The organism is Parafrankia irregularis (assembly GCF_001536285.1).
GTDB lineage: Bacteria > Actinomycetota > Actinomycetes > Frankiales > Frankiaceae > Parafrankia > Parafrankia irregularis.
This window is the reverse complement of sequence record NZ_FAOZ01000002.1, coordinates 229,121-286,791: the sequence shown is the minus strand read 5'-3', so window position 1 is coordinate 286,791 and position 57,671 is coordinate 229,121. Positions and strand designations below refer to the sequence as shown.

51 protein-coding genes and 1 pseudogene (2 of these 52 running past the window's edge) are annotated in these 57,671 nt (G+C 71.9%); 8 read left to right on the top strand and 44 right to left on the bottom strand.

The annotated features are described in order from the left end of the window. Positions 1-1,742: the 5' portion of a serine/threonine-protein kinase gene (locus AWX74_RS03760; RefSeq protein WP_091271571.1), read on the bottom strand. It extends 28 nt beyond the left edge of the window; the window shows 1,742 of its 1,770 coding nt (coding positions 1-1,742); it begins with the start codon at positions 1,740-1,742; its stop codon lies off the left edge, out of view. A gap of 692 nt (positions 1,743-2,434) precedes the next feature. Between AWX74_RS03760 and AWX74_RS03755 the strand changes: the two genes are divergently transcribed. Then, a complete protein-coding gene (locus tag AWX74_RS03755; RefSeq protein WP_091272080.1) occupies positions 2,435-2,956 on the top strand; it encodes a sirohydrochlorin chelatase in 522 nt (173 codons plus the stop codon). Here the strand turns inward: AWX74_RS03755 and cobA are convergent. The 7 genes from cobA to AWX74_RS03720 all read right to left on the bottom strand — a co-directional run bounded on the left by cobA (position 2,953) and on the right by AWX74_RS03720 (position 9,642). Further along, positions 2,953-4,581, bottom strand: coding sequence for a uroporphyrinogen-III C-methyltransferase (cobA, locus tag AWX74_RS03750; RefSeq protein WP_226932291.1), 1,629 nt, complete (start codon positions 4,579-4,581; stop codon positions 2,953-2,955). The genes AWX74_RS03755 and cobA overlap by 4 nt on opposite strands. 402 nt (positions 4,582-4,983) lie before the next feature. Then, positions 4,984-5,876, bottom strand: a protein-coding gene (locus tag AWX74_RS03745) for an IS5 family transposase (protein WP_226931058.1) whose coding sequence is annotated in 2 segments (ribosomal slippage) — positions 4,984-5,507 and positions 5,507-5,876 — 894 coding nt in all. Because the reading frame shifts where the segments join, the coding sequence is not laid out codon by codon here. Positions 5,877-5,973: 97 nt separating this feature from the next. Beyond that, on the bottom strand, positions 5,974-6,645 hold the full coding sequence (locus tag AWX74_RS03740; RefSeq protein WP_091271569.1) for a phosphoadenylyl-sulfate reductase: 672 nt from the start codon (positions 6,643-6,645) through the stop codon (positions 5,974-5,976). Further along, a complete protein-coding gene (locus AWX74_RS03735) occupies positions 6,645-6,956 on the bottom strand; it encodes a hypothetical protein (RefSeq protein WP_091271566.1) in 312 nt (103 codons plus the stop codon). The genes AWX74_RS03740 and AWX74_RS03735 overlap by 1 nt, the downstream gene beginning before the upstream one ends. Further along, on the bottom strand, positions 6,953-8,680 hold the full coding sequence (locus AWX74_RS03730; protein WP_091271564.1) for a nitrite/sulfite reductase: 1,728 nt from the start codon (positions 8,678-8,680) through the stop codon (positions 6,953-6,955). The genes AWX74_RS03735 and AWX74_RS03730 overlap by 4 nt, the downstream gene beginning before the upstream one ends. Before the next feature lie 55 nt (positions 8,681-8,735). Beyond that, positions 8,736-8,840: a putative leader peptide gene (locus AWX74_RS42255; RefSeq protein WP_341271968.1), complete on the bottom strand. Its 105-nt coding sequence runs from the start codon at positions 8,838-8,840 to the stop codon at positions 8,736-8,738. Between the two features lie 256 nt (positions 8,841-9,096). Then, positions 9,097-9,642, bottom strand: coding sequence for a response regulator transcription factor (locus tag AWX74_RS03720; RefSeq protein WP_165615454.1), 546 nt, complete (start codon positions 9,640-9,642; stop codon positions 9,097-9,099). 799 nt (positions 9,643-10,441) lie between these two features. Here AWX74_RS03720 and AWX74_RS03715 point away from each other — a divergent pair. After that, positions 10,442-11,617 (top strand): helix-turn-helix domain-containing protein, encoded by a 1,176-nt coding sequence (locus AWX74_RS03715; RefSeq protein WP_091271562.1) that lies wholly within the window; start codon positions 10,442-10,444, stop codon positions 11,615-11,617. 71 nt (positions 11,618-11,688) lie between these two features. Here AWX74_RS03715 and AWX74_RS03710 read toward each other — a convergent pair whose 3' ends face one another. The 8 genes from AWX74_RS03710 to AWX74_RS03675 all read right to left on the bottom strand — a co-directional run bounded on the left by AWX74_RS03710 (position 11,689) and on the right by AWX74_RS03675 (position 18,823). After that, the gene (locus AWX74_RS03710; protein WP_226931059.1) at positions 11,689-12,729 is read right to left on the bottom strand and encodes a menaquinone biosynthetic enzyme MqnA/MqnD family protein; all 1,041 of its coding nucleotides are present in this window, start codon (positions 12,727-12,729) and stop codon (positions 11,689-11,691) included. Continuing rightward, a complete protein-coding gene (locus AWX74_RS03705; RefSeq protein ID WP_006539069.1) occupies positions 12,726-12,935 on the bottom strand; it encodes a DUF4229 domain-containing protein in 210 nt (69 codons plus the stop codon). Before AWX74_RS03705 ends, AWX74_RS03710 begins: the two co-directional genes overlap by 4 nt. A gap of 95 nt (positions 12,936-13,030) precedes the next feature. Further along, a complete protein-coding gene (locus tag AWX74_RS03700) occupies positions 13,031-13,426 on the bottom strand; it encodes a hypothetical protein (RefSeq protein ID WP_226931060.1) in 396 nt (131 codons plus the stop codon). 6 nt (positions 13,427-13,432) lie between these two features. Continuing rightward, the gene (gene mqnE, locus AWX74_RS03695; RefSeq protein ID WP_091271560.1) at positions 13,433-14,581 is read right to left on the bottom strand and encodes an aminofutalosine synthase MqnE; all 1,149 of its coding nucleotides are present in this window, start codon (positions 14,579-14,581) and stop codon (positions 13,433-13,435) included. Between the two features lie 546 nt (positions 14,582-15,127). Beyond that, a complete protein-coding gene (locus AWX74_RS03690) occupies positions 15,128-15,448 on the bottom strand; it encodes a hypothetical protein (RefSeq protein ID WP_226931061.1) in 321 nt (106 codons plus the stop codon). A gap of 164 nt (positions 15,449-15,612) precedes the next feature. Then, positions 15,613-16,392: a UbiX family flavin prenyltransferase gene (locus tag AWX74_RS03685; RefSeq protein WP_091272064.1), complete on the bottom strand. Its 780-nt coding sequence runs from the start codon at positions 16,390-16,392 to the stop codon at positions 15,613-15,615. A 17-nt stretch (positions 16,393-16,409) separates the two neighbouring features. Beyond that, on the bottom strand, positions 16,410-17,375 hold the full coding sequence (mqnP, locus tag AWX74_RS03680; RefSeq protein ID WP_193209750.1) for a menaquinone biosynthesis prenyltransferase MqnP: 966 nt from the start codon (positions 17,373-17,375) through the stop codon (positions 16,410-16,412). After that, the gene (locus AWX74_RS03675; protein ID WP_091272058.1) at positions 17,372-18,823 is read right to left on the bottom strand and encodes a menaquinone biosynthesis decarboxylase; all 1,452 of its coding nucleotides are present in this window, start codon (positions 18,821-18,823) and stop codon (positions 17,372-17,374) included. The genes mqnP and AWX74_RS03675 overlap by 4 nt, the downstream gene beginning before the upstream one ends. A 393-nt stretch (positions 18,824-19,216) precedes the next feature. Here AWX74_RS03675 and AWX74_RS03670 point away from each other — a divergent pair, with 393 nt between their 5' ends. Then, positions 19,217-19,636: a PLD nuclease N-terminal domain-containing protein gene (locus AWX74_RS03670; protein WP_054570383.1), complete on the top strand. Its 420-nt coding sequence runs from the start codon at positions 19,217-19,219 to the stop codon at positions 19,634-19,636. Between the two features lie 404 nt (positions 19,637-20,040). Here the strand turns inward: AWX74_RS03670 and ccsB are convergent, their stop codons facing one another. The 14 genes from ccsB to AWX74_RS41115 all read right to left on the bottom strand — a co-directional run bounded on the left by ccsB (position 20,041) and on the right by AWX74_RS41115 (position 36,702). After that, positions 20,041-21,219, bottom strand: a complete 1,179-nt coding sequence (ccsB, locus tag AWX74_RS03665) for a c-type cytochrome biogenesis protein CcsB (RefSeq protein ID WP_091271558.1) — start codon at positions 21,217-21,219, stop codon at positions 20,041-20,043. Then, the gene (resB, locus tag AWX74_RS03660) at positions 21,219-23,468 is read right to left on the bottom strand and encodes a cytochrome c biogenesis protein ResB (RefSeq protein ID WP_091271557.1); all 2,250 of its coding nucleotides are present in this window, start codon (positions 23,466-23,468) and stop codon (positions 21,219-21,221) included. The genes ccsB and resB overlap by 1 nt, the downstream gene beginning before the upstream one ends. Then, positions 23,465-24,520, bottom strand: a complete 1,056-nt coding sequence (locus AWX74_RS03655; protein ID WP_091271556.1) for a cytochrome c biogenesis CcdA family protein — start codon at positions 24,518-24,520, stop codon at positions 23,465-23,467. Before AWX74_RS03655 ends, resB begins: the two co-directional genes overlap by 4 nt. Positions 24,521-24,527: 7 nt before the next feature. Continuing rightward, complete coding sequence (locus AWX74_RS03650; protein WP_091271555.1) at positions 24,528-25,088, bottom strand: TlpA family protein disulfide reductase; 561 nt, start codon at positions 25,086-25,088, stop codon at positions 24,528-24,530. 293 nt (positions 25,089-25,381) lie between these two features. Continuing rightward, complete coding sequence (locus tag AWX74_RS03645; RefSeq protein WP_091271553.1) at positions 25,382-26,404, bottom strand: class I SAM-dependent methyltransferase; 1,023 nt, start codon at positions 26,402-26,404, stop codon at positions 25,382-25,384. 18 nt (positions 26,405-26,422) lie between these two features. Further along, on the bottom strand, positions 26,423-27,067 hold the full coding sequence (locus AWX74_RS03640; protein WP_091271550.1) for a histidine phosphatase family protein: 645 nt from the start codon (positions 27,065-27,067) through the stop codon (positions 26,423-26,425). Next, complete coding sequence (gene hemL, locus AWX74_RS03635; RefSeq protein WP_091272055.1) at positions 27,064-28,416, bottom strand: glutamate-1-semialdehyde 2,1-aminomutase; 1,353 nt, start codon at positions 28,414-28,416, stop codon at positions 27,064-27,066. The genes AWX74_RS03640 and hemL overlap by 4 nt, the downstream gene beginning before the upstream one ends. 628 nt (positions 28,417-29,044) lie before the next feature. Then, positions 29,045-29,269, bottom strand: coding sequence for a heavy-metal-associated domain-containing protein (locus AWX74_RS03630; RefSeq protein WP_091271547.1), 225 nt, complete (start codon positions 29,267-29,269; stop codon positions 29,045-29,047). 415 nt (positions 29,270-29,684) lie between these two features. Continuing rightward, positions 29,685-30,740, bottom strand: a complete 1,056-nt coding sequence (hemB, locus tag AWX74_RS03625; RefSeq protein ID WP_091272053.1) for a porphobilinogen synthase — start codon at positions 30,738-30,740, stop codon at positions 29,685-29,687. 14 nt (positions 30,741-30,754) lie between these two features. Next, complete coding sequence (locus AWX74_RS03620; RefSeq protein ID WP_091271544.1) at positions 30,755-32,575, bottom strand: bifunctional uroporphyrinogen-III C-methyltransferase/uroporphyrinogen-III synthase; 1,821 nt, start codon at positions 32,573-32,575, stop codon at positions 30,755-30,757. Positions 32,576-32,577: 2 nt separating this feature from the next. Then, complete coding sequence (gene hemC / locus AWX74_RS03615; RefSeq protein ID WP_091271542.1) at positions 32,578-33,780, bottom strand: hydroxymethylbilane synthase; 1,203 nt, start codon at positions 33,778-33,780, stop codon at positions 32,578-32,580. Beyond that, positions 33,777-35,207: a glutamyl-tRNA reductase gene (locus AWX74_RS03610; RefSeq protein WP_091271539.1), complete on the bottom strand. Its 1,431-nt coding sequence runs from the start codon at positions 35,205-35,207 to the stop codon at positions 33,777-33,779. The genes hemC and AWX74_RS03610 overlap by 4 nt, the downstream gene beginning before the upstream one ends. Beyond that, a complete protein-coding gene (locus AWX74_RS03605; protein WP_091271537.1) occupies positions 35,204-36,163 on the bottom strand; it encodes a redox-sensing transcriptional repressor Rex in 960 nt (319 codons plus the stop codon). Before AWX74_RS03605 ends, AWX74_RS03610 begins: the two co-directional genes overlap by 4 nt. A 218-nt stretch (positions 36,164-36,381) precedes the next feature. Continuing rightward, on the bottom strand, positions 36,382-36,702 hold the full coding sequence (locus AWX74_RS41115) for a glutaredoxin family protein (RefSeq protein ID WP_277872738.1): 321 nt from the start codon (positions 36,700-36,702) through the stop codon (positions 36,382-36,384). A gap of 377 nt (positions 36,703-37,079) precedes the next feature. Between AWX74_RS41115 and AWX74_RS03595 the strand changes: the two genes are divergently transcribed. Both AWX74_RS03595 and AWX74_RS03590 read left to right on the top strand, forming a co-directional pair. Further along, a complete protein-coding gene (locus AWX74_RS03595) occupies positions 37,080-37,907 on the top strand; it encodes a sigma-70 family RNA polymerase sigma factor (protein ID WP_091271534.1) in 828 nt (275 codons plus the stop codon). A 210-nt stretch (positions 37,908-38,117) separates the two neighbouring features. Continuing rightward, on the top strand, positions 38,118-39,002 hold the full coding sequence (locus AWX74_RS03590; protein ID WP_006542042.1) for an HAD family hydrolase: 885 nt from the start codon (positions 38,118-38,120) through the stop codon (positions 39,000-39,002). Between the two features lie 60 nt (positions 39,003-39,062). Here AWX74_RS03590 and AWX74_RS03585 read toward each other — a convergent pair whose 3' ends face one another. The 12 genes and pseudogenes from AWX74_RS03585 to AWX74_RS03535 all read right to left on the bottom strand — a co-directional run bounded on the left by AWX74_RS03585 (position 39,063) and on the right by AWX74_RS03535 (position 52,389). Next, positions 39,063-40,136 carry a lysophospholipid acyltransferase family protein gene (locus AWX74_RS03585; RefSeq protein WP_091271532.1) on the bottom strand — a complete coding sequence of 358 codons (1,074 nt, stop codon included), beginning with the start codon at positions 40,134-40,136 and terminating at the stop codon, positions 39,063-39,065. A gap of 33 nt (positions 40,137-40,169) precedes the next feature. Beyond that, positions 40,170-41,213, bottom strand: coding sequence for an NAD-dependent epimerase/dehydratase family protein (locus tag AWX74_RS03580; RefSeq protein ID WP_091271530.1), 1,044 nt, complete (start codon positions 41,211-41,213; stop codon positions 40,170-40,172). A gap of 274 nt (positions 41,214-41,487) precedes the next feature. Beyond that, positions 41,488-42,324 carry an SAM hydrolase/SAM-dependent halogenase family protein gene (locus AWX74_RS03575; RefSeq protein WP_242666061.1) on the bottom strand — a complete coding sequence of 279 codons (837 nt, stop codon included), beginning with the start codon at positions 42,322-42,324 and terminating at the stop codon, positions 41,488-41,490. A gap of 327 nt (positions 42,325-42,651) precedes the next feature. Next, positions 42,652-42,750, bottom strand: coding sequence for a 30S ribosomal protein bS22 (locus tag AWX74_RS03570; RefSeq protein ID WP_003948845.1), 99 nt, complete (start codon positions 42,748-42,750; stop codon positions 42,652-42,654). A gap of 123 nt (positions 42,751-42,873) precedes the next feature. After that, positions 42,874-43,710 carry a pyrroline-5-carboxylate reductase gene (proC, locus tag AWX74_RS03565; RefSeq protein WP_091272049.1) on the bottom strand — a complete coding sequence of 279 codons (837 nt, stop codon included), beginning with the start codon at positions 43,708-43,710 and terminating at the stop codon, positions 42,874-42,876. Between the two features lie 88 nt (positions 43,711-43,798). Then, a complete protein-coding gene (locus AWX74_RS03560; RefSeq protein ID WP_242666060.1) occupies positions 43,799-45,424 on the bottom strand; it encodes an acyltransferase family protein in 1,626 nt (541 codons plus the stop codon). Positions 45,425-45,536: 112 nt separating this feature from the next. Continuing rightward, a pseudogene (locus AWX74_RS42250) lies at positions 45,537-45,842 on the bottom strand (acyltransferase); the annotation flags it as partial. A gap of 698 nt (positions 45,843-46,540) precedes the next feature. Further along, complete coding sequence (locus AWX74_RS03555) at positions 46,541-47,290, bottom strand: class I SAM-dependent methyltransferase (RefSeq protein ID WP_091271525.1); 750 nt, start codon at positions 47,288-47,290, stop codon at positions 46,541-46,543. A 145-nt stretch (positions 47,291-47,435) separates the two neighbouring features. Continuing rightward, positions 47,436-48,359 carry a sugar phosphate isomerase/epimerase family protein gene (locus AWX74_RS03550; RefSeq protein WP_397311810.1) on the bottom strand — a complete coding sequence of 308 codons (924 nt, stop codon included), beginning with the start codon at positions 48,357-48,359 and terminating at the stop codon, positions 47,436-47,438. Positions 48,360-48,644: 285 nt separating this feature from the next. After that, positions 48,645-49,916: a Ppx/GppA phosphatase family protein gene (locus tag AWX74_RS03545; protein ID WP_165615453.1), complete on the bottom strand. Its 1,272-nt coding sequence runs from the start codon at positions 49,914-49,916 to the stop codon at positions 48,645-48,647. 343 nt (positions 49,917-50,259) lie between these two features. Further along, positions 50,260-50,940, bottom strand: coding sequence for a response regulator transcription factor (locus tag AWX74_RS03540; protein ID WP_091272045.1), 681 nt, complete (start codon positions 50,938-50,940; stop codon positions 50,260-50,262). A gap of 219 nt (positions 50,941-51,159) precedes the next feature. Then, on the bottom strand, positions 51,160-52,389 hold the full coding sequence (locus AWX74_RS03535) for a sensor histidine kinase (RefSeq protein WP_091271522.1): 1,230 nt from the start codon (positions 52,387-52,389) through the stop codon (positions 51,160-51,162). A 433-nt stretch (positions 52,390-52,822) separates the two neighbouring features. On the opposite strand from AWX74_RS03535, the gene phoU reads away from it, so the two are divergent. Beyond that, on the top strand, positions 52,823-53,467 hold the full coding sequence (gene phoU, locus AWX74_RS03530) for a phosphate signaling complex protein PhoU (RefSeq protein ID WP_006542053.1): 645 nt from the start codon (positions 52,823-52,825) through the stop codon (positions 53,465-53,467). A gap of 144 nt (positions 53,468-53,611) precedes the next feature. Here phoU and AWX74_RS03525 read toward each other — a convergent pair whose 3' ends face one another. Further along, positions 53,612-54,349: a phosphoglyceromutase gene (locus AWX74_RS03525; RefSeq protein ID WP_091271520.1), complete on the bottom strand. Its 738-nt coding sequence runs from the start codon at positions 54,347-54,349 to the stop codon at positions 53,612-53,614. Positions 54,350-54,922: 573 nt separating this feature from the next. On the opposite strand from AWX74_RS03525, the gene AWX74_RS03520 reads away from it, so the two are divergent. Both AWX74_RS03520 and ygfZ read left to right on the top strand, forming a co-directional pair. Then, complete coding sequence (locus AWX74_RS03520) at positions 54,923-55,357, top strand: Fur family transcriptional regulator (RefSeq protein ID WP_054568005.1); 435 nt, start codon at positions 54,923-54,925, stop codon at positions 55,355-55,357. Positions 55,358-55,364: 7 nt separating this feature from the next. Continuing rightward, positions 55,365-56,603 carry a CAF17-like 4Fe-4S cluster assembly/insertion protein YgfZ gene (gene ygfZ / locus AWX74_RS03515; RefSeq protein ID WP_091271518.1) on the top strand — a complete coding sequence of 413 codons (1,239 nt, stop codon included), beginning with the start codon at positions 55,365-55,367 and terminating at the stop codon, positions 56,601-56,603. Between the two features lie 239 nt (positions 56,604-56,842). On the opposite strand, the gene AWX74_RS03510 is transcribed toward ygfZ, so the two are convergent. Next, positions 56,843-57,671, bottom strand: partial view of an NsdA family TPR-like regulatory protein gene (locus AWX74_RS03510; RefSeq protein WP_054568007.1) — the 3' portion only. 521 nt of this gene lie beyond the right edge of the window; only the last 829 of its 1,350 coding nucleotides appear in the window; its start codon lies off the right edge, out of view; its stop codon occupies positions 56,843-56,845.

The following is a 57,671-nucleotide window of genomic DNA, read 5'->3' as shown; positions in this document are numbered from 1 at the left end:
GAGACGCCGCCCCGCAGGTCCTGAAGCCGGTCGCGCAGGCTCTCGTCGCCCGCGGGCGGGATCTGGATCTGGTCGTTCGGTTCCGGGAGCTGGTCCCGCGCCTCATCGCCCTTGCCACGGAACCAGTCGATCTGGTCGTCCACCCAGTCGTGCACCGAGGTGACGGTCCTGTCCCAGATCTGCTGGCGCTTGTTGTCCACCATCGTCGCGATCTGGTCGGCCGCGGACAGCAGAAGCAGCACCATCAGCACGAAGATGATCGTCCGCTTGAACGGGATCCGCAGCCGCCACCGCCGCCGCGGGCGGCGCGGCTCACGGTAGGGAGCTGGTGCCGGTGCGGGCGGAGGCGCGGGCGGCGGCGGGCGGTGGGCGTCGCGGTACGCGGAGCGCGGCGCGTCCTCGTGGTAGGGGGCCGCGGGTGGTGCGGGTGGCGGCGCCGGGCGGGCGGCGCGCGGCGCGGCCTGCCCGGGGCCGGCCGAGCCCGCCGGGTAAGGGGCGCCTGACCGGGCCAGGTCGGGTTCGTCGCCGTACTGGACGAATCCGCCCTTGCGTCGACGCGCCGGCTGCGGACCACCCGCGCCCGGCACGACCTTGCCGGGCTGTCCGGACTGTCCGGACTGTCCGGACTGTCCGGGCTGGTATGCCTGGCCAGCCCCCGCCGAGCCGCCGCGGGCGGCTTCCGGTGGCGCCTCCCACCAACGGCCGCTGACGTCACCGGGGCCCGCGACCCGGGTCTGCGCCGGCCGCTGGGCCGCGCCGGCGCCGTACGCGGCACCGGCGCCCGCTCCTGCGGCGGCCGCGCCCAGCCCGAGGCCGGCGGCTGCCGCGGCGGCGGACCGGCTGCGGGGCCAGGTGTTGTCGATGACCTCGGTGGCCGCCACCCGGGGGTTCGCCTTGGCACCGCTGCGGTCACCGAGCAGGCGCAGCAGCAGCTGCTCCGCGGACGGGCGCCGCCGCGGATCACGATGCAGGGCGGAGCCGACGATCCCGGCCAGCGCGGGCGGAACCTGGCGCAGATCGGGTTCGGTGGTGAGTACCCGCTCCGACATCTCCAGGTAGGTACCGTCGCCGTAGGGATGATCACCGGCCGCGGCGTACGCGACGAGCAGGCCCCAGGCGAAGACGTCGGTGGCCGGGCCGACCGGCGCCGTGCCCTCCATCTGCTCCGGAGCCATCCAGCCGACCGAGCCCAGGACCAGCCCGGTCTGGGTCCTCCCGCTGACCGCGTCGAGCGCGCGGGCGATCCCGAAGTCGATCACTCTGGGGCCGGAGTAGGACAGCAGGACGTTGCTCGGCTTGAGATCGCGGTGGACGATGCCGGCGCCGTGGATCGCGGTCAGTGCCGAGGCGACACCCACGGCCACACCCTGCAGGGTCGACAGCGGGAGCGCCCCGGATTCGTCCACCACCCGGTCGAGGCGGGCGCCGTCGATGAACTCGGTGACCAGGTAGGGGCGGCGTGCGTGCGGGTCCGCGTCGAGAACCTGTGCGGTGCAGAAGGGAGCGACCCGGCGCGCGGCGGCGACCTCGTCGGCGAAACGGTCCCGGAACTCGGGATCCACCGCGAGATCCGACCGGATCACCTTGATGGCCACCTTGCGGCCCTGCTGGTCGAGGGCGAGGTAGACCCGGCCCATGCCACCGGCACCCAGCCGGCCGATCACCTCATACCGCCCGATCGACGTCGGATCGTCCGGGTGCAGAGGTTCTCCCTGCGACCGGAGGGCCGATCGGTCCGCCACGTCTCGCCCGCTCTCCGCTCGTCGGCGCGGCCGCGAACGACGCGCCCCGGTTCACGCGCGTCGCGCGAACACAGCCATCATCACGCTTCGGCGGCGCCCATGACAGACGTCCGAACACGGGTCATGTAACGCACCGCCGACCGCGACGCTAACGCGCCCACGGCCCCACGGCCGTGCGCTGTCCGCATTCCGACGCCGCGGCGGCGACCAGTAGCCTGATCGACACGGTCGCGCTGGTCGCGCTGGTCGCGTTCTCGCGGAGAAGCCGAGGAAGTGGGGGAAGCCGGACAAGAGGTCGGCTTCGGCGCGGCCCTGGCGCTTCGGGCGCCCGGCGAGGAGAGAGCCTACCTGCGGCCGCCGACGGGACAGGGCCGGCGGCAGCAGGTACGGGAAGAGCACACCATCACCGAACTGCCCATGTCGAACGCCTGTTCACACTATTGGGGAGTGAAAGCCCGTTCTCGCGGGCTTGCACCGACTTCGACCACCCGGGCGTGTTACCCAACCGGGTGGTCTGGGCGATTCGCCCAGTATTCTCCCGTTCCGCCCGATACCTGCCATGGCTCCGGCTCCCGTCTCCCCGGCCCCCGGTCCCCCGCCAGCGGCGGCGCAGTGCGGGCGGGGGCAGACTTGAGGTCATGCGCGGCCTGTTGGTGATCGGACACGGCTCACGCCGAGACGAGGCGAATGCCATGGTGATCGAGCTCGCACGCGCGCTCAGCCGTGGCGGCGACCCCGCGTACGAGGAGGCGTCCGACGCCGGCGCGGCGGACGGCGACACGGCAGGTCCGGGCACGGCCTCGCCGGACGCGGGCACGTTCGACCCGGGCACGTTCGACGCGGGCACCGCGGGCACGACGAGCGCGGGCACAGGCGCGACGGGCGCGGCCTCGCAAGCGGGCGCGGGCACGACGAGCACCGCACCGGCCTGGCAGGCGGTGGAACCCGCCTTCCTCGACGTCGTCCACCCGGACATCGCCCAGGGCTACGCCGCGCTGGTCCGTGCCGGCTGCTCGGAGATCATCGCGCACCCGTTCTTCCTGTTCGAGGGCAACCACACCACCCGCGACATACCCGCGGCACTTGCCGCCGCGCAGGCGGAGCACCCCACGACCCGCTGGACCATCACCCGCCCACTCGGGCTGCATCCGGGCGTCGTACAGGCGGTACGGGCCCGCATCGACGACGCCGTCGGCCGGCCAGGCCCCGACTAAGACCCGGGTGTCGGCCGACCTGTCACGAGTTCGCCGACGACCGCCGCGAGTGGGTAGATCCCGGGCTCCGCCGGCACGGCGTCGACCCGCAGCCCCGCCGCCTCGCAGGCCTCGACGGTCCGGCGGCCCATGGCGGCGACCCGGACGGTGTCGGGCAGCGGCCCGTACAGCTCGGACAGGCAGCGCGCCGCGGTCGAGGAGGCGAGCGCGACGGCGTCGAGGTCGCCGTGCCGCAGTTCTTCGGCGATCCTCAGGTCCGGCTCCGCCGCGACGTCCGTGAGCAGCCTGACCCGGCGCAGCGTCCGAATCCCCGCCGGCGGCGGCGCCGACCCGCAGATCACCACCCGCAGCCCCGGAACGGGCACCTCGGTCACCACCCGGTTGGCGACCTGGACCTCGGCCGAGGAGCGCACCGAGACGAGTCCCAGCGCGTCCAGGGCGGCGGCGGCCGAGTCGGAGGCGGCGACGAGGGTCAGACCCGCGAGGGCCCGTACGTCGGTGCCGGCCGCACGCAGCAGCGTCACGGTCGCCGCGACCTCGTCCGCGTCCGCCAGCACCAGGCCGTCCGCGCCGGGCAGCGCCTCCCGCAGGGCGGCGCCGTCGGTGGCCGGGACGAGACGGCTGACCACGGTCTCGACCGCCTCCGCGCCGAGCTCGCGCAGCCTTCGGGCGAGCAGGCTGTCTCGAGCCCGCGTCCGCGGCACGAGCACTCGGACGCCCGCCAGCGGCCCGGCGGCCGCGGTCCGGTCGCCGTCGGTATCGGCCGCCGAGCCCACCGCCGCCTGATCAGGCAGAACGGCGGCGTCGCGCCTGGCCGCGACCGGACCGACCACCAGCACGGCCGGTGAACGCAGCCGAAAGGCGACGGCGTCGACGGCGATGGACTCAAGCGTCGTCCGGAGCACCCGCTGGGCGGGCGTCGTCCCACGTTCGATGACAGCGGCCGGGGTCTCCGGCGGACGTCCGCCGCGCAGCAGGGCGTCAGCGATGTCGATCAGTCGGGCGACCCCCATGAGCACGACGACCGTGGCGCGCGAGGACGCCAGGGCCGCCCAGTCCACCGTCGAGTCGGGATGACCCGGCGGGACGTGGCCCGACACGATGGTGAGGTCCTGCGCCACCCCGCGATGGGTGACGGGAATGCCGGCGTAGGCCGGCGCGGCGATCGCGGAGGTCACACCGGGGACCACGGTGCAGCGGATACCTGCGGCGGCGCAGGCCTCGGCCTCCTCACCACCACGGCCGAGCAGGAACGGGTCGCCGCCCTTGAGCCGCACCACCGTCGCACCGGTTCGGGCCTCATCCACCAGGATCTGGTTGACCTCGTCCTGGCTGCGCGACCGCGTCGGACTCTTGCCGACATGGATGATGCGAGCGTCCGACCGGACCGCGTCGAGCAGCACGGCCGCGGCCAGCCGGTCGGTGACCACCACGTCCGCGGCGGCGAGGAGCTCGCGGCCGCGGACCGTCAGCAGCCCGGGATCACCCGGCCCGGCACCCACCAGCCAGACCTCACCGGCGCCGCCGCGGCCGGCGCTCGGGCGCCCGGTCGTCGTGGGCTCCGGGGCCGGGGCCGAGCCCGGGGCCAGGGCCGATCCAGGTTGGTGGGCGCCCGGCCCGGTCATCGCGAGAACCACGGCGTGCACGGTACAGGCCAGAGGTCACCGCAGGCCGGGATCATCGTCTCCCAGGCTCGCAGGAATCCCGAGCTACGAGCCGCGAGCCGCCGCCACTGTGCTGTCGCTGTCGCTGTCGCTGTCGCCGAGCAGGACCTGAGCATCCCGGTCCGCAGGGAGCGCGAGCCCCGCCCGCCACGGCCACCCATCGAGGATCCCGCACAGCCGCACCACACCAGCGATCCACCTCAAGAGGGGCAAAAGGGGCGCAGATTCACCTGGCAACCCGCAAGAAGTGAGGATTTTGGTCGTTGGAACGACCAAAATCCTTCACGCTTGCGACTCGCCAACCCGGGCCGCCGGGCCGCCGGGCGCCGATCGAAGCCGCTGTACTAGGCCGTGTCCGGCCGATCATGGTGGTCGGAGCCAGAGCCGCAGCGCTGCGGCGGTGACAGTGCCATGGAAGACGTAGGCACGTTTGTCGTAGCGGGTGGCCACAGCCCGGTTCTGTTTCAGCAGGTTGATGCACCGCTCGACCGTGTTACGGCGCTTGTACGCCTCGGCGTCAAAGGACACCGGACGTCCACCGCGGCGACCACGGCGGAGCCGGTTGGCCTTCTGGTCGCTCTTCTCCGGGATCGTCGCGGTGATACCCCTGCCGCGCAGGTAGGCCCGGTTGGCGCGGCTGGAGTAGGCCTTGTCCGCCAGCACCCGGTCCGGTCGGGTCCTGGGCCGGCCAGGACCCGACCGGAGCATGCGGACGCGGTCCACGACCGCGGTGAACCGGGTGGAGTCCGCGACCTGACCGGCGGTGATCAGAAGACTGACCGGCCGGCGATACCCGTCGGCACCCAGGTGAATCTTGGTGGTGAATTCGCCGCGGCTACGGCCGAGTCCTTCATCGGGCGCATCGTTCAGGGGCACCTGGTTTTTCCCGGTACCCGGGGCCGCTGTCTCGGTGCGCCGGCGGCATGCTGGTGGGCGCGGCAGATCGTGGAGTCCACGCCCAGCTCCCACGCCCCACCGACCCCGGCGGGCGGGTCTGCATCCCCGCCGCGGCGTAGCTCACCGGCCAGCCGGTCCCAGGTCCCGTCCGCCGACCAGCGACGATGCCGCTCGTACACGGTCTTCCACGGGCCGAACCGCTCCGGTAGATCCCGCCACGGCACCCCGGTACGGACCCGGAACAGAATGCCGTTCACGACTTGGCGGTGGTCCCGCCATCGGCCGCACCGTCCGTTACTCGCCGGCAGCAGTGGCGCCAACCGGTCCCATTCCTGCGCTGTCAGATCCCCCCGCCCCATAGGACGACCGTCCCGGCAAAAGATCCACGCGTCCGGCCAACCAGGTTGGCGCCCACACCAGGACAACACCCATCAACCATGATCGACCGGACACGGCCTAGTGGATACCGCACTCGGTCTTGCTGGTGCCGGCCCAGCGGCCATCCCGGCCGGTGCCCCGCCGGGTGCACGGCCAGCAGCCCACCGAGTCGTAGCCGTCGCTGAGCAGCGGGTTGACGATCACGTTGTGCTCCTGGACGTACCGGTTGACGTCCTCGTCCGTCCATGCGGCCAGGGGGAGCACCTTGACCTTGCCACGGCGCTGGTCCCAGCCGATGACCGGCAGGTCCCGCCGCCCCGCCGACTCGGCGCGGCGGGAGCCGGCGGCCCAGGCCCGGTACGGCGCGAGCGCACGGTCCAGCGGGACGACCTTGCGCATCCGGCAGCACAGGTCCGGGTCGCTCTCGTAGAGCCGCGGGCCGTGCACGGCGTCCTGCCCGGCGACGGTGAGCTGCGGGCTCGCGCTGATGATCGGCAGGGAGTAGGTCTGCGCGACGGCGTCGCGGGTGCCGATGGTCTCGGCGAAGTGGTAACCGGTGTCGACGAAGATCACCGGGACGTCCGACCGGATCCGCGACAGCATGTCGGCGAGAACCGCCTCGGCCATGGAGGCCGCGACAGCCAGCCCGGTGCCGAACTCCTCCACCGCCCAGCCGAGGATCTCCTCGGCTGGCGCGCCTTCGAGCTCCTCGCCGGCCCGCAGTGCCCGGGCCTTCAGCGCGGCATCCATCAGTTCGTCTCCTCCACGTCCGACGGCGCTGCGGCGGTGCCGTTCGCCGAACCCGGTGTTCTGGCCGTCGTCCCGACGGCGACGTCCCTGCTGGTCTGATCGGTGCTGGTCTGATCGGTGCTGCTGTGATCGGGGCTGCTGTGATCGGGTGTCGCCGCTACCAGCGCCGTGAGGCTGAGCCGGAAGGCCCGCCGGCAGGCCCGGCAGGCCCAGTGCCCGTGCCCCTCGCCCGTACCGCCCGGGGCGGGCTCGGGTACGAGCTCCTCCTCGCCGCAGTACGGGCAGTAGAAGGGGACGGCGCGGGCGCTCACGTCGCGCCTCCTGAGCCGCCGTGGCTGGGCGCGGTCAGCAGCGCCTCGTCGGCGTGCTCCGCCCAGTCGGCGAACGTGTCGCCCTCGGCCCGGTTCGCCTGGTAGGTCTCCAGCAGCCCGACGACGTAGTCGACGAGGCCGTCCGCGGTCACCTTGAGCCCGCGGGACTTGCGGCCCAGCCGGGAACGGGTGCCGAGGTGCCCACCGAGGTGGACCTGGAAGCCCTCGACCATCTCGCCGTTGTCGTCGGGGACGAGGGAGCCCTTGAGGCCGATGTCGGCCACCTGGAAGCGGGCGCAGGCGTTCGGGCACCCGTTGATGTTGATGCCGATCGGCTCGTCGAAGTCCGGCAGCCGGCGCTCGAGCTCGAGGATGAGGTCGCGGGCGTTGCCCTTGGTCTCGACGATCGCCAGCTTGCAGAACTCGATGCCGGTGCAGGCCATCGTGCTGCGGCGGAACACGCTCGGCTTCACGACCAGGTCGAGCTCGGCGAGCTCGGCCTCGAGCGCGTCGAGGTCGCTCTCCGGCACGTCGAGGATCACCAGCTTCTGCATGGTGGTCGCCCGGATCCGGCCCTGGCCGAACCGGTCCGCCAGGTCCGCGACCGCGGTGAGGATGGTGCCGCTCACCCGGCCGGCCCGGGGTGCGAAACCGACGGCGAAGCGCCCGTCGCGCTGGCGGTGGATCCCGATGTGGTCGCGGCCCTCGTTGCGCGGCGGGGGCGGCGGCGGGCCGTCCGGCAGCGGTGAGGCGAGGTACTCCTTCTCCAGGGTCGACCGCACCCACTCGACGCCCATGTCGGCGACGAGGAACTTCAGCCGGGCCCGGGTCCGCATCCGCCGGTACCCGTAGTCGCGGAAGAGCTGGATGACGCCGTGCCACACCTCGGCCACCCGGTCGGGGGTGACGAACGCGCCGAGGCGCACGCCGAGCTTCGGGTTCGTCGACAGGCCGCCGCCGACCCACAGGTCGTAGCCGGCGCCGAGCTCGGGGTGCACCACGCCGACGAAGGCGATGTCGTTGATCTCGTGCAGGGTGCACTGGTCCGCGCAGCCCGACATCGCGCTCTTGAACTTGCGCGGCAGGTTGGACAGTGACCGGTCACCCACGAACCGCCCGACGACCTCGTCGATGACGCCGGTGGCGTCGATGACCTCGTCCTCGTCCACGCCCGCCAGCGGGCAGCCCAGGATGACCCGGGGCGTGTCGCCGCAGGACTCCTCGACCGTCATCCCGGCGGCCTCGAGCGCGCCCCAGATGGCCGGCACGTCCTCGATGCGGATCCAGTGCAGCTGGATGTTCTGGCGGTCGGTCACGTCGGCGACGTCGCGCCCGTACCGGGTGGAGATGTCCCCGATGACCCGAAGCTGGTCGGACGTCAGCCGGCCGCCGTCGAGGCGGATGCGCTGCATGAAGTAGCGGTCGTCGAGCTCCTCGGGTTCCAGCACGGCGGTACGCCCGCCACTGATCCCCGGCCGGCGCTGCGTGTAGAGCCCCCACCAGCGGAACCGACCGCGCAGGTCCTGCGGGTCGATCCCGTCGAAGCCCGTCTGCGGGTAGAGGTTCAGAATGCGGTCACGGACATCGAGACCGTTCTGGTCCTTCTTCATCCGCTCGTTGGCGTTCAGCGGCTCGGTGTAGCCCAACGCCCACTGGCCCTGCCCCTTCGGTCGGGACGGAGCGTTCGAGCGCGCGGCACGCGGGTTCGGAGCAGGAGAAGTCATGGTATCTCTCGGTGAGCAGGGTCCACCCAGGCGTGACACGCCGAGGTGGGCGGAGTCAGCGGGAGCGGCGACAGCCGGCGCTGGAGACGCGCAACAGGTCGACGTGGAGACGCGCGACCAGGCGAGGGTCGATGGGACCGACATCAGTCGGCCGCGGCATGAGCCCGACCCGCGAGGAGGCCCCGAGGCCTGACAGCCCGGCCACAGGGAACGCGCCAGCACGCCGGCGCCGAGCGGCCATCCGCCGCTCGCCCGACGGCTCCAACGCGTGGACCCGGGCAGTCACGCTGGCCATGTTCCCACAGATGAGGCGCAGACGTCGTGGATACGTCGTCACACCCCATCTGGGTCACAGGCCAGCCACAACCGGCGACCAAGCCGCGTTCGGGCGGGGCGGGTTCCGATCCGGGCCGGGCTCAGACCAGACGGGGTCTGCGACACATCTGGCGAATCCGGTCCAGCAGGGCCCCGGTGGACAGGTCCTTCTCCATGAGCTCGTCGGCACCGAGCGCCATGGCCTCCTCACGCAGGCTTCGCTCCGAGAAGCCCGTGAAGATCACCACCCGCGCCTCGGGCACGGCCCGGCGGACGCGTGGCAGCGCCCCGAGCCCGTCGAGGACGGGCATCGCCACGTCCAGCAGCACCAGGTCCGGCTCCGTCCGGGCGACGACCTCGACCGCTTCGGCACCGTTGGCCGCCCGGCCGACCACGGTGAAGTCCGGCTCGGTGTCGAACAGGAGGCACAGAAGCTCGCGGAGCCCGTCGGCGTCGTCCGCCACGACCACACGGTAGGGACCCCGCCGGCCGCCACGGCCGCGAGCCGCCGAAACCCGGTGCGCAGCCCCGGCGACACCGACCTCGGGAAGGCCGGTCACCGAGACACCAGCCTCAGGGACATCAACCCCGGGGACATCAACCCCAGCGAGGTCGATCTCCTCATCCGTCGACGGCCAGGAGTCCATCACTCGTCTTTTGTACGCGCTACCGGGCGCCGCGCCCATCGTCATTCGGGATGGTTCCACGGTATGACCCAAACGCGCTGGACACCCACCCGTTCGCTCCGGCTTGAAGCGCCTCTCGGGCCATCCACACCGGATACCCGTGACACTGCGACGAATTGTGGCGACGCGACGGTGACCAACGCTTTTTCAGTCCCATTTCCGGCGCGTCAATAAAAACGCCCAGCACACAACCAATTCACAATAGAACGGCGCCCACCGGTACGGACGCGAGACGTGAGGCGGAACACCGATCCAGCTCGCGGCACAACGACATGGACCGCGGGAGCACCTCACACCCTAAGCCGTGAACGGCCGTCCGACTACGAAGAGTAGCCATCGCGAAGGCAACACCGCTACCACAGGCCCACACGAGAGAGGTAACTGTCCGTGTCCGGGACCTTTGACCCAAGGCACTCCTTGTGCCAGGAGGAGTATTGTCATTACTCCAGGTGATGCTTCACCCGGTCACCTCTACGCACAGGTACAGCTAGCCGCAGGCGCAGCAGCGTCAGAGACAGCCCAAGCAGACACAGATAACCCCGTACGCACACGGTGGCAGGCATCGGATTGTCCGGAGCGTGGGCGCGACCTCAGCCAGGGAGCATCCACCCCGTCGTCAACGGTGCCGCCACGCCCCCACGACAGTGAGCGGGCAGCCGACAGCGGCGCACGACCGGCGTTTCATCCGCCCCGCCCACTGGATGAAGCACGCCGGAGTGGTCGCGTCTCGGAGCCCCGGGCAGCGGAAGGATCGGCGCACATGCGGCAACGGAGCCGGGGCCGGCAGGGTCTGAGTACCGCGGAGGACATGCTCCCGACGGAGATTCGACGGCGCCGTTGCGAACGTGGCCTGACCCGGGAGGAGCTTGCTGGCCGGACTGGTTACAGCCGCCAGTACATCAGCCAGTTGGAGCAGCCCAGCCGCGGCATCCCCGCCCGGCCGGTCCTGGCCGCCGTGGACGCGGCGCTGGAAGCCGGCGGCGCGCTCGTCGACCTGCGTGAGGCTGCCGTCGCCGAACGCGCCGAACGGCGCGGGCAGCAGCCGGACGCCGAGGTCGAATCCCGCCGTCGGATCGGTGACCTGCTCGACCACCGCCGTTCCGATCGCGAGCTGGACTACCTCGACCGGCTTGCCGCCGATCTCATCGCCGCCGCGGACGCGCTGGAACCGGCCGACGTCACCGCCCGAGTACTCGACCAGCAGACCTTCGTCGACCAGCTCCTGGCGACCCCGATGCTGCCGCACCAGCAGTTCCGCCTCTTCATGATCGCCGGTCACCTCGCCGGCCTGCTGGCGATCTCCCTGCTCGACATGGACGAGCTGGCGAAGGCGAGCACCTGCTGCCTGGAGGCCGCGGTCTTCACCGAGCTGACCGGGCACGAAGGACTACGAGCCTGGACGCTGGCGATCAACAGTCTCATCGACGCCGCGGCCCGGCATGCGGACGAGTCCGGAGCCTCGGCGGTGGCGGGCGCGGAGGCAACGGCCGAACGCTCGGAGCCGAGGCTGGTAACGGCGCGAACCGTCAGGAATCCTGACATCGGCTCGGGGGGTCGCGCCTCTCGGCCGCCGGTCAGCCGCGACCCCGACGGTGCCGACCTGGCGCTGGAAACTCCTCCCCGTAACTCCGGGTACACCGACGAGCAGCAGAACCGTGGGGAGACTCCGCAAGCGGGTGGCCCGTCCGACGCCCGTCCGGTGCTCCCCCACCGGCAGACCGAGGACCTCTCGTCACTGTCCGCATCCAGTTTCGGCGATTCGCCGTTCGGCCCGTCGCCGAGCGTCGACGAGATGTTGATTGCTCCGGGCGGGCGTGCGACTCCGCCCCGGCTGATCGCTCTCGTCAAAAGGCGGATCGCACGCTTCGCCACGGCGTCGGCCCAGCGAGCTACGCCACCGGTGGGCATCTCCCAGGCTTTCCGCCCGCCGGTCTGAATCTATAGACCGATTGATCGAAGCAATCGAGGAAACGAGGTCCCGCCGCGCCGATTATCGGCGACGGTGCGTCACACCGCGGCGAAAATGATCTCGTCGAGTGGGGGTGCGTCACCGCGCGCCGCCGCCCGGCGGGCGAATTCGAGAATCCCCGCCTGCTGCCTGGCTCCCAGGCGAAAATCCAGGGTCGTGAAGTAGCGCGCGAGGGTCGCGGGGTCGAAAACCTCGAACCTCGCCGCCCGCCGGGCCACCTCGTCCACCTCACGCAGCGCCACATCGAGGCTCGACCGGAACGCGGCGTGCACCTCCTTGACCACCCCAGGGTGGTCGGTGGCGAAGGAACGCCGGGCGGCCCAGACCGCGAAGACCATCGGCAGGCCAGTCCATTCGCGCCATTCGTTTCCGAGGTCGACGACCTGGAGGGGGTGGCCCTCACCGGCCCGCTCCGCGTCGTAGGTCGCCCGCAGCGCCACGTCACCGATGGTCACGGCCGCATCGGCCTCACGCAGCATCAGCGGAATCTCCGGCGGCATCGTGACGTACTCCGGCCGCAGCCCCCAGCGCTGCTCGAACAGCATCCGGGCCAGCAGCACGCTCGTCCGGGACGTCGACCCCAGCGCGACGGTGCGGATCTGCTCGAACGGGACAGCGCTGCTGACGACGACGGACAGCACCGGGCCGTCCGAACCCACCGCCAGGTCAGGCAGCAGGACGAGCTCGTCCGCGTGCCTCAGATATTCGACCAGGCTGATCGGGCCGATGTCGAGATCGCCGGCGACCAGGGCTTCGTTGAGCCGGTCCGGGGAGTCCTTGGTCAGATCCAGGTCGAGCAGCGCGTCGGAATGGACCAGACCCCAGTACAGCGGAAGACAGTTGAGGAACTGGATGTGGCCGACCCTGGGTCGCGCGGCCCGCGACAGGAGCCCGGCCTCCGTCGGCACTCCCGCGACCTGCCCAGGCACCCCCGCGCGGGTCGGCGCCGCCGGCCGTGTCTGGGTCCCGACCTGCTCGGGCACCCCGACGTGATCAGGCACCCCGACGTGCTCACGCGCCCCGGCCCAGCCCGCTGTCTCCTGCGGCCGTGCCCACGGCGCCGGGTCCGCCGCCGTCATCTGGACTCGCCGCCGCGCCGCGCGGCAACGCTGTCCAGCACTGCCCGGCGCTGCCGCAGCGCGAGTGGATAGCTGAGCAGCCCGCTGACAACCAGCGCAAGGGCGAAACCGAGCAGGCCACCCACACCGACGAGCAACAGCACCGCGAGAACCGCCGCGAAGAGAGCGGCGCGGATCGCGAAATACCGCAGGTTGAGGCCCCACATGCCGACCTCGCCAGCCGGCCGCTGGCTCCCTCGCGATCCACCGCGACGTGGCAGGCGGGACACCGGACCGGCCGGCGGTACGTCGTCAGCGGACATCATGCGCTCCGGTTTCTGGAGGTACGGCGTGCTCGGCGGCGTACCCAGCCAAGGCGCTGCAGCAACGCCGGATAGAAGCCCAACCCGAGAAAGATGATCAGCAGCCCGAGCAGACCGGCCGGGCCGATCGCGAGGCCGGCCCAGCGCAGCAGGCTGTAGGCGACCAGCCCCGGGACGAGGATCACCAGGAACGCGAGCACGAAGATCGAGCCCATGCCGGGCGCACCCGCCGGCCGGGACGGACGAGCCTGACCGGCCCGCACGGGGCCCGCCGCGCCGCCCGAGGGGCCATCGCCCGAGGGGCCATCAGATCCGGACACAGCCACCGCCTCGGCCCGCACGGGCCCGGCCTCGCCCCCGGCAGGCCCGGCCGGGGATCTCTCGTCGCTGGTCATGGCCGGTCAGGCGTCGATCGCGACGGGCTTGTCCCGCCTGGTGGAGTCCGGACCGTCATAGGTGCGAACGACCCGGTAGCGGGTGTCCCGCTCGACCGGGCGGAACCCGGCGTCACGGATCACGCCGAGCAGGTCGTCACGGGTCATCGTGGTGGGCGTGCCGAAACCGTCCGCATCATGTGTGATCTTGTATTCGACCACCGACCCGTCGAGGTCGTCCGCGCCGAAGTTGAGCGCGAGCTGGGCCGTGGTCAGCCCGTGCATCACCCAGAAGCACTTGATGTGGTCGACGTTGTCGAACAACAGCCTGGAGACGGCGAAGGTCTTCAGCGCCTCGGCGCCCGTCGCCATCGGCTGCCCCATCAGCCGGTTACGCGGATCCCCCACCGAGTCGTGCTGGAACCGCAGCGGGATGAACACCGCGAAGCCACCGGTCTCGTCCTGCAGCTCACGCAGGCGAAGCACGTGGTCTACCCGGTGCCGCGGCTCCTCGACGTGCCCGTAGAGCATGGTGCACGGTGTCCGCAGGCCCTTGGCGTGAGCGAGCCGGTGGATCCGCGACCAGTCCTCCCAGTGGGTCTCGTGCCCGACGATGTGCTGCCGGACCTCCCAGTCGAAGATCTCCGCGCCGCCACCGGTCAGGGACTCGAGGCCGGCGTCGATGAGCTCGTCGAGGATCTCGTCGGCCGGCAGGCCGCTGATCTTCTCGAACCAGTGGATCTCGGTCGCGGTGAAGGCCTTGAGCGCGACGCCGGGCAGTGCCTTCCCCAGCTCGCGCAGCGAGCGCGGGTAGTAGCGCCACGGCAGGGTCGGGTGCAGGCCGTTGACGATGTGCAGCTCGGTGATACCGGCCGGCTCCATCTCCTTCGCGAGCCGCACCGCCTCCTCGATCCGCATCGTGTAGGCGTCCGACTCGCCGGGCTTGCGCTGGAACGAGCAGTAGGCGCAGGACGCGGAGCAGACGTTCGTCAGGTTGAGATGCCGGTTGACGTTGAAGAAGGTCCGGTCACCGTTCTTCCGGGTCCGCACCTCGTGAGCAAGCCCACCGAGCCAGGCGAGGTCGTCGCTGGCATACAGCGCCTCGCCGTCGGCCCGGCTGAGCCGGGCTCCTTCGTGGACCTTGGCTTCGATCTCTCGCTTGAGCCCGGCATCCATGGATCCCAGACTAGCGCCGCGGACCGTCGGGCCATGGCGGCCGCATCCGCCATCAGGCCCGTGATCCAGGCCGCAGTTCGCTGCTGCCCGCCCCCGAAAGTGGACGTCATCGGCCCAGGCGTTCGTTCAGGTCGTTGTCAGCGCCGTCGAGTCGTCGCCTGTGATGATTTCGATGCTCATGGTGGCCGCGCCTCGCTCGACGATCACACTCCGATGATCTCACTCGAAGAGTTTTCGCACTCCACGAACGCGACTGGACCCCTCGGCAGCCCTGAGCCCGGTGGCCTGAGAGGGCGAGCCCGAAGAGCGAAGGATTTTGGTCGTTCCGACAACCAAAATCCTCGCGCCTTGCGGGTTGTCAGGCGAATCTGCGCCCCTTATTTCTGCTTTTGGTGCGATTTACCGGCGCCGCGCGGCGGTGCGGAGTCGCCGACGGGCGGGCGGGCGGCGGGCCGACCGCCAGGCCAGTGTCGGTCGCCCGGATCCGCCACTTCTCGGGATCTTGCTACCCGCCCTGGCACGACAGAAGCCTTGGCTCTTCGAACGTCAGCGGCCCGGCGGGGTTCCGGTGGGACCACCGTCACGGGAACGGTCGGCGGCCCGGCGCTGCATGCGCCCCAACGGCCAGGTGAGCAGTCCCGCGACCGCGAAGGCGATGAGCAGCGCCAGCACCAGGTTGACGCCCGCGACGATGAGGACCACGGCAAGGACCACCAGAACGGCCAGCCGGGCCAGAAAGTACGGCAGCTGAACACGCAGGTCGGGGGCGACCTCGGCCGGCCTCCCGGCCTGCGCCGTCTCACCGGACTGCGCCGCCTTACCGGACTGCGGCGCCGGCCCGCGCTCCGGCTCCGGCTGCCCCTTCATGGAACGCCCCGCGGCCGGCCCCTTCCGGGCTGCCGACTTCCCGGTGCTCCCCGGCCGCTCCGTCCGCCTTCCTGCCATGGCGCCTGTCCGCTCCTCGTCGCCTCGGGCGGCCGCGGTCAGCGGCCCGTCCACGGATCTGTTGTACCCGGATCGGCGCACCCGGGTCAGGTGGGATCGGGTTGGGACCCGGCCGCGGCGGAGCGGGCCTCGCCCAGGGTGCCCGTCCAGCGGCGGAACAGGTCGTTGGACACCCCGGCGGCGTCGAGGACCCGGCCCGCGACGAAGTCGGCGAGGTCGTCGACATCGCGGGCGCCCGCGTAGAAGCCGGGGCTCGCCGCCGCCACGACCGCGCCGGCGGCATCGAGATCGAGCATGTGGCGCAGCGTCGCCCGGGTGTAGGGCATCTCCCGGGGCACCACGACGAGGCGCCGCCCCTCCTTGAGGGTGACGTCGGCCGCGCGTTGCAGCAGGTCCTTGGACAGACCGAGCGCGACACCGGCAAGCGACGCCGTGCTCGCCGGAACGACGATCATGCCGCGGGTCGGGTACGACCCGCTGCTGGGGCGCGCACCGAGATCGGCCGGTGGATGCACCTCGACCAGGCGCTCGATCCGGGCACGCACCTCGTCGGCGTCCCGGCGGCGTGTCCCGTCGGCGCGCCTGCCCAGCCAGATCGACAGCGGGTCGAGCCAGGCGGCGTCGCGCCAGCCGATGCCCGTCTCGTCCAGAAGGGTGAGCCGGGCGGCACGGGAGAGCACGAGATCGACCGGCAGCTGGGCGGCGAGCAGACCCCGCAGCACAGAGGCCGCGTACGGAGTTCCGCTGGCACCGCTGACCCCGACGATCCACGGAACCCTGACCGCCTCGCCGGCCGTACCAGCAATGCCGGCCGTACCAGCGATGCCGGCCGTGGCGGCCGTGGCGTTCGTCCCGCCGGTTGGCATGTTGCCGCCCGTCAAGCTCAGGCGCCGAGGCCGCGGTCGATCAGGTCCACCAGGGCGAAGGCGAACAGGGTGATCCCGACGAACCCGTTGGCGGTGAGGAAGGCACGGTTCACCCGGGAGAGGTCGGTCGGCGACACGATGGCGTGTTCGTAGCAGAACGCGGCGGCGGTCAGTGCCAGGCCCGCCCACCACCAGACACCGAAGTTCTCGACCAGACCGAACCAGACGAACAGGGCGAAGGTCACGACATGGGTCACGACCGAGCCTGCCAACGCGGCCCGGATCCCGAAGCGGGCGGGCACGGAGCGAACGCCGATCCGCCGGTCGACCTCGGCGTCCTGGCAGGAGTAGATCAGGTCGAAGCCGCCGATCCAGGTGCCCACGGCCAGCCCGAGCAGCACCGCCGGCCAGGACCAGGTGTCGGTGATCGCGATCCACGCGCCGACCGGGGCCACCGCCTGCGCGATCGCCAGCACCGCGTGCGGGAAGTCCGTGAAGCGCTTCGCGTACGAGTAGACGATCAGCGGTGCGACCGCGACCGGAGCGAGCGCGAGGCACAGCCACGACAACATCGCGGCCGAGCCGAGGAACACCGCCAGCGCGACGATCGACCCGACCACCGCGGTGCGCACCGACACCACACCGGTGACGAGCTCCCGGCCCGCCGTCCGCGGGTTCCGGGCGTCGATCGCCCGGTCGATGATGCGGTTCGTCGCCATCGCGAACGTGCGCGCCGCCACCATCGCGACCGTCACCAGCGCGAGATCACGCCAGTGGACGGACCGGGACATGTCGAAACACGCCGCGAACGCGGCCACGTAGGCGAACGGCAGCGCGAAGACCGAATGCTCGATGACGACCAGCCGCAGGAAGGCCCGCACCCGGCTGTGGGCCGGGCCACCGGAGGCACGTCCCGGCAGACCGGACGTCCCGGAGGCGCCGGACGTCCCGGAGGCGCTGGGCGCGAACGCGGCGTCGCTCACAGGCCGTACTCCTTCCACCGTCGGGTCACGGTCTCCCGGACGGCTTCGTCCATCACGATCTCCTCGGGCCAGCCGCCGTCACGCCGGTAGCCCTCGGTCGGCAGCTTGCGGGTGGCGTCGACCCCGATCTTGCCGCCGTAGAACTGCTCGTAGGAGGCGTGATCGAGGTGGTCCACCGGCCCCACCGTGGTGACCAGGTCATGCGCGTAGTCCACATTGCCGAAGGCCCGCCAGGCCACCTCGTGGTAGTCGTGCACGTCACAGTCGGCGTCGACGACGACGATCAGCTTCGAAAGTGACAGCAGGCCGGCCCCCCAGACCGCGTTCATGACCTTCTGCGCGTGCTTGGGGAAGCGCTTCTCGATCGACACGATCGCGCAGTTGTGGAAGACCCCGGCCTCGGGCAGGTCGTAGTCGACGATCTCGGGGATCATCATCCGGATCAGCGGCAGGAAGATCCGCTCGGTGGCCTTGCCCATCGGCCCGTCCTCCTGCGGGGGACGCCCGACCACGATGCTCTGGAAGACGGGGTCGCGCTGCATCGTCATCACGTCGATGTGCAGGGCGGGGAACGGCTCGATCGGGGTGTAGAAGCCGGTGTGGTCGCCGAACGGGCCCTCGGGGATCCGCTCCCCCGGCTCCAGCCAGCCTTCGAGCACGACCTGGGCGTTCGCCGGGACCTGGAGCGGAACGGTCAGGCAGTCGACCATCTCGACCCGCTCGCGGCGCAGGAACCCGGCGAAAAGGTACTCGTCGATGTCGGCCGGCAGCGGCGCCGAGGAGGCGTAGGTCACGGCCGGATCACAGCCGAACGCGATGGCGACCGGCAGCCGCTCACCGCGCCGCTCCGCGACCGCGTGGTGCGCGTTGGAGTCCTTGTGGATCTGCCAGTGCATCCCCACCGTGCGGGAGTCATGCTGCTGCAACCGGTACATCCCGAGGTTGCGCGCGCCGGTCTCCGGATGCTTCGTGTGGGTCAGCCCCAGGTTCAGGAACGGCCCGCCGTCACGGGGCCAGGCGTGCACGCCCGGCAGCAGGTCCAGATCGACGTCCGCCCCCTTGAGGACGACCTCCTGGCAGGGAGCCGTCCGGACCTTGCGGGGCGGCAGCGAGGTGAGCTGGGCCGCCTTGCCCAGAGCCGAGCGCAGGCCACCGAGCCCCACCGGCAGCTCGGGCCGCAGCAGCTCGCCGATACGGGTGCCGATGTCGTCCAGGCGCTCGACGCCGAGCGCCGCCGCCATCCGCGCCTCGGTGCCGAAGAGGTTGATGGCCAGCGGCATGTCGGCGCCCTTGGGCTTCTCGAACAGCAGCGCGGGACCGCCGGCGCGGACGACCCTGGTGACGATCTCCGTCACCTCCAGGCGGGGGTCGACGGGAACCCGCACTCGGCGCAGATCGCCGCCGCGGTCGAGATGCGTGAGAAACGCGCGGAGATCCGCCCAGGCCATGACGTCCATCTTTGCAGCGTCGACCGGGAGCCGCCGGACGTACCCTGTCTGGGGACGCTTCAAGCGCCTGACGCGCCCCCCTTCGCGGCGAGTGAACATCGCCTTCGCCGACCGCTGGGACACGGCATCCGGCCGGGAGGCACACTAGGGGCACACCAGGCGTCCATCTCAGGCGGCATGGATCCGGGACAGAACCGGCCGAACCTCGGTGCGCGGTTGGGGAGCCACAGTCAGTGACCGGGGCTCGGAGCCGTCACCGAGCCGGGGCCACGCGCTGCCTGCGGAGGCCGGGTGAAACCGGCAGATCTTCGACCATGGGCACGCCGCGCGGCGATGCCACGGGAGCCGAACCGCGTACGCGGTCACGGCGTGAGGGAGAGGAGCGGTCGACCTGTGCTTGGTCTCGCGCTGACATTCCTGGTCATCGGTGTCTGGGCGTTCTCGGTCATCGACGTGATCGGCACACCCGCCCAGGCCGTGCGGGTCGTGCCCAAGCCGATCTGGTTGATCGCGCTGATCGTCTTCTTCTTCTTCGGCTCGGTCTGCTGGTTCCTGTTCGGTCGGCCGAGGGCCGCCTATGGCGTTCCCGGCTACGAACGCCACCGCGCGTCGGACCACCCGGCGTTCGGGGGCCGCGGGCCGTGGGGAACCGAGCGGCGAACCGCCGGCTACAGCCGCTCCGGGCTCTCCCGGGCCCAGATGCGTCGCCAGTCGATCCGCCCCGTCGGGCCGGACGACGACCCCGAGTTCCTGCGCGAGCTCTCCGACCGCATTCGTGGCGGGGACGCCGAGCCCCCCAACGCACGGGGCTGAACCCGCTCGGCAGGCGGGCGGCGACCCCCTCCGACCGCCGCCCTGATGCCCTGATGTTCTGACGCCCTGATGCCGGGCAGGAATCGAGGATCGCGGTCGTTCCGGAGCCCGGCACAGATTGGCGCCGATCAAGATCGCTAGTCGGTGTGCGGGGAGGTCCGCACTCCATGAACGTGACCGGACCTTCGATAGCCCGACATCCCGTTTTGACGAGTCGCAAGAGTGAAGGATTTTGGTTGTTCCGACGACCAAAATCCTTCTTTCTTGCTGACCACCAGGCGAATCTGCGCCCCTTTTGTCGCTCTTGATGTGAATTGCTGGCGCTGCGCGATGGTGCGGGATCCCCGGTGGGCTCGGGAGCGGCGCCAGCCCGTGGACGCAGCATGCAGCCCGAGGGCCCGGGGTCAGACGCCCGCGTAGGAATGCAGGCCGTTGATGACCAGGTTGACCAGGTAGTAGTCGACGAACAGGGCGCTGAACGCCAGCAGTGAGACCGCCGCGGCGCGGCGCCCGCGCCACCCGGCCGTCGCCCGCGCGTGCAGGTAGGCCGCGTAGATGACCCAGGTGATGAAGGACCAGGTCTCCTTCGGGTCCCAGCCCCAGTAGCGGCCCCACGCCGCCTCGGCCCAGATGGCACCGGCGATGATGGCGAACGTCCAGATCGGGAACGCGAAGGCGATGATCCGGTAGGTGATCGTGTCGAGCGCCGCCGAGGACGGTAGCCGCATCACGATGCCGCCGCGGCTGCGCATCGCGCGCGACGCCTCGGCCCGCCCGGAGGCGACCTCGGCCAGACGAGTCTCCCAGCGATCCTTGAGCAGGAACAGCACCGTCGTCACGGCGGACAACAGGAAGACACCGCTGGCGACGATCGCCCCAGCAACGTGGATCTTGAGCCAGTACGAGTTCAGCGCCGGGACGAGCGGGCCCACGGGGACGTAGAGAATCATCCAGGCGAAGCCCATCGACAGCACGACCGGGACCATCACGAAGACCCCGAGCCACCGGACCGGCTGGCGGGCCATCAGGACGAGGAACCCGGTCACCGCGATGAGGCAGATCATGGACGAGAACTCGTACATGTTGCCCCAGGGGACCCTGCCGGCCGCGATCGCCCGCGTGACCACCGAGCCCACGTGCGCCGCCCAGCCGACGATCGTCAGAACGACCGCGATCCGGCCGATCCACGTCGACAGCCTGGAGGCGGCGGGGTCCTCGTCGGCCGCCCCGCGACGCCGGGACAGCGAACCACCGTCGGCCCCGTCGAGCGCGCCGCCCGCCTTCAGACCGGGCCTGCTGTCGCCGGACGAACCGGGGGTCAGGACATCGCTCCCACCGCCGGTGGAGGCCGCGCCGACCAGGACCGCCTGCTTCGTCACAGCGGACGCCGGGCCGGCGGCCTCCACCGATCCGGCGGCGCCGTCCTTCGCGGCCGCCCCCTCGGCGGTGGCGGGGCCGGCGGCCCGGCCCAGCCGGCTGAACGCGAACTCGGCGGCATAGCCGAGCATTCCGACTGCGTAGACGACCATCGAGGTCCAGAACAGCACATCGGAAAGATTCGCCATGCCTTCGTTGACCGGCATCAAGGCTCCCGTTCGCTGGTGGTGCTGGTTGCCGCGTCTTCGCTGGTGGTGCTGGTCGCCGCGTCCGTGTCGGCAGCATCGGTTCCGGCCGCGCCGGTTCCGGTCAGGTCGGTGTCGCCCGGCACGGCCTCGGCCCCGGCGGCGTCAACCCGCACGGCGCGGTCCTGTGCGGTGTGATCTTTCGCGGTGTGAACTTCCGCGGTCTCGCACTGCACGGTTCCGCCCTGCACGGTTCCGCCCGACGCCGGTACGTCCCGCGCGGACCCTTCCGACGCCGGTGGTGCGTCCCGCGCGGCCTCGTCACGCGCGGTCTCGTCACGGATCGCCTGGGTGACGGTGGTCAGCTCGGTGGCGAAGCCCTGGGCGTCCGAGCGGGACAGCCCGCCGATCTCCACGGTGCAGCCGCCGCCGGCCAGCGGCGTCGCCCGCACCCACACCCGCCGCCGCCGCACCCGCAGGCTCGCGATCAGGCCCGCGATGATCGCTATGGCCGCTCCCAGCACCAGCCCCTTGTAGGGGTCGGACTTGGTCTGGAAGGTGGCGAACTCACGCACGCCGTCCACCTCGAGAGACAGCCCGCCCGGCAGACCGGTCAGCGTCCGCTGCTTCGGGTTGTTGGGCGCCACGACCTGGGCGATCAGGTTCTCCCCGGCCGGCCCGGTCATCGTGAACTGGGTCATGTCCCGGGTGTCGACGGTGTAGACGTTCTGCGGGATGCCCTCGTTGAGGTGCAGGTTGCCGACGAATCCGGTGATGGTGAGGCCCGGAGCGGTGGCGGCCGGGTAGGTCGAGACGTAGCCGTGGCCAGGTTTGAGCACGGTCGTCGGGGTGAACACGCCGCTGAACGCGAGCTGCTGCGGCTCCTTGAGCGCACCGGTCGCGGGCAGCCCCGTGTCGGGGATCTTCACCGTGCAGGTCGAGGTGAACATGCCGTCGCGGGGGGTGCACGGAACATACGACTCCCAGACGACCTCCCCGGCCTTGTCACGCAGGACGAAGTGCGGCGCGTACCCGTGGCCGATCAGATAGATCTTCGTGTCGCCGATCTTCAGCGGATGGTTGACCCGCACGGTCGCGGTCTTCTTCGGAGAGTCGAGGTCCTCCGCATACGTGACGTCGGCCCTGAAGTCGGCCGGCTGGCCGTTGTCCTGATACGTCGCCTCGAAGGTGTCGAGGGTCATCGAGAACGGCTGCAGATCCACCGGATCGACCAGCGCGCCGCCGGTGTAGGTGTCGTAGGCGATCAGCGTGTTGGCGAACCCGTTGCCGGTGATGACCAGGACGGAGCCCTGATACCCGAACCAGGAGCCGAGCCCCACGCCGGCCAGCATCACGACCAGCGCGATGTGGAACACCAGGTTGCCGGTCTCGCGCAGGAAGCCCTTCTCCGCGGCCGCGGAGTGGTCGGGGCTTCCGTCGGGACGTCGGGCGTCAGCACCGGCGACCGCGACCCGGAAGCGGCGTTTACGCAGCACACCGCGGGCACGCGCCACCGCCTCGGCGGCATCGAGCGAACTCGTCCAGGTGCTGCCGCCGGGCAGCCGGCCCGGGCGGGCCGGCGCCTTCGGCGGCGCGGTGAACAGCGCCCGGGCATGCCAGATCACCCGTGACCACAGGCAGCCGATCAACGAGATGAACAGCAGCAGATAGATGGCGGAGAACCAGGGCGAGCCGAAGACTCCGAACATGCCGATCCGGTCCAGCCACGGACCGGCGGTGGGATGGTCGGCGATGAACTGCTCGACCCTCATCGGGTTGATGTTGCGCTGCGGGAAGAGCGACCCCCATACCGCGGCGGCCGCCAGCATGAACAGCAACACCAACGCCAGGCGCATGCTGGTGAGCTGGCGCCAGGAGCGCACGAGCAGCGCCACCGCGCCGGATCGGGTCCGCACTCCCGCCCCGACACCGGCACCGGCCGTGCCCGCACCCGCCGTGCCCACAGCCCAGGGGTTCCCTGCCGCTACTCCTCCAGCCGCCACTCCCCCAGCCGTTGAAGCGGCCGTGGCCGAAGCGCCTGACGGGGCCGTGCCGGGCGGCTCCCACGGACTGCCCGCCGTATCGGATGCGTCCGGTGTTCCGGTGGGCGCATCCGACACGGCGGGCGGACTGTCCGCGCCGGGCGACCGTGTGCTTCGCGGGTCCCTGGGGGCCGGGGGGTCGAACGCCTCCGGTGCTTCCAGCACCGTCGGGTCGTCTGGCATCAGCCCGTCGACGTGTCCGGACGGGGCGGTGGGGCGTGCGGTCACAGCGGGGTCTCCGAGAATCCGGGCGCGTACGGACGCAGCTGGTCGACCAGATCGGTCCAGCCTCCGGTGAGCTGAAGCGCTCCGACCGCGATCAGCATGGCGCCGCCGGCCAGCGCGAGGAACCGGGCATGGCGCCGGACCACCAGCAGCGCCCCGGCGGCGCGGCGGAAGGCGAGTCCGACGACGAGAAACGGCAGGCCGAGGCCGAGGCAGTACATGGCGGAGAGGAAGGCCCCGCGCTCGGCGGTGGCGCTCGTCGCGGCGAGGCCGAGCACGGCGGTCAGGGTCGGGCCGATGCAGGGCGCCCAGCCGAGGCCGAACATCACGCCAAGGGCGGGGGCACCGAGCAGCCCGGGTGAGGGCAACCGGTGGAAACGCCATTCACGGTTGGCCCACGACATCCGCGAGAACACGCCGGCGAACCCGAGGCCCATCACGATCGTCACCACGCCGAGCACCTGGCTCAGCCCGACCTGATGGATCTTCAGCCACTGCCCCAGGCCGCCGAACGCGACTCCATAGGTCACGAACACGATGCTGAAACCGAGGACGAACAGCCCGGTCCCCGCCGTCACCCGGCCGGCATGGCGGATGTCTCCGAGCCAGCGCGACGACCAGGGTTGCCGCCGGGGCGACGCACCGTGGCCCGGCGCGGCGGGCACGCCGACCGCAGCCGCCGATGTTCCAGCCAGGACCGGCGTCTCGTTCGCGGGCCCACCGGCCACTGCCACCGCGGCCGGCACGGCCGGCACGGCACCGGTCAGGACCACCGGCTCGCCGGACCCGGCCGACCCGGCCGACAGGGCCGGTTCACTCGCCCCGGCCGGCCCCGGCCCCGGCCCGCCCGACCCGGCCGTCTCGGCCGTCTCGGCGACCTCGGCCCTCGCGGAGCGCCGCTCGAGATCCTCACCCGACAGACCGGTGATGAAGGACAGGTAGCCGGGGACCAGGGGCAGGACGCAGGGCGACAGGAAGGACAACAGCCCGGCCGCGACGGCGACCGGTGCCGCGATCAGCAGCGGTCCGTCCGAGACGACGTCCACGACACCCATCGGGAGGTCAGGCCTCCGTCCGGAGCTGGGTAAGGATCTTGGTGAGGTCCTCGGGCACGACACCGCCGGTGAAACGCGCGGCGATGCGGCCCTCGGCGTCGAGGACGATGGTCGACGGCAGCCCGATGGAGATCGGCCACCCCGCCGCGAGCGTGCCCAGCCGGTCGATGACGCTGGGGTAGGTGACCTTGAAGTCGCGGACGAACGCCCTGGCGCTGGCCGGCTCCTCCTTCTCATCCACCCCCACGAAGGCGACATCGGGATTGTCGGCCGCCAGCGTCACCAGGTGCGGGGTCTCGGCCCGGCACGGCGCGCACCAGGAGGCCCAGAAGTTCAGCACGACGGGTTTGCCGCGCAGGGACGCGAGGTCGAGCTGGTCGCCGTCGAGGGTCTCACCGGCCAGCTTCGGCGCGGCCCGTCGCTGCGCCGGGGCCACGAAGTCCTGCCCGGGGGCCTGTTGGACGAATCCGTAGCCCCCGCCGCCGGTGGCGTCCACCTTGTTCGCGTTGGCGGAGCAGCCCGCGAGCCCGCCGCCGGCGAGCAGCACCGCGGCGACGGCACCAGCCACCGTGGCGCGTGCCCGTCTTGTGTCCCGCACCCAGCCGAGGATGAGCCCGCTCCCTTCAACCCGCCGGAGTTCTACGACCAACTGTAGAACTACGTCTCCCAGAGTAGGTGCCCCGGCGGCCGCATGGGCCGGGGCTTCGCCGTCCGAACCGGGGCCGTCCGTCCCGGGACCTTCGTCGCTCCCCGCCGCCGGACCGGCACCGGGGCCGCCGCGACGCGGCCGTGCGTGGGGCTTCGCCCGCTGGGGCGTGGCGCTTTGCCCGCCGGGTCGGCACGCTCCTGGTCAGCCCGAGGTCAGGCTGAGGCCACCGGCGCGTGGTCGATGACGAACGAGGCTGTGACATCCATCCCGGTACGTCCGGGTGACAGCGCGGTGGCGAGCCGGCGCCGGAGCTCGGCCGCGTCGGTGTGATGGCCGCTGGGGCCCATGAGGGCCAGCTCGACCAGTTCGTCCGCCGCCAGGTGGAGGGTGAAGGTCAGCGTCTCGGACGTCGGCTGGTCGAAGTGGCCGGCCAGCTCCGCCGCCAGGCGGTCCCGCTTGCCCGGGTGGATGCCGACCAGCCCGAGCGCGTCACGCAGCTCCACCAGGTGATCGTCGCCAGGGGTCACCAGGAGCAACGCGCCGCCGGGCCGCAGCAGCCGGCGCATCTGGGGCAGATTGCGCGGCGCGAACACGTCGAGCAGGACGTCGACGGAGGCGTCGGGCAGCGGCCAGCGGTCCGCGACGTCGAACGCGACCGCGCCGATGCGCGGATGGGCCCGGGCCGCCCGGCGCAGCGCGAACTTCGACACGTCCGCGGCGAGGCCGAGACGCTCAGGACAGTCGTCCACGATCGCCGCGAGGTGATGTGCCGTCCCCGCGCCGATCTCAAGGGCCAGCTCGAGGCCGGCCGCCGCCCCCGCCGCCCCCGCGGCGAGCCCGGCGGGGCGGGCGGCGCGGGCGGCGCGGGCGGGGCGGGCGGGGCTCGTGCCGTGGGTCAGCCGGGCGAGCTGGGTGAGCCGGGTGGTGAGGGGCGCGAAGTGACCACGGCCCAGGAAGTCCGCCCGGGCCCGGACCATCTCCGCGGTGTCCCCGACGACCCGCCTGGCCCGGCCGGTCCGCAGGTTCAGGTAGCCGGACCGCTCGACGTCGAAGGAGTGGCCTTCGGCACAACGGAGCGCTCCAGGCGCCCCGGACCCGCCCGAGGAGGGCGGGCCCGGCACACCAGCCGGGCCCTGTGCTCCTGCCGGGCCGTCGGCGCCCGCCGGGCTGGGAGCGCCGGCGAACGGGCTCGCGCAGACCGGGCACCGCAGGCACCACAACGCTGGGTGGATCACCGCCGAGGCGAACCGGCGTCAGGCGCCGACGGAGCCGGCCGCGTTGCCGGTGGGCCCGTTGGGCTCGGCGTAGTCCACCCGGACGAGCTGATCGCCCCGGTAGACCGCGGAGGTGACACTCGCCAGTGCGCACTGGCGCCGGTCCGGGCGATGCCACAGGTGCTGGCCTTCCAGCGCGCGCCGGGCGGTCCACACCGGCAGCTGGTGGCTGACCAGGACCACGTGCCGCCCCGGGAAGGCGTCCCGCCACTCGGCGGCGCTGGCCAGCATCCGCTGCGCGATCTCGGTGTACGGCTCACCCCAGGACGGCTTCAGCGGGTTGCGCAGCAGCTTCCACATCCGGGGGTGGCGCAGGACGGCGGGCCCGGCCTCGAACGACCGGCCCTCGAACGCGTTGCGGCTCTCGATCAGCCGCGGGTCGATCTGGAGCTCCACCCCGTGGGCTTCCGCGATCGGCGTGGCGGTCTGCCGGGCCCGCTCCAGCGGGCTCGCGACGACCACGGCGACGTCCAGCGCGGCGAGGTGCTCGGCGGTGACCTTGGCCTGCCGCTCACCGGTCTCGGAGAGCCGGTAGCCGGGCAGCCGGCCGTAGAGCACCTTCTCGGGGTTGAAGACCTCCCCGTGCCGGACGAGATGGACCGTGGTGAGCTGTGGGCCGCTCACGCGGCACCGCCGCCGGCCGGCTCCGAGCCGACGGCGACCGCCGCGGCGGCCCGCGCGGCCGCCGGGGCCGCGGCTGCTATCCGTTCGACCGCCTCGTCGTCGTGGGCCGCCGAGAGGAACCACGCCTCGAACGCCGACGGCGGCAGGTAGATGCCCTCGTCGAGCATGGTGTGGAAGAACGCCGCGTAGCGCTCGCTCGCCTGCTCCTTCGCCCCCGCGTAGTCCACCACCGCGGCCGCCTCGGTGAAGAACACGCTGAACAGGGATCCGGCACTGTTGACCAGGTGCGGCACGCCCTGCTCGGTGAGGGCGGTGGAGACGATGCCGGCCACATCGGCGGCCCGCGCGTCGACGGTCGCGTAGACCTCGTCGGTGCAGGCGCGCAGGGTGGCCAGCCCGGCGGCCACCGCCAGCGGGTTCCCGGAAAGGGTGCCCGCCTGGTAGACGGGCCCGGCGGGGGCGAGCCGCGCCATCACGTCGGCCCGGCCGCCGAACGCCGCGGCGGGCAGACCACCGCCCATCACCTTGCCGAAGGTGAACAGGTCCGGCTCCCAGCCCTGCTGGGCGCCCTCCAGCCCCCACCAGCCGTCCCGGGAGAGCCGGAAGCCCGTCATGACCTCGTCGAACACCAGCAGGGCGCCGTACTCGTCGCACAGGCGCCGCAGACCGGCGTTGAAGCCGGGCAGCGGCGGGACGACACCCATGTTCGCGGCGACGGCTTCGGTGATCACTGCCGCGATGCTGTCGCCGCGCTCGGCGAACGTCGCCTTGACCAGTTCGAGATCGTTGTACGGCAGGACGATGGTGTCGGCGGTGGAGGCCCCGGTGACGCCCGGGGTGTCGGGCAGGCCGAGGGTCGCGACACCGGAGCCAGCGGCGGCGAGCAGGGCGTCGACGTGACCGTGATAGCAGCCCGCGAACTTGACGACCGTGGAGCGGCCGGTGAACCCCCTGGCCAGCCGGATGGCGCTCATCGTCGCCTCGGTGCCCGAGTTGACCAGGCGCACCTGCTCCACGGGCCGGATCCGCTCGACGATGAGCTCGGCGAGCTCCACCTCGCCCGGGGTCGGGGTGCCGAAGCTGGTCCCCCGGGCCGCGGCCGTGGTGATCGCCTCGACGACCTCCGGATGGGCGTGGCCGAGGATCATCGGCCCCCAGGAACAGACCAGGTCGATGTAGGACCGGCCGTCGGCGTCGACGAGCCGGGGCCCGTCGCCGCCGACCATGAAGCGGGGAGTGCCGCCGACAGCGCGGAACGCGCGTACCGGGGAGTTCACTCCACCGGGGACAACCCGCTGGGCGCGCTCGAACAGATCCTCGGACGCCGGTGCGGCAGATGGAACCACCATGCTCCGATCCTCGCAGGTCTCGCCGGCCGGCACGCGTCCGGCGCGGCAGCCGAATCCGGTACGACCCGGCCGCACCCGCCCGGCGGCCGGCCTGCCCGCGAAAGCAGCGGCTGCGTGCACGCCGGCCCGATCCGCCGGGGAGGGCAGCGAAACCTGTGACGGCGCCGACCTACTCGAAGGCCGCCGGCGGACGGGGGTCTGCCCCGGCCGCCCACCGGCGGCGGCTCATGACGGCCAGGGCGCACCCGCGCTCCACGCTCCGAGGGAGCCGCGCGGATGACGCCGCGTGGGTTCCGCGGCAGGCAGCCCTGGTCCGGTAGCGGCCAGGAGCCTTGCCCGGCCGCTGGGTCGATGATATTCCGCCACGCCGAACCCGGCTGAATGACGATGCCGCTCCCCGCCAGGCGAATGCGCTGGCAGAGCCCGACCGCGGACGACGATACGGCCCGCCGGACGATGATCGACAGGAATGGCTGTCCTAAGCGGCCTTCCTCACAGGAGCCACCCTGTAGGAGCCGGCTGCTTTCACCGGCGGTTCCGTGGGCTGCCCCGGCTCACGGAACCGCCGCCGGAGCCTCCACCGCGCACGGCGCACCGCGCCGGCGCCCCGCGCCTCCGCCCGCGGCGGTCAGACGCGCCCGGCGAGGGTGTACCCGGCCTCCGCGACGGCGGCGCCGACCGCGGCGTCGTCGATCTCGCCGGTGCTGGTCACGCTCACCCGGCCGGTGGCGACCTCGATGTCGACCGAGCTCACCACCGGCAGCTGGGAGATCTCCTCGCTGACGGCCGCGGCGCAGTGGCCGCAGGTCATCCCGGTGACGCTGTAGGTGGTCACGATGCTGGTGACGGACATGGCGACGCCTCCCGTGATGTGCTCGCGCGTGCCCCGGACGATTCCGCACGGGACCGCGGGTTGCCGACGGAGAGAACCCTACGCCCATACCCTCCCCCCGTAGGGTTCCGACCGGGGGTCGGCCTGGCCACACGCCGCGTCAGCACTCCCTGGCTGTACGCCGCAGTAGTTCCTTTCCACACCGCTGCTACCGAGCAAGACCTGAGGATTTCGGTCGTCAGGACAACCAAAATCCCATGATCTTCAAGCGGCGACCTCAGGCCGCACCCCGGTAAGCCGTTGCGACCGGACAAGACCTGAGGATTTTGGTCGTCAGAACGACCAAAATCCCATGATCTTCAAGCGGTGGCGGCCTGAGCCGTGCCGAACCTGTTCGGGGACGTTGCCCCCGTTCGACCGTTGCCTCCAGCGGATGTCAGCCGCGGCTCGCGAGCAGGCCCGCGACCTCCGTCGCCCAGTAGGTGAGGATGACGTCCGCGCCGGCCCGGTGGATCGAGGTCAGCGTCTCCAGGATGGTCCGTTCACGGTCGAGCCACCCGTTGGCCGCCGCCGCCTCGACCATCGCGTACTCACCGGAGACCTGGTAGGCGGCGACCGGGACGTCCACGGTGTCGGCGACGGCCCGCAGGATGTCCAGGTAGGCGAGCGCCGGCTTCACCATCACGGCGTCCGCGCCCTCGGCCAGGTCCAGCGCCACCTCGCGCAGCGCCTCTCGGACCGACCGGGCGGGATCCTGCTGGTAGCCGGCGCGGTCGCCGAACTGGGGGGCGCACAGGGCCGCCTCCCGGAAGGGGCCGTAGAAGCCGGAGGCGTACTTCGCCGAGTAGGCCATGATCGGAATGTCGGTGTGCCCGCCGCCGTCGAGCGCGGCCCGGATCGCCGCGACCTGGCCGTCCATCATGCCGCTGGGGGCGACCATCTCGACGCCGGCCGCGGCCTGGGCGAGCGCGATCTGGCCGTAGCGCTCGAGCGTCGCGTCGTTGTCGACGTCGCCCGCGGCGGTGAGCAGACCGCAGTGCCCGTGGTCGGTGTACTCGTCCAGGCAGAGATCGGCCATGATCACGATGTCGCCGCCGACCTCGGACACCAGGTCGGCGAGGGCGAGCTGGACGATTCCTGCCGGGTCGTCGGCGGCGGAGCCGCGGGCGTCCTTGTGCTCGGGCACGCCGAACAGAATGATCCCGCCGACGCCGGCCGAGACCGCCTCCGCGGCGGCCTTGCGCAGCGTCGAGCGGGTGTGCTGGACGACCCCGGGCATCGACGAGATCGGAACCGGCTCGGTCACGCCCTCCCGGACGAACATCGGCAGGATCAGGTCGGCCGGGTGCAGGCGCACATCGGCCACCATCCGGCGCAGGGCCGCCCCACGGCGCAGCCGCCGCGGGCGCGCCGCCGGAAAGCCGGCGGGAGGACCCGCAGGCGAGCGCCCGGGTAGGCCGCCGCTGGCGCCGAAGCCGCCGAAGCCGCCCAGGCCGCCGGTGCCGCTCACCGCCGGGAGCCTCGCCTCGGCTTGGGCAGCCGCGCGGCCAGCGGGCCGACCTTCCCGAGCTCCTCGCGGTGCTCGGCGGCGAACTCCGCCAGCGCGGTCACCAGCGCCGGCACGGACGCCTCCGCGGCCTGGACGTCCACCCGCAGCCCGAGCTCCTGCGCGGTGGCGGCGGTCGCCGGGCCGATGACCGCGATGACCGTCGTCTCGTGCGGCTTGCCGGCGATGCCGACCAGGTTGCGCACCGTGGAGGACGACGTGAACACGACCGCGTCGACCCTGCCCCCCTTGAGGGCCTCCCGGATCGGCGCCGGCGGCGGGGCCGCCCGCACGGTGCGGTAGGCGGTCACCTCGTCGACCTGCCAGCCACGGTCCTTCACCCCGGCGACCAGGGTGTCGGTGGCGATGTCGGCGCGCGGCAGCAGCACCCGGTCGAGCAGGTCCAGCGACTCGTCGAACTCGGGCCAGTCCTCGAGCAGGCCCTCACTGGACTGCTGGCCGGAGGGGATGAGGTCGGGCCGGATACCGAAGGCACGCAGCGCGTCCGCGGTCGCCTCACCGATCGCGGCCACCTTGACGCCGGCGAACGCCCGCGCGTCGAGGCTGCGCTCCTCGACCTTCTCCTGCACGGCCTTCACCGCGTTGACCGAGGTGAAGGCGACCCACTGGTAGCGGCCGGAGACCAGGCCGGTGATCGCCCGTTCCATGGGGGCGGCGGTACGCGGCGGCTCCACGGCGATCGTGGGCACCTCCAGCGGGCTCGCGCCGTGGGCGCGCAGCGAGTCGGAGAGGATCGCCGCCTGCTCCTTCGTGCGGGGCACCAGCACCGTCCAGCCGAACAGCGCGCGGGTCTCCCACCAGGACAGCTTCGGGCGGGACCCGACCACCTGGCCGATCGAGATGACGACCTCGCTCGGCGGGGTCGCGGTCGCGTTCAGCATCGGGGCGGCGTCCGCCTCGATGCGGTCCAGCGTCGAGGCGACAGTGCGCTGGTCGGTGGTCGTTCCGTCCACGGTGACCGCGACCGGGGTGTCACCTGGGCGCCCGTGCTCGACCAGCGCGGTGGCCACCTTGCCGATCTCGGTGGGTGAGGCGGTGACGATCAGCGTGCCGGGCGCCCCGGCCAGTGCGCCCCAGTCGACATCTCCCGGCGTGCTGGGCACACCGAGGCCACCGAATCCGGTCGGGGCACCGAGCCCGAGCGGTGCGCCGAAGCCGCCGCCGACTCCCAGCGGGCCGCCGCCGAGGCCCGACATCGGCCGCGCGCCGACGCCGAGGCGGGACGTGCCGAACGGGGGCGGCGTGAGCGGCCCGACCGGCTCACTGCCCCCGAACGGGGAGCCGCTGTTCACCGAACCCGAGGACGAGAAGACACCCGACGTGCTCGCGAAGGTCACCGGCGAGCCCGGCGCCACACCGGCGTAGGTCGCCACCGCGGCCGACGTGGAGACTCCCGGGACGACCCGGTAGGGAATCTTGGCCTTGGCCAGCGACTGCGCGTCCGCCGCGCCGATCCGCGTCAGCCACGGGTCGGACGCGTACAGCCGGACGACCTTCTCCCCGGCCCGCGCCCGGCTCACAACCGCGGCGGTCGCGGCCTCGGCGTCCCGGACCGGCTTGGGAGCGTCGAGGTCGCCGATCTTCAGGACCTCCGCCGACAACGACTCGATCACGGCCGACGGTACGTCCGGGTCCGCGACCACCACGTCGGCGGCGGCGAGAGTCTCCACGGCGAGGACCGTGAGCAGCCCCGGATCATGGGGTCCGGCGCCCACCAGGGCGACCGGGGACACGGGCTTCTTGGTACGTCGGGTGGCCATGCTCAGCTTGTTCCCATCAGCGTCTGTGCTCCGGCGGACAACATCTCGTCCGCGAGGCGCTGCCCGAGCGCCTCCGGGTCGACGACAGAACCGGTGAGTTCGCACCGCAGGACCCTGCTGCCATCCGGCGCCGCGACCACCGCCCGCAGGCGGAGGTCACCCACGGCGGGCGCACCATCGCCACCTGTGGCCTGGCTCGAGCCGGTACTCGGAAGGACCCGGCCCAGGGCACCCACCGGAGCGGTACAACCGGCTTCGATTCCCGCCAGGAAAGCACGCTCGGCTCTGACCGCGACAGAGGACGGTGCGTCGTCGAGCACAAACCGTAGCAGCTCCGCGAGCCCCCCATCGATTGCCTTGCTCAGATCTGGTCCACTCCGGACGTAGGATTGTCCGCTTTCCGCCAGCCCGCCACCAGCCGACCCACCACCAGCCAACGCGGCACCCGCCAGCCCACCACTTGTCAGACTGCCACCCGCCAAAGCGCCGTTCGTCAAAGCACTGCCCGCCAACGGAGCCACCGCGGTGCCCTCCGTCCGAAGGCACTCGATTGCCAGCGCGCCCTGGCCGGGAGCGGGCAGGATCACCTCGGAGGGGATGATCTCGGTCACCGCGTCGAGGCGGTCGAGGCGCTCCAGGCCCGCGTGCGCGAGGATGACGGCGTCCACCTCCCCGTCGATGGCCTTCTTGATCCGGGTGTCGACGTTCCCCCGGATCGGGACGACGTCGAAACCGAGCCCCATGGCACGCAGCTGCGCCGCCCGGCGCGGTGCCCCGGTGCCGATACGCGCGTTCGGGCCCAGCCTGACCAGCCCGCGGCCGCTGGGCGAGACGAGGACGTCCCGGGTGTCGACCCGGGGTGGGACGGCGGCCAGCACGAGCCCGTCCGGGGTGGCGGTCGGGAGATCCTTGAGCGAGTGGACGGCGAGATCGATCTCGCCGGACAACAGCGCCTCACGAAGCGCGCTCACAAAGACGCCCGTGCCACCGATCTGGCTGATCGCCCCCTGCGACCTGTCACCGTCAGTCACGATCGGGACCAGTTCCACCTGGCAGCCGAGCCGGGCCCGCAGCGCCTCGGCCACGTGCCCCGACTGGGCGAGGGCCAGCGCGGAGCGCCTGGTACCCAGGCGCAGCGGGCGACGTGTGAGCCAGGCGAACGACCGGGCGTGCGATCGGGCGTCGGGCTCTCGGGTGTCTGTCACGTTCTCTCCACCAGATCCAGGTCAGGTGCGGAGACAATGGCCGGCACGTCCCGTGGAAGGTCGAACAGCTCGCGCAGCGCCTCGGCGTAGCTGTCACCGCCCGGCGCCTCCGCGAGCTGCTGCACCCGCACAGTGGGCGCGTGCAGCAGCTTGTCGACGACTCTGCGCACCGTGCCGGAGACCATGTCCCACTCACGGTTGTCAAGATCGGGCAGGCGGGTGCGCAGCCGGTCGAGCTCGTCGCGCACCACAGCCGCCGCGTGTGCCCGCAGCGCCACCACGGTCGGGGCGACCCGCTCCGCGCGTCGCCGGTCGAGGAACCCGCCCACCTCGGCGGCGACCAGGGAGCGGACGGCCTCCACGTCATGGGAGACCTGCGCCCCGTCCAGGGCGACCCGCAGCGCCTCGATGTCGATCAGGGTGACCCCGGGAAGCTCCCGAACCGCGGGGTCGATGTCACGGGGAAGCGCGAGGTCGAGGAAGACCAGCGGGCGGCCGCCGCGGCCCTCGACGGCCGCGCGGACCTGGTCGTGGCTCACCACGTGCCCGGACGCCCCGGTCGACGAGATGACCAGGTCCGCCCGACCGATCTCGTGGGCGATGTCGCTCAGCCCGACCGCGCGGGCGTCATGGGTCTGGGCCACCCGCGCCGCGTGCGCCGCCGTCCGGTTCGCGACGACGACCTCGCCGGCGCCGGCACGGCGCACGGTCTGGGTGGCCAGCGAGCCGACCGCGCCCGCGCCGATGATCAGAACCCGGGCTCCGGCGAGCGGTTCCGCGTCGGCGGGCTCGACCGGGGCGGTGAGCTCGGGCCGCAGCAGGTCCTCGACGGCGTCGGCGGGATCGGTGCCGATACGCGAGACGGGCACGGCGAGCGCATCGGGCCGACGGGCCTGCAGGTCGAAGGCCGCCATCCGGACACCCACCGAGACGATCGAGGCTCCCGCCGCGTCGATGGATGTCTCACTGTGGGCCCGCTTACCCACCCGCAGCGCGTTCTGGAACAGCGCGCCGAGCGCCCCGCTCGTCACCTCGGCCGCCTGGGCCGCCCGGAAGGCCACCCGGACCTGGCCGAGGATCTGGGCCTCGCCGACGAGCATCGAGTCCAGGCCGCACACCACCGAGAAGAGGTGGCTGACCGCACGCGCCTCGTGATGGACGTACAGATGCGCCGCGAGATCGTTCATGGGCACGCCGCACACCCGGCTGAGCTGGTCGGAGATGTCGGCCAGCCCACCGTGGAAGGTCTCCACCTCCGCGTAGATCTCGGTGCGGTTGCAGGTGGAGAGGATCACCGCCTCGCTCACGTGATCGGCGGCCACCAGGTCGTGGAGCACCTTCGGCGTCTCGTCGGCGGAGACGGCGGCCAGCTCCAGCAGCGACGTCGGCGCGGTCCGGTGGTTGAGGCCCACCGCGAGCAGACTCATTCGGCCTCACTCCCGCCGGCGACCACGGGCAGGGACACCCGCGACGGCCGCACAGCCGGCGTCGGCCGCGCAGCCTGGGTCGACTGCGCAGCCTGGGTCGACTGCGTAACCGGCGGCGACGGCTGCGTTACCTCCAACGGCTGCGCAGCCTGCTCCGGCGCCACCCGCGACGACGGTGACAGCACCCGACGAGTCATCCGCACGACCTCACCAGCCTCGTCATCCACGATTCCGCCCGGCCCCGGCTCACCACCGACGGCCCGCACCCCCGGCCGGGGGGGCAGGCCTGGCGACGGACGTTTGCGCGCTTCGTGAAAGGAGAGAATCTGCAGCTCCAGGGCAAGGTCGACCTTACGCACATCCACTCCCTCGGGCACCGAAAGCACCGTAGGGGCGAAATTCAGGATGCTGGTCACGCCCGCTGCGACGAGTCGATCGCAGACACCCTGGGCCGCCGCCACCGGCGTACAGATCACGCCGATGGTCACCTGGCAGTCCTCGATGACCGCTTCCAGCTCGTCGGCCGGACGGACGACGACCGCACCGACCCGCTCGCCCACCCGGGACGGATCGGCATCCACCAGGGCCGCGATACGGAACCCACGGGCATGGAAGCCGCCGTACCCGGCCAGTGCATGCCCGAGGTTACCTACGCCCACGAGCACCACCGAGCGGTCTTCGGTCAGGCCGAGCTCGGCCGAAATGCACTCCAGCAGGATGCCGACCTCGTAGCCGACCCCGCGGGTGCCGAAGGATCCGAGCTGGGAGAGGTCCTTGCGGACCTTGGCCGAGGTGACCCCGGCAGCGGCGGCCAACGTGTCCGACGACACCGTCTGCACGCCACGCTCACCGAGCCCGGTCAGCACACGCAGGTAGAGCGGCAGCCGGGCCACCGTCGCCTCGGGCATCGGCGATCTGCCCGACAGCCGCCCGGTACCCCGCCGTGGTGAACCCATCCGCGGCTCCCGACATCCCTCGACAGTGCGGACGGATCGCCGTGCCGCCGGGCACCGACCAGATCCGCGTGCCGACGCATTCCGCGTGCCGACACCCGAGCCTGCCGGCACCCGACCAGGCATGCACGCCCGACCGGACGTCCACGCTCGACCCGGCGGCTGCCACGGCCGACGACCGCGTCTGCGGACGCATCGATTCTACGACTTCGTGAAGTGATTCACGATGTTCTCGGAGCCTTCGGTCCGCCATCACGATCGGAACCGCCTCGCTGCCGGGAGCCATCGGACCGCCCCGCCCGCCCGGTCCGCCACGACCAGCGGTCACCCGCCAGGGCACGACGCAACCGCTCCTCCTCGACCCGCCAGTACCCGTGTTCCCGGCCGTCCACGAGGATCACCGGCAGCCGGTCGCCATAGGCGTCGGCGGTCTCGGGGTCGGCATCGGCGTCCATCTCCCGCCAGCCGACACCGAGCTCGGCGCTCACTTTCGCGATCACCACTCGTGCGTCATCACACAGATGACAGCCCGCCCGGGTCACCAGGACGATCCGAACACCGGACTCCCCCGCTCCGCCTCCCTCACCGGGAGCGGAGCCGACCGCGGAACCGTCCTGGGGGGTCTGCGGGCTTCGACTGTGGTTCCGTTCGGACATCTGCGCACGGACGTCGATCACCTCAGCGACGATAGTGCTTCGACGCCGTCCGGTTACCTACCATCGGGTGACGATCCACTCCCCGTCGGCAGTCAGGCGCGCGACGGTGCCAGGTCTGGCGTGGCTGGAGACCCGGCTACACTCAGCTACCCGACGGCTATGGTGGTGACGGTCACCAGGCCGTTTCCGGCATCAGCTCGGCCCGCGAACCGTCTCCGCCCGCGAACCGTCTCCGCCCGCGACGTCCACGCTCGGGAGCCCGCATGTGCGCCACGACGTGCCTCACTCCCAGCGGGCTACTCGCCGGCAGCCCACTGGCCGTTGGGCCATCGGCCGTTGGGCCGCACGCCGCCAACCCACCCGCCGGCAGCTCATCGGCCCGTCATCTGCTCGGCCTGCTGCCACTGCTCGGCGCGGCCGTGGCCATGGCCCGGGCGACCGCCGGGAACACCGCCAGCGTCGAGCCATCCGACCTGCTCGCCCAGGCCTCCGACGCCCGCGGTGAGGAGCTGGCCGGCCCGCGGGGGGAGGACGACCTCGTCCGGCGGGCCCGCCGCGGGGAGCGGGAGGCGTTCGGGCTCATCTACGACCAGCACGCCGACCTCGTCTTCCGCTATGCCTACTACCGCGTCGGCGGCAACCGCGCGGTCGCCGAGGACGTGGTGTCCGAGACGTTTCTGCGGGCCCTGACCCGGATCTCGAGCTTCGAGTGGCAGGGGCGCGAGATCGGAGCCTGGCTGATCACCATCGCCCGCAACCACATCGTCGACCTGGCTCGCTCAGGCCGCGCCCGGCTGGAGTTCCCGACCGCCGACCTGCTGGCCACCGCCGACGAGCGGGTGGGCTCGGGCACGGTGGTCCCCGGGCCGGAGGACACCGTGCTGTCCGCCATCGAGCTGCGGGAGCTGCTCCAGGCGCTGAGCTCGCTGGGCGCCGAGCAGCGGGAGTGCGTCACGCTCCGGTTCCTCCAGGGGCTCTCCGTGCGCGAGACCGCGCTGGCGATGAACAAGAAGGAGGGCGCGGTGCGAGCGCTGCAGCTGCGGGCCGTACGTACCCTCGCCCGGCAGCTGCCCGCGCCCCGCGGGGACTGACCCGCACGGTCAGCCGCGGGGACTGACCCGCACGGTCAGCCGTTCCGTCCGTGGGCCGTCGCACGTCGTAGGCTGACTGCGCCGCTCGACGAGCCCGGACAGCCGGAGGCAGTGCCAGTCGGAGGCGCTGCCAGGGGCATCCGCGGGCGAGGCGCGGCGGGCCGGGCCGGAGGCCACCGGCGACGGTGATCGGACGGGGGCGGAGATGACATGAGGGTGCGACGACGCAAGGACCACCTGGATGGCCGGGAGGCGGCCGAGGTCGCGGCCACCGCCGCGCTGAAGGTCGCCGCCGAGGAAGTGGCGAAGGCTCCGCCGGACGAGTCCGCCGCGGCGTTCTTCGACGTGGACAACACCATGATGGCCGGCGCCTCGATCTTCTACTTCGCGCGTGGGCTCGCGGCCCGCGACTTCTTCGACTCGCGGGACCTGCTGAAGTTCGGGTGGCAGCACATCAGCTACCGGCTTCGCGGGCTGGAGGACCCGAACGGGATGCGGGACGCCCGCGAGGCCGCCCTGGCCTTCGTCGCCGGGCGCAACGTCACCGACATCGTCCGCTACGGCGAGGAGATCTACGACGAGCGGATGGCGCAGCAGATCTACTCGGGGACGCACGCGCTCGCCCAGCAGCACCTCGACGCCGGGCAGCGGGTCTGGCTCGTGACCGCGACGCCGGTCGAACTGGCCTCGATCATCGCCCGGCGCCTCAGCCTGACCGGCGCGCTCGGCACCGTCAGCGAGGTCGCGGACGGCTGCTACACCGGGCACCTGGTCGGCGAGCCGCTGCACGGGCCGGCCAAGGGGGCGGCGGTGCGGGCTCTGGCCGAACGCGAGGGCCTGGACCTTTCGCGGTGCTGGGCCTACTCGGACTCGATCAACGACCTTCCGATGCTCTCCCTGGTCGGCCATCCGGTGGCGATCAACCCGGACCCGGACCTGCGCGCCGTCGCCAAGGAACGGGACTGGCTGATCAAGGATTTCCGCACCGCGCGAAAGGCCGCCCGGATCGGCATCCCGACCGCGGCCGGGCTGGGTGCTCTCGGTGGCGGTGTCGCGGCCGGAATGGCCCTGCGCCGCCGCTACGGCGGAACCTGAACGGGACTCGCGGACCTCGGCTGGCCCGAATTCCGTGATTCGGGTGATCCGTGATTCGGGTCAGAAGAACACCGACCGACGCTGCATCAGCAGGCCGTACAACGTGTGCTGAATCGTCTCGCGAATGCGGTCGTTGAGCTCGAAGACGAGCATCGGGTCCTCGGCCGCCGCGGCGGTGTACTGGCTCGTGTCCACCGGCTCACCGAACTCGATGATCCATTTGCTCGGCAGTGGGAGAAGACCGAGCAGACCCAGCCACGGAAACGTCGGTGTGATCGGCACATAGGGCAGCCCCAGCACCCTGGCGAGGGTCCGGGCGTTACCGACCATCGGATAGATCTCCTCCGCGCCGACCACGGTGCAGGGAATGATCGGCGCACCGGAACGCAGCGCCGCCGAGACGAAACCTCCGCGGCCGAAACGCTGGAGCTTGTAACGCTCGCTGAACGGCTTGCCGATGCCTTTGAAGCCCTCGGGCCACACCCCGACGAGATGACCCGCGCCCAGCAGGCGTTCGGCGTCCGCGTGGCAGGCCAGCGTGTTGCCGGTCTTTCGCGCCAGCGGGGCCAGGAACGGAACGGCGAAGACCAGGTCGGCGGCCAGCATCCGCAGGTGGCGGTGGGCCGGGTGATGGTCGAGGACCGCCAGGGCGGTCATCAGCGCGTCCAGCGGAAGTGTCCCGGAGTGGTTCGAGACGACGAGCGCACCGCCCCGGTCCGGAATGTTCTCCAGGCCGCGGGTCTCGACCCGGAAATAGCTGCGGTAGATCGGGCGTAGCAGCGGCGCCACGACATGCTCGGTGAGATCGACGTCGAATCCGTGCTCGTCGACCGTGTAGTCCCCGGTGATCCGGCGGCGGAGGAACGCGAGCAGCTCGGCCAGGACCCGCTCCAGCTCACCGGCATCGGCCGGCGGGTCGCCGGGACCCGTCCCGGCGTCGGCGTCGGCGTCGGTCTCGGCCTCCGCGCCGTTCTCCGCCTCGGCATCGGCCTTCGCCCCGGCCGAGCTCTTCCCGGCGTTGCCCTTGTGGGGCATCTCGTCGGTACCGACCACGTGTAGGCCGACCGCGCCGCTCCTGCCGTTCGAGTCGGACCGCCCGCCCGAGTCGGTCCTTCCGTGCGGTGTCAACGGCATCTCAGCCCCTCTCCACCGGTCGCGGGCATGCGGTCATCGGGGCGTTCCCGCGGGCCGGTGGCCGGCCAGCATGCCGCGAAGGCCCTGTTCGACCCGCTCGACGAGTTCGTGGTCGATGGTGTACCGCAGCTCCCGGTCATGCACGAAGCTGTCGAACGTCGCGACGGTCGAGTACCGCGGAACGTACCCGAACACTTCCTTGAGCTTCGTGGTGTCCACCGCGCGACCGTGCGCGAGAAAGCCGAGCTGCTCGGAGGAGAAGTCGACGAGCCGCAGGCGGCGCGCGATGTTGCCCAACGACCCGATCGCCGGAAAGGGAATCGGCAGCGGCGGCCGCCCGGCCCGCCTGATCGCCTGCGACAGCAGGAGCACGCCATCACCGGCGACATTGAAAGTCCCGGCGTGGTCCTCCCTGGTGGCCTTCATCAGGACGGCCATCGCGTCCTCGGCGTGCAGCAGCTGGATGCGGGGATCGAAGCCGAGAACGGTCGGAACCACCGGCAGATCGAGATAACGGGCGAGCGGGGAGTCGACTCCCGGGCCGAGCACGTTCGCGAGCCGGAGCACCGTCACGGCGATATCGGGCCGCCGGCGACCGAAGCCGCGAACATAGCCCTCGACCTCGACCGCGTCCTTGGCGTACCCACCACCGGGAAAGCCGCGCGGCTCCATCTCCTCGGTGAACAGCGCCGGATCCTTCGAGGATGAGCCATAGATCGACGTCGTGGACTTGACCACCAGCTTGCGCACCCCGGGCGCCTTCTGGCAGGCCGCGAGAAGCTGCATCGTCCCGATGACGTTGATCTCCTTCATCGCCGTGCGCCCGCCGGCGCCCAGCGGCGTGGCGAGCACGCTCAGATGCAGGACGGTGTCGATCGCGGCGGTGGAGATCACCTTCGCGATCAGGGGATTGCGGATGTCCACCCGGACGAACTGGGTTCGCCCCAGATCTTCCGCCGGCGCGATCGTGTCGACACCGACCACGTCGACGATTTCGGGATCAGCGGCCAGCGCCAGTGCCATCTCGGCGCCCAGCGGGCGTGACACCCCCGTCACAAGCACGCGACGTGGCCTCATGGACGCCTCCCGCGCAAAGCTCTCCAAGTCGACCGGCGGCCGGACTTGCGGGGCCATCGTACGCCGGATGCGACCCCGCCAGCTGCGCAGCGTCACAAAAAACTTCCAGATCGACACCTAGAGTAGCCAGATGTCGATCCCGTCCCCGCGGCGGCGCCGCCCGACCACTGACGTCAGAGCTCGGGACGGCGTCGGGACGAGGTGCCGCCGGTGAGGCCGGGGGCGGTGGGGCCCGGGTCGGCGGGGTCGGGGCGGGGTTGGCGGGGTTGGCGGATCACCGCCGGCCGCGGGCCGCGACCACGGCGGGACGCGGACCGTTGCGGGGCACCTGGGCGACCACGACCGCGTCACCGCGCCGCAGCCGCAGCACCTCCGCCGCCCGACCGCAGTTCACCGCGATCATGACCTGGCGCAGCGCGTCCTCACAGAGCGCCAGCTCGCCGGGCGCGACCTCGCCGTAGGTGTGGGTGAACGGCATCGTGAGCTTCCTGGCGTCCGCCCGGACCTCCACCGGATCACCGAGCAGCACCCCGGCGGCCTCGAGCTCGGACCGGGTCATGTTGAGCGAGAGGTTCCCGAAGTGGTCCACCGAGACCACCTCGCCGTGGACGTGGTCGTCGTCGACATGGCATCCGCGCGGCTCGACGACCACCAGCTCGGCGGGGTCGAGCCGGGGGCCGACGTCGGCGGGGGACAGCCCGACCGCCAGTCGGGCCGCGACCGGCGCGTACACGTCCCGACCACGGAACACCGCCGTCGGCAGGGGCAGCCACAGGTCCGGGTTGGAGATCTCGTAGGCCTCCTCGACCCCGCCGAGCAGCTCCCAGCCCAGCGAGGCGACCCCGTTGTCGGGCACGACGAACAGCGAGCCCTCGGCGGTGCGCACGACGATGCCACGCGTGTATCCGCTGGCGTCGAGCTGCTCGACGACGACGAGATGGATTCCGGACGGGAGGTAGCCGACCGCACCCACCAGAGTCACCGCCGCCTGGCCGACGTCCTGCGGCTCGATGGAGTGGCACAGGTCCAGCACCCGCGCCTCGGGCGCGTGCCTGGCGATGATCCCATGGCAGACACCGACGCAGGCGCCGTCCACTCCGTAGTCCGACATGAACGTGATCCACCCGCTGGCCATAGGACCCCCTGCGCCCGGCCGGCGCCGGTGCCGGCCACGCGACCAGGGTGCCATACGGTCACCACATCGGCACGAACGAGCACACGGAGTGAAACAGCCTCGTTACACGGCTACAGGCCGCCCGCGAGTCGCTCCGCGACACCAGGCGGAGGGCGACGACCAGAGTGCGACGGCAGGGGGCGACAGCAGCCCGCGCCCGGGGGCGCACCGCAGGGGACCACCGGGACCACCGAGACCGGCACCGCCCGGCGGCCGCGGGCCGCCCGCGGGTCGGTCGCCGGCCTGGGTCGCCCCCCGCGAGTGCTACTTCTTGTTGCGGCGCTGGACCCGTGTCCGCTTGAGCAGCTTGCGGTGCTTCTTCTTGGCCATACGCTTGCGACGCTTCTTGATTACGGAACCCACGTACCCGACCGATCTGTTGAAGATGTTTTTCCGAGCGAGCCTACCCGTCGAAACCGTGTGGCCCGGCAACCGGTGCACGGTACCAGTGCCGGCGATGCCGGCCTGGCAACCACCGATTCGCCGTCAGGACGCACCGAGCTCCCGGGAGCGGGCGCACGCGGCCTCCACCGCGTCCAGCACGGCGGCGCGCACCGCGGCGCGGTCGAACTCCCGCAGGGCCGCGATGGTGGTCCCGCCCGGGGAGGTGACCGCCTCGCGCAGCAGCGACGGATGCTCCGCACCGGACGAACCGGAGCCGTCCCCCGCAGCGCCGCGGGCCATCAGCGCGGACCCGGCGGCGGTCTGCACCACCAGCTCGGCCGCCAGTGCCCGTGGGAGGCCCAGCAGCACCCCGCCCTCGATCATCGCCTCGATCAGGTAGAAGAAGTAGGCCGGACCGCTGCCGGACAGCGCCGTCACCGCGTCGAGCTGGCTCTCGCTCACCCTGACCACCTGGCCGACCGGGCGGAGCATCTCCTCGACGGTCGCCAGGTGCTCGTCACCCGCGCCCGGCCCGGCGCACAGGGCCGACATCGCCTCGTTCACGAGCAGCGGGGTGTTCGTCATGACCCGAACGACGGGCGTGCCCGCCGGCAGGCGCTGCGCGACGAAGGACGACGACACCCCGGCCGCGACGGAGACCACCAGCGTGCCGGGCTTGATGTGCGCGCTTATCTGGTCCAGGACGCTTCCCATGTCCTGCGGCTTGACGGCCAGCACGACGGTGCCGGCCGCCGCGACGGCCGCCGGCGGGTCCAGCACCTCGACGCCGTACTCCGCGGCGACCTGCGCGGCCCGGCCCGGATCGCGCTCCGCGGCGAGCACCTCGGACGGCGCGCGCCCGGCCCCCAGCAGCCCGGACATCAGCGCACCGCCAAGGCGCCCGACCCCGACGATCGCCAGAACGCTACTGCCCTGCACCACCACTCACTCCCCTTCACCACCGATCCGCCACCGCCCGTGGCGGCCACCGCTGATGAAGGCTATGACCTCGGCGGACGGACGCGGCCTACCAGTCGCCTCCGGCTCCGGGAATCGGTCCGAACAGCGGATCAGGCTGGGCCGACTCCCGCTCGGAGCGCCCGGCGCGCGCGTCCCGACCGTCCCGCGCGCCGGCCGGTTGACGGCCCGCCGGGTACTCGTGGTCCGGGCCCTGCGCCGGTCCAGGGTGGCGATCCCGGCCAGGTCCGGGCCCGGGACGTCCCGCAGGGGGCCGCCCACCCGCGTCGTGCCCGCTGACCGGCCCGTGCGCGTGGCCGGGGCCCTGACCGCTGACCGGCCCGTGCGCGAACGCCCGACCGTGGTGCCCCGAGTCGTGGCCGGGCCGTGGCGTCGGTGTGGGCCGGCGGCCCGCGTCGGCTCGCGGATCGGTGAGCGCCGGCAGCTGCAGGTTCATCGTCTCCCCGACGACGGACGCCGCCGCCCGCGGGTCCCCCGCCGGGAAGCGGTCGTCCGGACCATGCCGTCCGGTGGACGGGTAGCGGGCCCAGTCCGGAACGGGTGTCGGTTCCATCCCGGCGGTGCGGACGGCACCGACCGCCGGACCGTGCTCGTACACCGCGGGCCCGTCCGGCTGGTCGTAGGTGACGTCACCTGGTTGCGGCCGACCGAACCCGGAAGTAACCGGCAGGCCCGTGGCACCTCGCCACCCGCCCTGGGCCGGCAACGGGTCCCGGTCGCGCTGTGGGTACCCCTCGTCCACCCAGTCGACGTCCCCGTCCGAGCGGGACATCGCCGCGACCGGCTCCCGGTCCCAGTCCCGGTTCCGCTCCCGGTCCCGCGGGTCCGGCAGTTCCAGGGAGTCGGGACCTTCCGCCAGCTCAGGCAGGTCCGGCAGATCCCGGCCAGGCGCGCCGGGCGCGCGTCCGGAGCGGTCCGCTTCGGAGTCCGGGCGGGGCGCGTCGGCCGGCGACGGGCCCGCCGCGTCATCCCGGGGCCTCGCCGGCCCGCGCGGGGTGTCGGACCACTTCGGCCGGCGCGCCTGGATGGGCTTCTCGATGAATCGGTTCGCGAGATAGGCGGCGATCGTCGTGCCCACCGCCGCGACGAACACCCCGGGCCACAGTCCGATCCGCGGGACGACCTGGCCCGCGGAGGCGGAGATGAACGGGTAGTGCCACAGGTAGATGCTGTAGGTGATCTTTCCGAGCCAGGCCATCTTCGGCGCGCCGAGCAGTTTGACCCAGCGGGCCTCCCGGTTGACGTCACACCCGAGGATCAGGATCGCCCCGAGCGCCGCGGTCGGCACATAGGCGGCGTAGTCGATCCAGTTCGGGAGGTACTGCTCCTTGCTCGGGCCGGCGAAGCACAGGACCAGCATCGCGATCCCGGCCGGCAGGCCGAGGACGCCCAGCCGGCGACCGGTCGTCCAGCGCCGCACCGCGGCCATGGTCACCGTGGACGCGGCGCCGCGCGCCGGGCGCTCCCGTCCCTTCTCCTCACCGCCGGCGGAGTCACCGGCCGGCCCGGCCAGGGCCCGCAGGCGGTTGTCCCGCCAGATCGCGACCATGCAGCCGATGAGCAGCGGCGCGATGTGCGTGTCCAGGCCGAAGTAGACGCGGGTGCGGACCGCCCCGCTGGCGGCGCAGACATACGTCCAGCCCAGCACGAGCCCGACCGAGGCGACCAGGAACATCAGCAGATACGGCCGCAGTCGGCGCGAGCGCATGAAGAGCAGGAACGCCCCCCGGCCAGATCAGGTAGAACTGCTCCTCCATCGACAGCGACCAGACGTGCGGCAGCCAGCGGCCACCGGCCTCCGGGTTAACGATCCGGTACCAGTTGTTGACGTTGAAAAACGTACTGATCGCGGTTTTGAAGAAGTCGTCGCGGTACGGGATGTCGTCCCATTTGAAGGCGACCGTGACGGCCAGGCCCACCAGGAGGTAGAACCACATCCCCGGCATGAGGCGGAAGGATCGGCGCACCAGGAACTTGCCGATGGCGATCGTGCCCGTTCGGGCCTGCTCGGCGAGCAGCAGGGTTGTGATCAGAAAGCCGCTCAGCACGCAGAACATGTCCACGGCGACGTTGCTGGCGCGGATCGCGCCCATGTGCCCCGCGAGAATGATGTAGATGCAGACCACGCGGAGGCCGTCGAGCGCCGGATTGTAGGCGAACTTGGCCGCGGCCAGCGCCTCCGCCTCGGTCGGCCCACGCCGCGACGACTCTGCGGCCGCGGAACGTCGCGTGACCGCGGAACGCTCGGGCTGCGGCGGTCCGTCGGTCCTCGGCCGAGAACCAGCTCTCACGATCGCGCGTCTCCTCGTCCAGCCAGGGACACCGCGGCGAACCCGGCATGGGCGCCTGGCGATCCCTGGTCCGTCGTCTGTCCACGGCCGGCATCGGCGCCTGGCCCCGCGGACAGGGCACGGCCGAGCTCGACTGTCGTATGACTACGTCAGCGAACCGACCAGAACCCCACGAACTTGCTAGACGATAGCGGACAGGTTTTATCAGACTTTCATTGCGTACCGGACAGCGGCACCTATGGCTTTCTGATGAACTCGATCAGGACCCCGCGCCACCTATGGGCCATTACCAGGCCAGAAGCACCGCGAAGTGGCGTAGATCGCGTAGATCGCGCCATTCTCACGCAACGTCATGGTTACGCGCGCGCACAACCTGCGTCACGGTGAGCGATGCGTACTCGGCCGGGCGGATGACGCCGTCAGTGCCGGGACAGTCGCGCTGTCGGAAGACCGACCACTCACAGCGTCATGGACACGGCACCCGCGTCACGACACCGGCGTCACGGCACCCGCGCGACGACCAGCATCGTGCGGAACGGCTCGATGACACGACCGTCGGGAAACGACCGGAGCAGCGAGCGACGTTCGGCGGCGAGGAAGTCGTCCAGCCGGTCCCCGATCGCGGCGACGAACGACTTCGAACGCAGCCAGGTCTCGTAGAGATCCACGTCGATCTCCCTGAACCACCGGCAGGTCACGGTGACGACCTCGGTGAACAGCCCGGTCCAGCGCAGTTCCTCGGCGAAGGGCCGGTTGCGGTAGTCCCTGGTGTAGCCCGGGCTCATGGCCTCCAGGCGGTCCTGCTGGCGCTGGTACCAGTGGAACTCGTCGGCGTCGACGTCGTTCCACCACACGGCCAGCGAGCCGCCCGGGCGCAGCACCCGGGCCGCCTCCGCCGCCGCCACCGGAACCCGCATCCAGTGCCAGGCCTGGGCGTAGCTGACCAGATCGACGGCGGCGGACCGCAACGGCAGTGCCTCACCGTCGCCACGCACCACGGGCAGGCCGGGGTTGTGCCGGCGAAGGTGGTCGAGCATCACCGGGCCGGGCTCGACGGGCAGCACCTGGGCCCCGCGGGCCAGCATCGCCCGGGTCGCTATACCCGTGCCGGCCCCCACATCGACCACCCGGGCGCCGGCGACGGGCCGGCCGGCCAACATCTCCAGATCGACGAAGAGCTGGTCCGGGTAGCTGGGCCGGGCCTGGTCGTAGGCATCCGCCAATGGGTCGAAGAGTGATCCGGGGCTCACCCCCCGATAGTGGACCGCCGCGGCGGGTCATCGCCAACAACGCAGGCACGACCACGACCACATCGATGCCCCGGGCCCGGACGGGCGTCACCGGACCGACATCGCCGGACCGATGTCACCGGACCGGATGTCACCGGACCGGATGTCAACCGGCCGGCGTCACTTCGGCGGGGGCGGCGAGGTTGAGCCGGGTGAACGCGAGCGCCTCCGCGAGGTCCGCCTCCCGCTGGTCACGCGACTCCGCCCGCCTGGTGTTGATCTCGACCACGACCGTTCCGGCGAAGCCGTTGACCGCCAGCCGCTCCAGCAGTTCGGCACACGGCTGCGTGCCACGGCCGGGCACCAGGTGCTCGTCCTTGGCCAGCCCGGTCCCGTCCGCCATGTGGATGTGCGCGAGCCGGTCACCCAGGTCGTCCGCCATGGCCAGGGCGTCCGACCGGGAGACGCTGGTGTGGGAGAGGTCGAGCGTGACATGCCGGTAGCCGTCGTCGATCGGCGACCAGTCGGGCGCGTAGGCGGAGACCTCACGGCCACGGGCCCGCAGCGGGAACATGTTCTCCACCGCGAACCGGATGTCGGTCTCGCCCGCCATCCGATCGATCCCCGCGACGAAATCGCGGGCGTAGTCCCGCTGCCAGCGAAACGGAGGGTGGACGACGACCGTCGGCGTCTCGAGGGACTCGGCCACCGAGCGCGCCCGCTGGAGCTTCGCCCAGGGGTCACTCCCCCAGACACGTTGCGTCAGCAGGAGGCACGGTGCGTGAATGGCCAGGATCGGGATGCCGTGGTAGTCCCGCAGCCGACGCAGTGCCTGCGGGTCCTGGCTGACGGGATCCGTCCAGACCATGATCTCGACGCCGTCATAGCCCAGGCGGGCAGCCATCTCGAACGCGGTCGCCGTCGACTCCGGGTAGGTCGACGCCGTCGACAGCGCCACCAGGCCACCAGCCAGCGGCCTGGCCGCAGGCACCTGGGGGGCCGCCGCTACGGCCGCCTCCTGACGTGGGGTCACCACCAGACCCGGCGGTGGCGTGGTCGACGTGGTCGGGGCGGCCTCCACCGACGCCACGGGCGCCGACCGCCTCCTGGCACCGTTTGGCTGCACGTGGACTCCCCTGTCGCAGCTTCGGGGCACGGTGACCAGCTCGGCCAGCCGATCATCTCGGCCAGCCGACCAGCGCAGCCAGCCAGGACGGCCGCTCACGGACCTGCCCCGGACCGGTAAGGAACCGGGCCCGTCTTCCAGGCTAGGCCATACTCCGCGGACCGCCTCCCCGGCCGGGCCACGAAGATCCGTTCGCGGGCCGTCGGTCGCTGCGGCACCGGCTGGGCCGGTCCCACACCTTGACGAAGGTCATACCCCGCCGACCGGCGGCAGAGCTCGTGGGCCGTCCAGACCGGAGGTCAGCTGGTCGAGCCGGCGCAGGATCACACCCTCCCGCAGCGCCCAGGGGCAGATCTCCACCTCGTCGAGGTTGAGCAGGTCGAGCGCCTCGGACGCGACGACCGCGCCCGCGACCAGCTGGCCGGCCCGGGACGCGGACACCCCGGGCAGCGCCGCGCGCTCGGACGCCGACATGCGGCACACCCTGGCCGCGACCTCGGCGAGATCCGCCCGGCGCAGGGACCGCCGCACATAGGTGCCGCGCCCGTACGGCGCCGCGCCGGCGATCCTGGCCAGCGAGCGGAACGTCTTGGACGTCGCGACTGCCCGGGTCGGCTCGCCCACGTGGTAGAGGGACCCGACCACCGGGGCGATCTGCGCCCGGACGTAGCGCCGCAGGGCGTTGAGCTCCGAGCGCTTGGGCGGGTCGTTCTCGCCGAGCCAGTTCCTGGTCAGCCGGCTCGCGCCGAGCGGCAGCGACGCGACGACGTCCGGATCCTCGTGCATGCCCGCGCCGATCTCCAGCGAGCCGCCGCCGATGTCCAGCGCGAGCAGGCGGCCCGCGCTCCAGCCGAACCATCTGCGCACCGCGAGGAACGTGAGCCGGGCCTCCGCCTCGCCGGGCAGCACCGTCACCGCGAGCCCGGTGTCGGCACGCACCCGCGCGAGCACGTCGTCCCCGTCCGGTGCCTCCCGGACCGCCGACGTGGCGAAGGCCACCAGGTCGACCACGTTCAGGTTCTGCGCGTGCGTCCGCAGCTCGTGGATGCAGGCGGTCAGTGCGCGTTCACCGTTGTCCGCCAGCCGGCCCTCACCGTCCAGGAGCTCGACGAGCCGCAGCGGGATGCGCACGCTCGCGGCCGGCTGCGGCTGGCCGCCCCGGTGCGCGTCGACCACCAGCAGGTGCACGGTGTTCGACCCGATGTCGATGACACCGAGCCGCATCGGCTCGTCACGCTGGGAGGCGTGGACCTGCGCCGGCCGGCCGCTGCCCTCCGGACCCTCGGCGGCACCCGCTGGCGAGCCCGGCCCGGCGGCGGCACGGGGCGAGCCCGGCGCGGCACCGACAACGGGCACGAGTGCGCGGTCCTGCATCACCATCGGCGCCGGGTCCTGCGCCGACACCGGCGCCGGGTCCTGTATCGGCGCCGGCGCCGAGCCCCAGCCGACCTCGGCGGGCTCGGGGGCGTCGACCTCGCCGCCGCCCGGCCCGCGGCGGGACAACGCTGGCCTCAGCCGCACCGTCGATCACCAGCCCGGTCCGGGCCGAAGCCGGCGGCCCGGCGGCCGCCCGCCCCGTGATCGACTCCGCGAACGACTCCGCGGTCGCGGATCACTGCGCGAAATACCATTCCGTGACACCCCACTCCGTGACCAAAAGCCACCAAATGGTCACCCCCTGCGTATGGTGCTGCTGACGTCCCGTGACCAGTACGCCGCACAGCCGGCCAGCCCCGAGATCCGACCAGCGTGGAATCTGGCCGACCCGCGCACATGTCAAGGTAGCGGCACGTTGACCAGGCACGTTGACCAGGCACATTCACCAGGCTCGCCGCTGGCCGTCAGACGCCGGGGGAACGGCGGCTCAGGGCTCGAACTTGTAGCCCAGTCCGCGCACGGTCACCAGGTGGCGCGGGGCCCCGGGTTCCGCTTCGATCTTGGTCCGCAACCGCTTCACATGGACGTCCAGGGTCTTGGTGTCGCCGACGTAGTCCGACCCCCACACCCGGTCGATCAGCTGGCCGCGGGTGAGCACCCGGCCCGCGTTGCGCAGGAACATCTCCAGCAGCTCGAACTCCTTGAGCGGCAGCGCCACCTGGTTGCCGTCGACGGTGACGACGTGCCGTTCGACGTCCATGCGCACCCGGCCGACCTCCAGGGTGGCGTCGGACACCTCCTCGGTCTCGACCCGACGCCGCAGCACCGCGCGGATCCGGGCGACCAGCTCGCGCGCGGAGAACGGCTTGGTCACGTAGTCGTCCGCACCGAGCTCGAGCCCGACGACCTTGTCGATCTCGCTGTCCCGGGCGGTCAGCATGATCACCGGAACGGTCGAACGGGCGCGCAGCGTCCGGCAGACCTCCGTGCCGGACAGCCCCGGAAGCATCAGATCGAGCAGGATGAGATCGGCGCCGCGCCGGTCGAACTCGGCCAGGGCACTCGGTCCGTCACCGACGACCGCGACCTCGAATCCCTCCCGCTCCAACATGAACGACAACGCATCGGAGAAGGACTCCTCGTCCTCGACCACGAGCAGCCTGGTCACCGTCACGCTCCCTGTCTTCCCGCGTCCCCGGGGTTCTCCGGGAACAAATGTCACGCCGCACGATCGCGTCGTCTCAGATTCCGGCGCCGGGAACAGGGGGCACCGGAAAAAACTGCCGGGTGAATCCGGCCGAAGGTCACACGCCGAAAAAGATCAGTGTCCAGCATTGTGGGCTCCGTGTACGCCGAACCGGTCCGATCGGACCACGGCGGCCCCACTTCACCGTGGCCCAGGTGCCGAGCCGGCACCCACGGCACCGCTCACGGCGCCCCCTGTGCGGTCTTCCGCCGCTCGGTCCTCGGTCGCTCGGTCGTCGGCCGAGCGGCCGTCCGCCGCAGCCGGATCGTCCGACCCCGACGGCAGCCGGAGCGTGAACGTCGAACCACGCCCCTCCGCGCTCCAAACACCCACCGACCCACCGTGATTCGTTGCTATGTGCTTCACGATCGCAAGTCCCAGACCGGTTCCGCCGGTAGCCCTGGAACGGGCCGGATCCGCGCGGTAGAAACGCTCGAAAACGCGCTCCAGATCCTTTTCCGCGATACCGATTCCCTCGTCCGCGACGGAGATCTCGACTATTTCCCCGACCTGCCGGACTCCCAGCACCACCCGTGTTCCTCGCGGCGAGTAGCTGATGGCGTTGTCGAGCAGGTTCGCCACCGCGGTCACCAGCTGGCCCTCGTCGCCGCGCACCCGGAGCCCGCCGGCACCGATGACCGCGACCGAGATCTCGTGGGCCTGCGCGTTGTACCGGTTCCGGTCGACCGCCTCCGCGAGCACCACCGACACCGGCACCGGCGCCAGCTCCGGCATCGGTTCCGCGCCCTGCAGGCGGGACAGATCGATGATCTCCTGGACCAGCCGGGCCAGGCGGGCGGACTCGTGCGTCATCCGCGAGGCGAAGCGACGCACGGCGACCGGGTCCTCACTGGCCTCGCTGACCGCCTCGGCAAGCAGGTGCAGTGCCCCGACGGGCGTCTTGAGCTCATGGCTGACGTTGGCGACGAAGTCACGCCGCACGGCCTCCACCCGCCGCGAGTCGGTGATGTCGTCGAGCAGAACCGACACGTACCCGCTGTCACCGAGCGGCCTGGCGTAGGCCCAGACCGCGAGTGCGGTCTGGTCGGGCCGGGCCCGGGTCAGCGGCGGCTCGGGCACCGGCGGAAGATCCAGCTGGCGGTTGCGTTCCGCGCCGGCGAGCCGGCAGGCCGTCACCAGATCGGCCACGTCCGGGACGCCGAGCTGGTCCCCGGCGACGACACCCATCCGCCGGGCGGCCGAGTTGACCAGCACGACGACATTGGTGTTGTTCACCACAACCAGCCCGGAGGGCAGCCCGGCGATCACCTGCCGGACCAGCGCGGCCGGCAACGAGTGCGGACCGGTCGCCCCCGCGCGAGCCGCCGCGGCGCCGTGACGGTCTTCCGGGTCGGGCCGGGTCACGGTCACCTTGCCGACCCCGCCACGCCGGCCAGCCGCACCGTGCCGGTCAGACCCGCCATGCCGGTCAGCCGCGCCGTGTCGGTCCGCTTCATCGTTCCGCCACCCCACAACATGAACGTTTCACGAGGCCGAGTCCCACCATCAGGGATGCCCACCCGGGTACACGGAGCACAACTGTCGCGAAACAAGAGGTGACCAGCAGTCATCGCGACGCCCGACCTGTCCACCACGTGCCGAATGCTAGGCCTCGCCAGGTCGTTTGTGCTTTGCCATGAGTTGATTCACTGCCGATGGTCGCCAGCTGTTCATCCGGCCTATCGTCGATGTTCACCGTGCGGCGAGGGCTGCGCATCATCGTCGGACGTCAGCCCCCCGAGGCCCACCGGCCAACTGTGATCGAATGGTGCTCCGGACCTCGCCTAGTTGTAAGGAGCCGTCTGTGCGGGACGTCTTCCAGGAAGAACTGGACAGCATCAACCGGTCACTGATCGAGATGACCAACCTGGTCGCGTCCGCGATGGCCCGGGCCACCACCTCTCTGCTGGACGCTGACCTTCAGCTCGCCGAGAACGTCATCAGTGCCGACGAGACCGTCGACCTGCTCCGCAACGAGATCGAGGAACGCGCCTTCGACGTGATGGCGCGCCAGGCCCCGGTCGCGACCGACCTGCGCACGATGGTCACCACGCTGCGCATCGTCGCCGACCTGGAGCGGATGGGCGACCTCGCCCTGCACGTCGCCAAGGTCGCCCGCCGGCGCTACCCGGGGCGTGCGGTCCCGCCCGAGCTGCACTCCACGATTCTGCAGATGGGCCAGGTCGCCCAGCGGATCGTCGCCAAGGCCGGATCCGTGATCGCCAGCCGTGACACCGAGCTCGCGAAGGAGCTGGAGGCCGACGACGACGCGATGGACGGGCTGCACCGTGCCCTGTTCCACGTGCTCATCGAGAAGCCCTGGCCGCACGGCATGGAAGCCGCCATCGACATCACCCTGTGCGGGCGCTACTACGAGCGGTACGCGGACCACGCCGTGTCGGTCGCCCGGCGAGTGATCTACCTGGTCACCGGAGAAATGACGGCCTAGCCGGCTTCGGCCGGTCGGCTCGGATCGACCGGCCCAGGTCGGGCCCGGGCCGGGCCGGCCAGCGCGGCCGGTCCAGCCGGCACGGATGAGCTGACCGGCCCCGTGGGGGCAGGCCAGCTCCGTGCGCCCGTATTCGGTGGGGTGCTACTTCTTCTTGCCCTGCGCCGCGACCGCGGCGGCCGCGGCCTCGGCCGCCTCCGGGTCGAGGTAGCCCGAATCCACCACCTTCAGCTCCTCGTCCAGCTCATAGCGCAGCGGGATGCCGGTGGGGATGTTCAGACCCGCGATGTCGGCGTCGGAGATCCCGTCCAGGTGCTTCACCAGCGCCCGCAGCGAGTTGCCGTGCGCGGCGACCAGCACCGTGCGCCCGGCGCGCAGGTCGGGGACGATCGTGTCGTACCAGTAGGGCAGCATCCGGACAACCACGTCCTGCAGGCATTCGGTGAGCGGCACGACATCCGGTGCAAGGTCGGCGTAACGCTCGTCGACACCGCTGACCTGCCCGGGCTCGATGACCGGCGGGGGCGTGTCGTAGGAACGGCGCCAGAGCATGAACTGCTCCTCGCCGTACTTCTCCAGGGTCTCGGCCTTGTTCAGCCCCTGCAGGCCGCCGTAGTGCCGTTCGTTCAGGCGCCAGCTGCGCCGGACCGGGACCCAGTTCCGGCCGGCCGCGTCCAGGGCGAGCCACGCGGTGCGGATCGCACGGATGAGCAGTGAGGTGTGGACGACATCCGGCAGGACACCGGCCTCGCGGAGCAGCTCACCGCCCCGTGTCGCCTCCTGCAGGCCCTTCTCGGACAGATCGACGTCCACCCAGCCGGTGAACAGGTTCTCGCGGTTCCAGGTGCTCTCGCCGTGGCGGAGCAGGACGAGCGTCGGCATAGGTGAATCCTGCCCGCTCGGCACACTCCTCGGCCAGTGACCCCCACTCACGGCGAGTGCGTCGGCCGCCACGAGATGTGTGGGCTGGCGGCGCATCTGGCCGGTACGGGTGGTGCGGGTTGCCGGAGCGGGTGGTGGGCCGGGGGCACGCCCGGCCAGGGCGTCCACCCGACCCGGAAAAGCAGTGACCCCCGGGGTGCTCCACCCCGCCCAGGATGGGAGGGATGGGCCGTCGGGACTGATCGACGGCACCCGGGGGTCCGGTGTCTGCCTGGTACTCGCCGGCGCCGGTGCCCGAGGGCCACCCGGCAAGAGGGTGAGGACCACGAGACCGGCTAGCGGACAGTCACCTCACGAGTCCTATGTGCATACAAAGCTTGGACCACCTCCCTTCTCGTGTACCGGGAACGCTACGCGCGCAGCGGGGGCCGCCGCAAACTGTTTTTTCGAGATGATCGCCGCCCTCGCGCTCCGTGGTGGCCCTCCCTGGTGGCGCTCCGTGATCGCGCTCGCGCTCCGGGGCCGCGACCGCTGCGCCCCGACCGCTGCTGTGATCGGACTTAGACTCGAGATATGACAGCCCACGTCGACGACTGGCACACCCGGTTGCGCGCGAGCGGTCACCGGCTCACCCCGCAGCGCCAGCTCGTGCTGGAGGCCGTGGCGAAGCTGGGGCATGCCACGCCGGAGGCGATCGTCCACGAGGTCCGGCAGACGGCGAGCGCGATCAACATCTCGACCGTCTACCGCACGCTCGACCTGCTGGAGGAGCTCGAGCTCGTCTCGCACGCGCACCTCGGGCACGGCGCGCCGACCTACCACGTCACCGGGGTCGATCCACATGTGCACCTGGTGTGCGGCAGCTGCGGGTCGATCCGGGAGATCTCGCCCGACCGGCTGGCCGCCGTCGTCAGCGAGCTGCGATCGGAGCTCGGTTTCGTCGTCGACATGGCCCATCTGACCCTGGCGGGCCGGTGTGCGGAGTGCACGGCCCTCGGTCGGCGTTGAACGGGTCATGAGTACCGACACCCAGGACCTCCGTCCGGCCCTGGCCCCGTCCCCGCTGCTCGGGCGTCCCGGGGCCGTCGCCGCCCCCGAGCCGGACACGGCCGTCGCGGCGCACTACGGTGATCCGCTGCGGGAGCAGCGGCTGGCCGCCACCGGGGCCGCACTGGTCGACCGCTCCAACCGCGAGGTGGTACGGATCACCGGCGCGGACCGGCTGACTTGGCTGCACAGCGTCACCTCGCAGCACCTGTCCCAGCTCGCGCCGATGCATGGCACCGAGGCGCTGGTGCTCTCGCCGCACGGCCACGTCGAACATCACCTCGTGCTGGCCGACGACGGCACGGCCACCTGGATCGACGTCGAGCCCACGACCGCCCCGCGGCTGCTGGCGTTCCTGCAGTCGATGCGCTTCCTGATGCGGGTCGAGCCGGTCGACGTCACCGCCGAAGTCGCGGTGCTCTCCCTGACCGGTCCGCGCGCCGACGAGGCCGCGGCGGCGGTGTTCGGGCCGGCGGCCCTGCCGGCTCCGCTGGCCGGCACCGGCGGTGCCGGTGCCGTCCCGCGCACGAGTGCGGGAGTGGTGACGTCAGGCCCCTACCCGGTCAGCCACGCGGCTCCGGCGGGCACGCAGGCTGCGCCGGACGAGCAGAGCGCGTCGGATGCGCTGGCGGGTGGCCGGCTTCCACTGATTCGCCGGATGCCGCACGGGCTGGACCTGCTCGTCGCCCGCTCCGATCTCGCCGCGACCGCCGACCGGCTGACGTCCGCCGGCGCGGCCCTCATCGGGCTGAGCGCGTTCGAGGCCCAGCGGATCGCGAGCCGCCAGCCCCGGCTGAACCGGGAGACCGACCACCGCACGATCCCGCACGAGGTCGGCTGGCTGGCGTCCGCCGTGCACCTGGACAAGGGCTGCTACCGCGGTCAGGAAACCGTGGCGCGGGTCCACAACCTCGGCCGGCCGCCGCGCCGCCTGGTGCTCCTGCACCTGGACGGCACGGTCGCCGCCCCGGGCTGCCCGGTCACCGCGGCCGGGCGGACCGTCGGGTTCGTCGGCTCGTCCGAGATGCATCACGAGCTGGGCCCGATCGCGCTCGCCGTGGTGAAGCGGTCCGTCGCGCTCGACGTCCCGCTCGTCGTGACCGATCAGGACGGGGCTCAGGTCGCGGCGGCGATCGACCCCGACGCCGAGCCGGAGCAGCCGAGTCGCCCGGCCGGGCGACTGCACGGGCCGGGCAGCGACGGCTGACCACTCCGCCGCAGGGGCGGTCTGACGGCGCCCGCGGCCGTGGTCATGCACGCGCCGGCGACCACGGCCGCGAGCACGACCACAGCAGCGGCAGCGGCTGCGCGGGCCGCCGGTCGCAAGCCGCCGGTCGCGGGCGGGCGGCGGCGGGCGGGTGGCGGCGACGGCGCGCCACCCCCGACCAACGGCCCGAGCCGCCGAACTGGCTCGGGCGCAAGCAGAGGATGGCACGTCGTCGCTGCTCAGGCGGTACGGGCGAGCAGCTGGTCCAGTTCCCGGGCCAGCGGGTCGGCCGAGTGCCGCCGCAGCCGCCGGCGGACCTCGTCGGCCCGCCGGCTGTTCCGCTTCGAACGCGTCGCCTCCAGCATCGGCACCGCGTCCTTCGCGAGCTCGCAGCCGAGGTCAAGGTTGCCCAGGTCGATCTGGACCGCGGAACGCCGCAGCAGATAGGTGGCACGGTCGCGGGTCCGCTGGTGGGAGTGGATCGCCAGCGACCGCTCCAGCCAGCGATCGGCGTGCACGAGGTGGCCGAGGTCGATGTAGCAGCTTCCGACCTGGGCCTGGTACTCGGCCTCGTCGAAGTAGGCGGACCAGGCCGGGTCCTCGGCACGTGCCTCGAGGAACGCCGCCTCCGCGCAGGCGAGTGCCTGGGCGCAGGCACTGGACTCGCCGAGCGCCGCGTGGGCACGTGCCCGGCGCATCTGCAGCATCGCCGCGACCCGACCCGGCGCCCGCCGCGCGCTCGCGACCGCGGCCTCCGCCAGGTCCACGGCCTCCCGCGGCCGGGCGAAGTCGACGCACTGCAGGGACATGTTCTTCAGGACGTTCGCCCCGAGCAGCCGGTCCCCCGCGGCGTGCGCGGCGTGCAACGCGGTGACCCAGTACCGCTGTGCCGCCGTCTGGAAGCCCGCGTCGAACGAGACCCAGCCCGCGAACCGGGCGAGCTCGGCGGCGACCAGGTGCAGATGGCGGCCGATCCCCTCGGTGTAGGAGCCGCGGGCGAGCAGGTCGGCGACCACCCCGAGCTCGGCGTCGACCAGGCGGCGGACGCTCTCACCACCGAGCCGCTCG

Coding starts and splice junctions, on each gene's coding strand:
- AWX74_RS03755 (WP_091272080.1), top strand. CDS start 2,435: ATGGTGATCGAGCTCGCACGCGCGCTCAGCCGTGGCGGCGACCCCGCG.
- cobA (WP_226932291.1), bottom strand. CDS start 4,581: ATGACCGGGCCGGGCGCCCACCAACCTGGATCGGCCCTGGCCCCGGGC.
- AWX74_RS03740 (WP_091271569.1), bottom strand. CDS start 6,645: ATGGATGCCGCGCTGAAGGCCCGGGCACTGCGGGCCGGCGAGGAGCTC.
- AWX74_RS03730 (WP_091271564.1), bottom strand. CDS start 8,680: ATGACTTCTCCTGCTCCGAACCCGCGTGCCGCGCGCTCGAACGCTCCG.
- AWX74_RS42255 (WP_341271968.1), bottom strand. CDS start 8,840: ATGCCGCGGCCGACTGATGTCGGTCCCATCGACCCTCGCCTGGTCGCG.
- AWX74_RS03720 (WP_165615454.1), bottom strand. CDS start 9,642: ATGGACTCCTGGCCGTCGACGGATGAGGAGATCGACCTCGCTGGGGTT.
- AWX74_RS03715 (WP_091271562.1), top strand. CDS start 10,442: ATGCGGCAACGGAGCCGGGGCCGGCAGGGTCTGAGTACCGCGGAGGAC.
- AWX74_RS03710 (WP_226931059.1), bottom strand. CDS start 12,729: ATGACGGCGGCGGACCCGGCGCCGTGGGCACGGCCGCAGGAGACAGCG.
- AWX74_RS03705 (WP_006539069.1), bottom strand. CDS start 12,935: ATGTGGGGCCTCAACCTGCGGTATTTCGCGATCCGCGCCGCTCTCTTC.
- AWX74_RS03700 (WP_226931060.1), bottom strand. CDS start 13,426: ATGACCAGCGACGAGAGATCCCCGGCCGGGCCTGCCGGGGGCGAGGCC.
- mqnE (WP_091271560.1), bottom strand. CDS start 14,581: ATGGATGCCGGGCTCAAGCGAGAGATCGAAGCCAAGGTCCACGAAGGA.
- AWX74_RS03690 (WP_226931061.1), bottom strand. CDS start 15,448: ATGAAGGGGCAGCCGGAGCCGGAGCGCGGGCCGGCGCCGCAGTCCGGT.
- AWX74_RS03685 (WP_091272064.1), bottom strand. CDS start 16,392: ATGCCAACCGGCGGGACGAACGCCACGGCCGCCACGGCCGGCATCGCT.
- AWX74_RS03675 (WP_091272058.1), bottom strand. CDS start 18,823: ATGGCCTGGGCGGATCTCCGCGCGTTTCTCACGCATCTCGACCGCGGC.
- ccsB (WP_091271558.1), bottom strand. CDS start 21,219: ATGCCGGTCAACGAAGGCATGGCGAATCTTTCCGATGTGCTGTTCTGG.
- AWX74_RS03655 (WP_091271556.1), bottom strand. CDS start 24,520: ATGGGTGTCGTGGACGTCGTCTCGGACGGACCGCTGCTGATCGCGGCA.
- hemL (WP_091272055.1), bottom strand. CDS start 28,416: ATGGTGGTTCCATCTGCCGCACCGGCGTCCGAGGATCTGTTCGAGCGC.
- AWX74_RS03630 (WP_091271547.1), bottom strand. CDS start 29,269: ATGTCCGTCACCAGCATCGTGACCACCTACAGCGTCACCGGGATGACC.
- AWX74_RS03620 (WP_091271544.1), bottom strand. CDS start 32,575: ATGGCCACCCGACGTACCAAGAAGCCCGTGTCCCCGGTCGCCCTGGTG.
- AWX74_RS03610 (WP_091271539.1), bottom strand. CDS start 35,207: ATGAGTCTGCTCGCGGTGGGCCTCAACCACCGGACCGCGCCGACGTCG.
- AWX74_RS03605 (WP_091271537.1), bottom strand. CDS start 36,163: ATGGGTTCACCACGGCGGGGTACCGGGCGGCTGTCGGGCAGATCGCCG.
- AWX74_RS03595 (WP_091271534.1), top strand. CDS start 37,080: ATGTGCGCCACGACGTGCCTCACTCCCAGCGGGCTACTCGCCGGCAGC.
- AWX74_RS03590 (WP_006542042.1), top strand. CDS start 38,118: ATGAGGGTGCGACGACGCAAGGACCACCTGGATGGCCGGGAGGCGGCC.
- AWX74_RS03585 (WP_091271532.1), bottom strand. CDS start 40,136: ATGCCGTTGACACCGCACGGAAGGACCGACTCGGGCGGGCGGTCCGAC.
- AWX74_RS03580 (WP_091271530.1), bottom strand. CDS start 41,213: ATGAGGCCACGTCGCGTGCTTGTGACGGGGGTGTCACGCCCGCTGGGC.
- AWX74_RS03575 (WP_242666061.1), bottom strand. CDS start 42,324: ATGTCGGACTACGGAGTGGACGGCGCCTGCGTCGGTGTCTGCCATGGG.
- AWX74_RS03560 (WP_242666060.1), bottom strand. CDS start 45,424: ATGTTCCTGGTCGCCTCGGTCGGGCTCGTGCTGGGCTGGACGTATGTC.
- AWX74_RS03525 (WP_091271520.1), bottom strand. CDS start 54,349: ATGCCGACGCTCGTCCTGCTCCGCCACGGCGAGAGCACCTGGAACCGC.
- AWX74_RS03520 (WP_054568005.1), top strand. CDS start 54,923: ATGACAGCCCACGTCGACGACTGGCACACCCGGTTGCGCGCGAGCGGT.
- ygfZ (WP_091271518.1), top strand. CDS start 55,365: ATGAGTACCGACACCCAGGACCTCCGTCCGGCCCTGGCCCCGTCCCCG.